The organism is Methylobacterium sp. A52T (assembly GCF_053346095.1).
In genome coordinates this window covers 1-51197 of record NZ_JBKFBI010000024.1, presented here as the reverse complement: position 1 = coordinate 51197, position 51197 = coordinate 1, and the positions used below count along the sequence as shown (strand labels likewise).

The window sequence follows — 51197 nt, the reverse complement described above, 5'->3', positions numbered from 1 at the left end:
GCCGCCCGCACCAGCGCCTCGACCGCGGCCTCCGTCTCGGGCGCGACCGGCCCGGCGGCGAGCTCGTTCGGCGGCGCGGCGGGCGCGGCCGCGATCACCGCGTCCCAGCTCTGCCCCCAGCAGGCGGCGGCGAAGCGCGCGTTCCCGGCCGCGTAGCGCGCCGCGACGCGGGCCAGCCCCTCCGGCGCGTCGCCGCGGAACCGCTCCGCGTCGAGCCCCCGCGCCCAGGCCCAGTCGTCGAGGACGTGGCCGAGCAGCCGGCGATGCCCGGTCACCTGCCGGTGCACGCCGAGCCGGTACAGGCGGCGCGACGCCTCGACCGCGACCGGCCCGGAACTCCGGTTGGTGCGGTAGGCGAGGTCGGCCGGGCCGAGGAGCGGCGCGAGGCGCTCGCCCAGCCCGAGCCCGTCGACCAGCCGCGCCAGCAGCGGCGCGTCGGACCGCCGGTCGCGGTACGGCAGGGCGGTGACGCGCCCCGCCGCGGCGCGGCGCCAGGGCTCGAGCCGGTCCGCGTAGTCGTAGCGCCGGGACCCGCCCTCGGAGCGCAGGAAGCCGCGGAACGTGCGGCCCTCGGAGACGACCTGCGCCCGCAGGGCGTAGGCCGAGGCCAGCTGCTCGGCCTGCGGCTTGACCACGAGCGCCGCCTCCAGGGCGAAGCCGCGGCGCGCGAACAGGTCGGACAGGATCTCGGGAACGCGCCAGAACGGGCGCTGGACGGAGAAATCCTCGTAGGAGAGCAGGACCGTGTCGGCCGGCGTGGCGGCCAGGATCGCGTCGAGCCGCGCGAGGGCCTCGCGGCGCTCCGCGGCGCCGCGGCGCCGGTCCAGCGCCTGGCCGAGCCGGTAGTGGTTGACGTCGTCGCTGCCGGGGGCGCCCGGCGGGGCGAGGTTCGGGTAGCAGATCCCGGCCGCGGCGAGGCGGGGGCGCAGGCGGGCCAGCACCTCCTGGAACGCGGTGGAGCCGGTTCGGGGCATCCCAATGTGAACGATCGCGCGGCGCACGTGTCCTGTCGACCCTGCTGGAATTCGCGGTTGCGGCAAGTCTTCCGCGCAGCCGGGCACAGTCCACGACCCCTCGTGGACCCGCACGTCTCGGGATGAACGCCAGACGAATCCGTAATCACGGTCCGATCACGGGAACGCGACCAGAAATAGCCAAGCTCCGTTTCTGCTCTATTTCAGAATTTTCTCGACGCCGTGCGGCGACCCTCAGGGCCCGGACAGCGGCGCGATGCCGGAGCCGCTTCCGATCGTGTTGCAACGGTTGGGAAGGACGACGACCCCAGTCGAGACATCCGCGCCATGCCCCCTCTCCCGTGCGGGAGAGGGTTGGGGTGAGGGACAAGACGCTTCGAGGTCGAGCGAGCCATCACGGCGCGACGGGGGTGTGCCTCGTCCGGACAGAGCTGATCCCTCACCCCGTCCCTCTCCCGCACGGGAGAGGGGACCCGCGCCTCGTCCGGCACGGGCTCGACGCGCCACCGCCTCGCCTTGATCGGGCGCGGCGCTAGGGCCCGGCATCCTCGCGCCGGAGCAGGAACACCCCCTGCGCGCCGAACAGGTTCCAGACCCACCAGGGCATGGAGAACCGCATCGGCCGGCCGCGGGCGTCCAGCGCCGTGGCGTGCTCGATCCGCGCGCCGATCACGCGGCAGAGGCCGACGAAGTCGCGGATCGTGCAGTGGTGGATGTTGGGCGTCTCCCACCACGCGTCCGGCATGATCTCGGTGACCGGCATCCGCCCGCGGAAGGCCAGCTCGGAGCGCACCCGCCAGTGCCCGAAATTCGGGAACGAGATGATCACCTGCCGGCCGATGCGCAGCAGGTGCTCCAGCACCACCCGGGGATTGCGGGTCGCCTGGATGGTCTGGGACAGGACCACCACGTCGAAGGCCCCGTCCGGGTAGTTGGCGAGGTCGGTGTCGGCGTCGCCCTGGATCACCGACAGGCCCCGGGCGAGGCAGGCGTTCACGCCCTCGCGGGACAGCTCGATCCCGCGCCCGTCGATGCCGCGGCGGTCGCGCAGCAGCGCCAGCAGCGAGCCGTCGCCGCAGCCGATGTCGAGCACCCGGGCGCCCGCCGGGACGAGGCCGAGCACGACGAGGTGGTCGACGCGGGCGCCGCCGCCCTCGGCCGCGTGGGGGAGGGCGTCCGCGCCCTGCCAGGGGGCGCCGTGGCGGACCTTGCCCAGGGGCAGCTTGCCGAAGGTCATCTTGCCGGACCCGCCGCTCGCCATCCGCGTCACAGCCCGCGCGCCCGGGCGGCGGCGTCGATGAAGCCGCGGGCCGCGGAGAACATCGCCGGCTCGTCGAGCAGGAACGCGTCGTGGCCCTTGTCGCTCTCGACCTCCACGAAGGCCACCGGCGCCGCGGCGGCGTTGAGCGCGTGCACGATCGCCCGCGAGTCGCGGGTCGGGAACAGCCAGTCCGAGGTGAACGAGATCACGCAGAAGCGGGTCCTGGTGCCCCGGAAGGCGTTGGCGAGCACGCCGCCGTGGTCCTCGGCGAGGTCGAAATAGTCCATCGCCCGGGTCAGGTAGAGGTAGGCGTTGGCGTCGAACCGCTCGACGAAGCTCAGGCCCTGGTGGCGCAGGTAGCTCTCGATCTGGAAATCGGCGTTGAACGAGAAGGTCGGCGCCGTGCCGCCCTGGAAGCGCCGGCCGAACTTCCGGTGCAGCGCCGGCTCGGACAGGTAGGTGATGTGCGCGCCCATCCGGGCGACGCCGAGCCCCTTGGCGGGGCGCGTGCCCGCCTCGAGGTAGCGCCCGTCCGCCCAGGCGGGGTCGGCCATGATCGCCTGACGGCCGACCTCGTGGAAGGCGATGTTCTGCGCCGAGTGGCGGGCGCCGGTGGCGATGGGCATCGCCGCGAAGACGCGCTCGGGGTAGAGCGCCGCCCATTGCAGCACCTGCATCCCGCCCATCGAGCCGCCGATGCACAGGAACAGGTCCCGGATGCCGAGATGCTCCAGCAGCATCGCCTGCGCCCGGACCATGTCGCGGATCGTCACCAGCGGGAAGTTCAGCCCGTAGGGCCGCCCCGTCGCCGGGTCGATCGAGGCCGGGCCGGTGGAGCCCATGCACGAGCCGATGACGTTCGAGCAGACGACGAAGTAGCGGTCCGTGTCGATCGGCTTGCCGGGGCCGACCAGCGTCTCCCACCAGCCGGGCTTGCCGGTCACCGGGTGGGTGTGGGCGAAGTACTGGTCGCCGGTCAGCGCGTGGCAGATCAGGACCGCGTTCGAGCGCGCGGCGTTGAGCGTGCCGGCGGTCTGATAGGCGATCTGGAAGGGCGCGAGCTCGACGCCCGCGTCGGTGAGCAGGGGCGTGTCGGCGGCGAAGCGCGCCACCGGGCTCTTCGGGTCGAGCGCCTGCGAGCGCTCGGACGCGCGCCGCGCCGGCTCGTCGGTCGGGTCCGGCCTCAGGGCCGTGTCCGTTTGGGTGTCCATGGCGGGTCTTGACGACCGTGTATCGGTTCGGATCCGAACCGGGAGAGCACGGGATCGCCTGACGCGCCGCACTCGCCCGACGCGGCCAGCCCCGCCGAGGTAATGCGCGGGGGGCCGAGCGTCAACGCGGGCGGGCCGGGGCCTTGCCGGGCGAGGCCCGCGCAGTCGCTCAGGTCAGGGCGCTCAGGTCAGGGCGCTCAGGCCGGGCCACTCAAGCCCGGTCACTCGGATCGGGATGGCCGGGGGCCGGATCGAAGGCGGCCTGGCGGCTCGGGGCGGCCGAGGCGCCGGCCACGGCGCGCTGGGCGCGGAGCCACGCGGGCTCGACCAGACCGGCGGCACCCTCGAGGACGAAGCTGAACACGGCACTCATCTCAACACCTCCGTCGCGACCACGCCGCGATGGCCGAGGTCTACGATGGACCGCCGGGCGCGGCGGTGCGCCCGGACACGGGGCTCGGCGCGGATCCCTGGACCGGCGCGGTGCCATCTCAGGTCGCGGCGCTCACGCGATCGGGGCGGCCATGACGGCGAGCCCCAGGGCGGGCAGGCCGAGCGCGAGGGCGGCCCGGGCATCCAGCCGGTCCGCGCGGACGCCCGCCCGCCAGTGCCGGCTCGCCGCACTCTCGATCAGGATGCCGGTGAGCACGAGACCGCAGCCGATCAGGGCCTGCATCGAAACCATGGAATCCTCGCCCAGCCAGCCGCGCCGCCGGGCGCGTGCCCGGTTGCCGCTGGGAAAGTCCGTCCGATGTCCGACGGTTCCTCAGAGCATGGCGGCCGCGCAGGCCGCGAAGACCAGGGCGGCGCCGGCGGCCGTGATGCAGCCGTTGGCCCACGGGGCCGCCTCGGCGCGGCGCAGGCGGCAATCCGCGGCGACCGAAACGAGGATCCCGATCAGGAAGAGGCTGCAGGGGATCAGGTCACCGGGCATCGTCGATCCATCCAGGGGTTGCGGGTCGGGGCACGCCCGACGCGCCCCTGTTCTCCCGGTTCAACAGGCCGAAACGTGGCGAGTGCCCCGCGGCATTTGCGCGTCGCCGATTTGCCGCGGCGCCCCGGATGGATCGCGCTGGTTGAAGTCTGCCGATGAAGTCTAGCCGATCAGGTCCTGGCCGAGGCCGGCCGGGTGTCGAAATCCTCCGGGCCCAGATCGAGGAGGTCGTTGGGGGTCTCGGTCCGGTCGTAGGCCTGGCTCGCCGCGGCCTCGATCACCGCCTGATTGCGGGCGAACAGCTCCAGGGGGGCGAGGTCGGCGCCGCCGAACTGCTGGCGCAGCACGGGAACCGGGACCTCGACCGCGATCACCCGCTGGCCGTTCGTCATGGCGAACCGGATCAGCGAGTCGTCGGCGGGGAGGATGTGGGCGCCGCCGTCCAGGTAGCGTTCGAGGGGCATGCGGGGATCCTTCGTGTTGGGCGCCTGTCGGCGGAGCGCCGGCATACAGCCACGACTCCGTGCACGCGGACAAGTCGCCCTGTCCGGGTCGAGTCTTGTCGGGTCGGCCCCTCAGGGCGCGGCCCCGGGTTCACCGGCCGAGGAAATGCTGTAGACGGACGCGGAACCGACCGAACCCCGCGCATCCCGAGTCGCACCGCAATGTCCGCCCCCCGACCCGCCCGTCCGGAACCGCGTCCCGGCGTCCTGGCGATCGACACCTACGTGCCCGGCAAGAGCGGGCGGCCCGGCGGCGGCAAGGTCTACAAGCTGTCCTCCAACGAGACGCCCCTCGGCCCGAGCCCGGCGGCGCTGGCCGCCCTCCACGCGGCGACCGCCAAGCTCGAGACCTACCCGGACGGGCGCGCGACCGTCCTGCGCACCGCCATCGCCCGGCGCTACGGGCTCGACCCCGAGCGGATCGTCTGCGGCGCGGGCTCGGACGAGCTCCTGTCGCTGCTGGCCTACGCGTATGGCGGGCCGGGCACCGAGGGGATCTACTCGGAGCACGGATTCCTCGTCTACCGGATCGCCATCCTGGCCTCGGGCGGCGAGCCCGTGGTCGCGCCCGAGCGCGACCTCACCGTCGACGTCGACGCGATCCTGGCCCGGGTCACCGACCGGACCCGGATCGTCTACGTCACGAACCCCAACAACCCGACCGGCACCTACCTGCCCTTCGACGAGATCCGCCGGCTCCACGCCGGCCTGCCGCCGCACGTGCTGCTGGTGATCGACGGCGCCTACGCCGAGTACGTCCGCGCGAACGACTACTCGGCCGGGCTCGAGCTGGCCCTCGAGGCCGAGAACGTCGTGATGACCCGCACCTTCTCGAAGATCCACGGGCTGGCCGCCGTGCGGATCGGCTGGATGGTCGCGCCGGCGCACGTGGCGGACGCGGTCAACCGGATCCGGGGCCCGTTCAACGTCTCGGGCCCGGCGATCGCCGCGGGCTCGGCCGCCATCGCCGACGAGGCCCACATGGCCGCCGCCGCCGCCCACAATGCCGAGTGGCTGCCGAAGCTCACCGAGGGCGCCCGCGCGCTCGGCCTGGAGGTCACGCCGAGCGTCGCGAACTTCCTGCTGATCCACTTCCCCGACGCGCCGGGCCGCTCGGCGGAGGACGCGGACGCGTTCCTGACCGAGCGCGGCCTCATCACCCGGCGGGTCACCGCCTACGGCCTGCCCAACGCCCTGCGGGTGACGGTGGCGGGCGCCGAGGCGAACGAAGCCTTCCTGGCCGCGCTCGGCGACTTCGTGCGGGGCCGGCATGGCTGAGACGTCCAGGGCCGAGGCGCCCGCCATCGGCCGCCTCGCCATCGTCGGCCTCGGGCTGATCGGCTCCTCGATCGCCCGGGCGGCGCGCCGCTACGGCCTCGCCCGGACCATCGTGGCGGTGGACCGCGACGCGGCCGTGCGCGCCCGGGTGCGCGACCTCGGCATCGCCGACGTCGTCACGGGCGACCCGGCGGAGGGCGCCGCCGACACCGACCTCGTCATCCTGTGCGTGCCGGTGGGCGCGATCGGGGCGGCGGCGGCCGAGATGGCGCCGCATCTCAAGCCCGGCGCGATCGTGTCGGATGTCGGCTCGGTGAAGGGCGCCGTGGTGGCGGCGGTCCGGCCGCACCTGCCCGAGGGCGTCGCGCTGGTCCCCGGGCACCCGATCGCTGGGACCGAGTTCTCGGGGCCGGACGCGGGCTTCGCGACCCTGTTCCAGGGCCGCTGGTGCATCCTGACCCCGCCCGAGGGCACCGACCCGGCGGCGATCGAGACTGTCCGCGCCCTGTGGGCGGGGATGGGCGCCGACGTCGAGACGATGAGCGCCGAGCACCACGACCACGTGCTCGCCATCACCAGCCACCTGCCGCACCTGATCGCCTACAACATCGTGGGCACCGCGGCCGACCTCGAGGCGGCGACGCAGTCCGAGGTGATCAAGTTCTCGGCGAGCGGGTTCCGCGACTTCACCCGCATCGCGGCGTCGGACCCGACCATGTGGCGGGACATCTTCCTCAACAACCGCGAGGCGGTGCTGGAGATGCTCGGCCGGTTCAACGAGGACCTGTCGGCGCTCGCCAAGGCGGTGCGCTGGGGCGACGGCGACGCGCTCCACGCGATGTTCACCCGCACCCGGGCGATCCGGCGCAGCATCGTGGCGCAGGGCCAGGAGACCGCGGCCCCGGATTTCGGCCGGCCGCGTCCGCCGGAGGAGTAGGGACGTCCGGACGGCTCGCGGTGACGGCGCGGGCCCTCACGCCGGCGGGCGGTTCACCAGCACCGGCTGCGCGGCCGTCCGCTCCGGGAACAGCTGCTTCAGAGCCTCGAGCTTCGGCGCGTCGTTGGCGGCGATGTACGGGTGGCCGGGGTGCAGGGCCATGAAGTCCTGGTGGTAGCCTTCCGCCGGGTAGAACGCCGCGCCCGGCTCGATCCGCGTGGCCACCGGCCGCGCGTAGGTCTTCGCCGCGTCGAGCTGGGCGATGTAGGCCTTGGCGATCCGCGCCTGCTCGGCATCCTGCGGGAACAGGGCTGAGCGATACTGGCGCCCGGAATCGGGCCCCTGGCGATCCACCTGGGTCGGGTCGAGGGCAACCGAGAAGAAGATCCGCAGCAATTCGTCGTAGCGGATTTGGGCCGGATCGTAGGTGACCGCCACGGCCTCGGCATGGCCGGTGCCACCGCCGCTGACCGTCCGGTAATCGGCGTCGGCACGAGTGCCGCCGGCATAGCCCGAGACCGCGTTGCTCACTCCGCGCACGTGCTGGAACACGCCCTGCACACCCCAGAAGCAGCCGCCTGCGAACACCGCGACGTGCGAGCCCGGCGCCTCGGCCGAGTGGATCGCGGGCTCCGGAAGGCGCCGGGGCGCCTCTTCGGCCAGCGCCGGCAGGCGCGGCAGAAGGAGTGTCCCCGCGAGGCCGAGCCCGAGGGCGGCCCCGAGGAGCGGGCGGATCGTGTCGCGAAGAGCCATGCTGGCCTCCATTCGGTTGCTGACAGACCTTCGTCCGGAAGGCCGTCGCGGTTACGCGCGCGGCTGGCCGCATTGCGGTGGCGGCGACATGGGTCTAGGCACCCGGCAACAGATCGACACGCGCGCGCAGGATCCGTCCCGTGACCATCGCCCCCGAGCCCAACTCCTTCCGCACCGGCCCCGACGAGCGCGGCCGCTTCGGCATCTTCGGCGGCCGCTTCGTCGCCGAGACGCTGATGCCGCTGATCCTCGAGCTGGAGGCGGCCTACGACGCGGCCAAGCAGGACCCGACCTTCCAGGCCGAGATGGAGAGCTACGGCACCCACTATATCGGCCGGCCGAGCCCGCTCTACTACGCCGAGCGCCTCACCGAGCACCTGCGCGCCAAGGCGCCGGCCGGGCAGGGCGCCAAGGTCTATTTCAAGCGCGAGGAGCTGAACCATACCGGCTCCCACAAGGTGAACAACGTGCTGGGCCAGATCCTGCTGGCCCGCCGCATGGGCAAGCCGCGGATCATCGCCGAGACCGGCGCCGGCCAGCACGGCGTCGCCACCGCGACGCTGTGCGCGCGCTTCGGCCTCAAGTGCGTCGTCTACATGGGCGCGGTCGACGTCGCCCGGCAGGCGCCCAACGTCTTCCGCATGAAGATGCTCGGCGCCGAGGTGATCCCGGTGGAATCCGGCACCAAGACCCTCAAGGACGCCATGAACGAGGCGCTGCGCGACTGGGTCACCAACGTCGCCGACACGTTCTACTGCATCGGCACGGTGGCGGGCCCGCACCCGTACCCGGCGATGGTGCGGGACTTCCAGTCGGTGATCGGCCGCGAGACCCGCGAGCAGATGATCGCGCAGGAGGGCCGGATCCCGGACTCGCTCGTCGCCTGCATCGGCGGCGGCTCGAATGCCATGGGGCTGTTCCACCCCTTCCTGGACGACCGGGAGGTCGAGATCTTCGGCGTCGAGGCCGCGGGCCACGGCGTCCAGTCGGGCCTGCACGCGGCCTCGCTGACCGGCGGCAAGCCGGGCGTGCTGCACGGCAACCGCACCTACCTGCTGATGGACGGGGACGGCCAGATCGCCGACGCCCACTCGATCTCGGCGGGCCTCGACTATCCGGGCATCGGCCCCGAGCACGCGTGGCTCCACGAGATGGGCCGGGTCACCTACCTGTCGGCGACCGATTCCGAGACGCTGGAGGCGTTCAAGCTCTGCTCGATGCTGGAGGGGATCATCCCGGCCCTGGAGCCGGCCCACGCCCTGTCCAAGATCCTGGAACTCGCGCCGCAGCGCCCGGCCGAGCACCTCATGGTGCTCAACATGTCGGGCCGCGGCGACAAGGACATCCCGCAGGTGGCCGAGATCTTCGGCACGAAGCTCTGAGGACGCGCGGCGGCGGTCCTCCGCCCGCCGCGCCCCGCTTGCCCCGCGCGCGGACCGTCGGCCTCAGGCGGTCTCGATGTCCGTGAGCGGGAAGTCGTTGCCCTTGTAGAGCAGCGGGACGCCGTGGGCGCGGGCACAGGCGTAGGCGAAGCAGTCGCCGAAGTTCAGGCCGGCCGGGTGCCGGCCCTTGCCGAAGCGGTCGTAGGCGTCCAGCGCGCCCGCTTCGGCCTCCGGCGGGACGGCCAGGATCTCGATGCCGGCGAGGTCGAGATAGGCGTGCACCGCCTCGCGGGCGGTCGGGACCGGGAGATCGAGGTGGCGCGCCACGGCCACGCCGGTTTCCCAGACCGCCAGGGGCGACGTCACGCGGCGCGGCGCCCGCTGAAGCCGGGCCGCCAGGGCGGCCGCATCCGTCTCGTCGGTGAGGATCGCCGTGAGGGCCGACGCATCCACGAACATCGGGTCCCGCCTCAGGTGCGCTCGTACAGACCGTCGATGAACGCCGCGTCGGCGGGCTTCCGGTCCGGACCGGCACGCTCGTGCAGGGCACGGACGAAGTCGGCCGTCCGCGCGACGAGATCGGGCCGGTTCGTCTGGCGGGCGATCTCGTTCTGAAGCGCGCGGCGCACCGCGTCGGTCTTGCTCGTGCCCAGCAGCGCCATGAGCTGGGTCGCGAGGGCGTCGACCTGCGGATCCTTGACGTAGAGCGGCATGCGCGGCCCCCGGGGATATCCCGCACAGCGCTAATTTATATCCTCGGACGCCGCAAGACGGAGCGGGCCGGAGCGGATCGCGGGGCCGCGGCCGCTCACCGCACGGTCACCGCACAGTCACCGCACAGTCACCGCACAGTCACCGCACAGTCACCGCACAGTCACCGCACAGTCACCTGATCCTTGATCTTCTCGTAGACCGACCGGCTGAGCACGCGCTTCGACAGCAGCTGCTCCACCGACGTGTAGGGCCGCTTGGCGACGATCGCCCGGCCGATGGCGCCGCCGCCGCGCAGGTGATTGAGATCCGCCACCGAGGCGGTGTTGAGATCGAGGATGGCCAGGGCCCGGGGACCGGCGCTGTCCTCCGCCCGGTCGACCTCGGCCTGACCGGCCGCCTCCTGCGCCGACGGATCGGGCTGCGCCTCCCGCGGGAGCGGCTCGGCGGGGAAGGCCGTCGCGTCGGAGGGCATCCGCGTCGGCGCCGGAGCGCCACCGGGCGGGGCGGGAGCGGGCTCGACCGCCGCCGCGGGCGGGGCGGACGGGGTGGGCGGAGCGGGCGGCGCCGCAGGAACCACGGGAGCCGCGGGAGCCGCAGGAGGCGGCTCGACGCGCCGGACCGTCGCCGAGGGCTGGGGGGCCGCCGGTGTCTCCGGAGCGGACGCGGGCGGAGTCGCCGGTCCGGGCGCGGGGCTCGGCAGCAGGGCCTGCACCACCGCCGCGAGGATGCCGGCAATGATGAGGAGAACCGAAACTCTGAGGATTGCAGGACCGCTGAGCACGCACCACTCGACGAGGATTAAAACTATATGCATCTACAGTTAATGATGTCCTTGCGCGTCGTCCAATCCACGCTCCAAACCCGGCGGGTCATCCCCAGGGTATGAGCGGGCCCGCACCGCGGCCGGGGGCGGGACTGCGTCGGCGACTCGGCGGGCGCCTGGGCGATCGCCTGGGCGAGCGCGTCGGCGCCCTGCGCTACCTGCCGACCCTGTTCCGGGAGATCGCCGCCGCGAGCCCGCGCCTGCTGGCGGCGAGCCTGTCGCTGCGCCTCGTGGCGGCCTGCCTGCCGGTCCTGGCCCTCTACCTCGCCAAGCTGATCCTCGACGGGATCGTGGCCGAGCACGCCCGGCCGGCGCCGGAGGGGGGGCTCGCGGCGTGGCTCGCCGATCCCGGCCGGGCGCGGCTCGCCGGCCTCGTCGCCGCCGAGTTCGGCCTCGCCCTGCTCTCGGACCTGACCGGCCGGCTCTCGAGCCTCGTCGAGACCCTGATCGGCGACCTCTACGCCAACGCGGCCTCCCTGCGGCTGATGGCGCACGCCGCCGAGCTCGACCTCGCGCAGTTCGAGGACAGCGCCCAGCAGGACCGGCTGGAGCGGGCCCGCCGGCAGGTCAGCGGCCGCACCGGCCTCATCGGCACGGTGTTCGGCCAGCTGCAGGGCCTCCTGACCCTCGCGACCCTGGCGGTCGGGGTCGCGGCCTTCACGCCCTGGCTCGTCGTGCTGATCGCCGCCGCCCTGGTCCCGGCGGTGCTCAACGAGTGGCACTTCACCAAGGCCGGCTACCGCCTCGCCTGGATCCGCAGCCCCGAGCGGCGGCGGATCGACTACCTGCGCTACCTCGGCGCCAGCGTCGAGACCGCCAAGGAGATCAAGCTCTTCGGCCTCGCGGGCTACGTCACCGGGCTCTACGCCGCGGTGGCGGGGCGGCTGCTCGCCGAGAACCGCGGCCTCGCGGTCGCCCGGGCCGGCTGGGGCTTCGCCTTCGCGAGCCTCGGGACGCTCGCCTACTACGCCGCCTACGCGGTGATCGTCTGGCGGACGGTGGCGGGCGCCTTCTCGGTGGGCGACCTCGCCTTCCTGGCCGGCGCGTTCCAGCGGCTGCGCGGCGGCCTGGAGGGGCTGCTCCTCGGGCTGACCCAGATCACCGGCCAGGCGCAGTACCTCGAGGATTTCTACGCCTTCTTCGCGATCCGGCCGCAGATCCGCTCGCCCGCGCGGCCCGCGCCGGTGCCGAGCCCGATCCGCGCGGGGCTGGTCTTCGAGGGGGTCGGCTACCGCTACCCGGGCACGCAGACTTTCGCGCTGCGCGACCTCTCCTTCGCGGTCCGGGCCGGGGAGACGGTGGCGCTGGTCGGCGGCAACGGCGCCGGCAAGACCACGATCGTCAAGCTGATGACCCGGCTGTACGACCCGCACGAGGGCCGCGTGCTCCTCGACGGCGTGCCGCTGCCCGCCTACGACCTCGACGACCTGCGGGCGCGGATCGGGGCGATCTTCCAGGACTTCGTCCGCTTCGACCTCACTGCCGGGGAGAACGTCGCGGTCGGCCGGATCGCGGCCGCCGACGACGCGGACCGGATCGCGGCCGCGGCGGCCCGGGGGCTCGCGGCCCCGGTGATCGAGCGGCTGCCCGCGGGCTACGCCCAGCCGCTGGGCAAGCGCTTCGCCGGCGGCCTCGACCTCTCCGGGGGCGAGTGGCAGAAGGTCGCGCTGTCCCGGGCCTACATGCGCGAGGCCGAGATCCTGATCCTGGACGAGCCGACCGCGGCCCTCGACGCCCGGGCCGAGCACGACGTCTTCGCCCGGTTCCGGGAATTGTCGGCCGGGCGGACGACGGTGCTGATCTCGCACCGCTTCTCCACCGTGCGCATGGCCGACCGCATCCTCGTCCTGGAGGGCGGCCGGGTCCTGGAGGAGGGCAGCCACGCCGCCCTCATGGCGCGGGGCGGCCGCTACGCCGAGCTGTTCGCCCTCCAGGCCGAGGGCTACCGGTAGGGCGGACGCGGGCGGATCGGGGCGCCGTCCGGCGCGGGTGCCCGGCGGTTCGGGGGCGGCCCAAGCATTGCCCGATTCCCTGAGCCTGCTATCTGCGGCGGACCGAACCGGGGTTGTCCATGCGCCTGCGCCTCTTCCCACTGCTGACGGCCGGTCTTCTCGTCTGCGCCGGGCCCGCCCGCGCGGCCCCGCCCGCCGCGCCCGAACCGGAGGCCAAGCCGCCGGCGCCCGAGATCGTGCTCGCCAACCACCGCGCGGTCTACGACCTGTCGCTGGCCGAGGGCGGCGGCACCCGCTCGGTGGAGAGCGCCCGCGGGCGCATCGTCATCGACTTCCGGGGCGACGCCTGCCGCGGCTACACGATGCAGACCCGCCAGGTGACGGAGCTGTCCTCCGGCGAGACCGGCGCGCGCCTGTCCGACATGCGCAGCACCACCTTCGAGGGCGGGCAGGGGCGCGAGTTCCGGTTCAAGACGACGACGCTCACCAACAACAAGCCCGCCGCCCCCGTGGACGGGACCGCCTCCGAGCAGGGCGACGCCCTGACGGTGAAGCTGAAGGGCGGCCCGAAGCCGTTCACCGTCGAGGGGCCGGTCCTGTTCCCGAGCGAGCACATGCGCCGCCTGATCGAGGCGGCGCGGGCCGGCCAGTCGACCCTCGCGGTCAAGGTCTTCGACGGCTCCGACGACGGCCGGAAGGTCTACGACACCTTCGCGGTGATCGGCCACGCCGCGACCGGCCCGGCCCCGGCCTCCGGCTCGACCCGCGACAAGCCCCTGCGCGACGGGTCGCTGGCCACCATGCCGCGCTGGCCGGTCCGCCTCAGCTACTACACCGAGGGCGCCGGGGAGCGGACGCCGATCTACACCCTCGGCTTCGACCTCTACGAGAACGGCGTCAGCGGCGCGCTCAAGCTCGATTACGGCGACTTCGCCATCCTGGGCGACATGACCGCCCTCGACATCGACGCCAAGGCGGGGCGGGCCGACAAGGAGGCCGGGAAGGGCTGCACGCCCTGAGGGCCCGCCTCACGCCCATTCGTCGTCCGGCCGCGGCGAGAGCGCCTGCCAGGCCGCGGCGATCCGCTCCGGCTTGATCCCGAGGCCGTTGGCGCAGGCGACGAGCACGTTCTCGTCGCCCATCACGTGGTCGAGGACGCCGACCAGGAAGGCCGGCTCCCGGGCGCTCGCCCGGAGCGTGTCGGGGCTCAGGCCGCTCGCCGCCAGGAAGGGCAGGAGACGGTCCTCGTCCCCAGCGATCCACAACAGAACGTCCAGGGCGAGCCGTTCGGCCGACTCATGCCCTTGAAGAGGTTTGCCATTCATCAACATGTGAACGCTACAAAGGTGACGGAGGGGCTTCACGGCCCGCTAATCATGATCGGCGCGCACCGGGACAACGGATCATGAAGAAGACGGTGCTGATCGTCGAGGACAACGAGTTGAACATGAAGCTGTTCAACGATCTCCTGGAGGCGAACGGCTACGCGACGCTCAAGACCGCCCACGGCATCGAGGCGATCGAGCTGGCGCGCGCCCATCACCCCGACCTGATCCTCATGGACATCCAGCTCCCCGAGGTCTCCGGCCTCGAGGTGACGAAGTGGCTCAAGGAGGACGACGACCTCAAGAGCATCCCGGTGATCGCCATCACGGCCTTCGCCATGAAGGGCGACGAGGAGCGGATCCGCGAGGGCGGCTGCGAGGCCTACCTGTCGAAGCCGATCTCGGTCGCGAAGTTTTTGGCAACGGTTCGGGCCTATCTTGAACCGCGTTGACGCCGGCGAGGCGTGCCGTTGAACCGGACCCCCGGCCGCGCCGGGCCGGGTGACCGGTTCAACCGTCCGTCCCGTCGTGTCCGCCCCGGCCCCGGCGGCCGACCGGCGGCGCGCACCCACGGCACACGGCGCCCGGTCCGGGCCGCTCACCCGCGCCCGCACGAGGAACCATGTCGGCCCGTGTCCTGATCGTCGACGATCTGTTCCCGAACGTCAGGCTTCTGGAGACGAAGCTCGGCCTGGAATATTTCGACACGCTCGCGGCCATGAACGGCCGGGACGCGATCGCGATCTGCGAGAAGGGCCTCTGCGACCTCGTCCTGCTCGACGTGATGATGCCCGGCATGGACGGGTTCGAGGTCTGCCGGCACCTCAAGAACAACCCGCTCACGGCCCACATCCCGGTGGTAATGGTCACGGCCCTCGACCAGCCCGCGGACCGCCTGCGCGGCCTCGACGCCGGGGCCGACGACTTCCTGACCAAGCCGGTGGACGACACCGCCCTGTTCACCCGGGTGCGCAGCCTCGTGCGGCTCAAGGCCGTGACGGACGAGCTGCGCCAGCGCGCGCTCGCCTCCCGGGAGTTCGGGATCGGCGATCCCCTGGCGCTCGCCACCGCCGAGACCGGCCTCGACGCCCGGATCCTGCTGATCGAGGACCGGCCCGGCTCGGCCGAGCGCCTCGCCGGGGCCCTGCGCCAGCACCACGTCGTCACGGTCGAGCCCGACCCGCAGGAGGCCCTGCGCCTCGCCGCCGAGGAGTCCTTCGACCTCGCCCTCGTGAGCCTCGACCTCACCGGCTTCGACGGCCTGCGCCTGTGCAGCCAGCTCCGGTCCCTCGACCGGACCCGGGCGATGCCGCTGATCATGCTCGCCGAGGAGTACGACCGCGCCCGGGTGGTCCGCGGCCTCGATTTCGGCGTGCACGACTTCCTGATGCGGCCGGTCGACCGCAACGAGCTGATGGCCCGGGTCCGCACCCAGGTGAAGCGCAAGCGCTTCACCGACGCGCTCCGGGGGGCGATGCAGGCCTCCCTGCAGATGGCCGTGACCGACGCGCTCACCGGCCTGCACAACCGGCGCTACCTCGACAGCCACCTCGGCACCCTGTTCGGCGACGAGGCCGCCCGCCGGTCGAGCCTCGCCGCGCTGATCCTCGACATCGACCACTTCAAGGGGATCAACGACAGCTTCGGCCACGAGGCCGGCGACGAGGTGCTGCGCGGCTTCGCCGAGCGGGTCCGCCAGCACACGCGGCCGATCGACATCGTGGCGCGCTACGGCGGCGAGGAGGTGGTGGTGATCCTGCCGGAGGCGGGCCTCGTCGAGGCGCAGGGCATCGCCGAGCGCATCCGCGAGCGCGTCGAGGCGGTGCCGTTCACCGTGCAGGGGGCGACCCGGGCCGTGTCGGTGACGGTCTCGATCGGCGTCGCCGTGCGCCGCGGCGAGGATCTCGGCCCCGCCGACATGCTCCGCCGCGCCGACCTCGCCCTCTACCGGGCCAAGGCGGCGGGCCGGAACCGGGTCGAGTCGCAGGCAGCCTGACCGGCGGCCTGACAGGCGCCCCCCCGCGTCAATCCGCGCGCCCGCGCGCGCGGATGAAAAGCCCGGCCTCGCCGTGTTATCGGATTCGGCCGGCCCGTCGAGGCCGGCGGAGCGGCGCGCGGGACCGAACCCATGGACATGCAGGTACCGGCACGATCCGGCCGCGACGCGAGCGTGCTGAACCACCGCCGCCTGTGCAAGATCGCGTCCTCGCCGCACGCCTACGTCCGCGGCAGCACGGCGCGGTTCTACGAGCTGCTCGCCGGGATGCCGGCCGGTACCCTGCCCGAGGGGCCGCCCGTCTGGATCTGCGGCGACGCGCATCTCGGCAATCTCGGCGCGCTCGCCGGCCCGGACGGCGGGATCGACATCCAGATCCGCGACCTCGACCAGACCGTGGTGGCGAACCCGGCCTTCGACCTCGTCCGGCTCGCGCTGTCCCTGGTCACCGCGGCGCTCAACGCGACCCTGCCGGGCATCGTCACCGCCCGGATGATGGACGCCATGGCGGACGGCTACGCCGACGGGATCGCCGATCCCGAGGGCGCCGAGCGCGGCGTCGACCCGTCCGAGATCGTCGTCACGACGAAGCGGCGGGCGCTCGGCCGGCGCTGGCGCCACCTCTCGCGCGAGCGCCTGAAGGGCAAGGCCGCCCGGCTCCCGCGGGGCAGCCGGTTCTTCGACCTCGACGCCGACGAGCAGGACGCGCTGACGGCGCTGATCCGCGACCCGGAGATCCGCCGCCTCGTCCTGGCGCTCGGCAGCGCGGCCGACGACGCCGAGATCCGGCTGCTCGACGCCGCCTACTGGATCAAGGGCTGCAGCTCCCTCGGGCGCCTGCGCTACGCCGCCCTGGTGGAGGTGCTGGGCGGCGACCGCCCGCAGCTCGCCCTCCTCGACGTCAAGGAGGCGGTGCCGCACCTCGCGCCGGCCGCCGCCGGGATCGCGGTGCCGCCCGACCACGCCGCGCGGGTCGTCGCGGGGGCGCGGGCGCTGTCGCCCAACCTCGGCGACCGGATGGTCGCCGGCCACATCGGCGGCACGCCCGTCACCGTCCGCGAGCTGTTGCCGCAGGATCTCAAGATCGACGCCGAGCAGTTCTCCCGCGGCGAGGCGGTCCGCGTCTCCCGGCACCTCGCCGCCATCCTGGGCCGGGCCCACGGCCGCCAGATGGGCGCGTCCGACCGCCGGGCCTGGATCGACGCCGTGCGGGCGCCGGGGCCGGGCCCCGACGCCCCCGGCTGGCTCTGGTCGGCGGTCACCGACCTGATGGGCGCGCACCAGCGCGGCTACCTGGAGCATTGCCGTCGGATCGCCCGGGAGGCGCTGGACGCGGCCTGACGCGGCCCTGACCCGGAGCGCTTCCGCCACGCCGCCGGTTGACACCATCCCCGCCATCGCCAACACCTCCCGCCCGCCGCCTCTCGCGCGGCGGACCCCGGGAAGACCTGTGATACGATGGCGGTGACGCGCACCTACCTCGACTTCGAGAAGCCGGTGGCCGAGCTGGAGGCCAAGCTCGAGGAGCTGCGCGCCGTGAGCGCGCGCGACGGCGCGGTCTCCATCGCCGAGGAGGTCGGCCGGCTCGAGGCCAAGGCCGGCCAGGCGCTCGCCGAGATCTACGCGAATCTGACCCCCTGGCAGAAGACCCAGGTGGCCCGCCACCCGCAGCGGCCGCACTTCGTGGACTACCGCGACGGGCTCATCACCGAGTTCACCCCGCTGGCCGGCGACCGCAGCTTCGGCGAGGACGAGGCGATCCTGGGCGGGTTCGGCCGGTTCCGCGGCCGGCCGGTCCTGGTGCTCGGCCAGGAGAAGGGCGCCACGACCGAGGCGCGGCTGCGCCACAATTTCGGGATGGCCCGGCCCGAGGGCTACCGCAAGGCGGTCCGCCTCATGGAGACCGCCGACCGGTTCGGTCTGCCGGTCCTCGCCTTCGTGGACACTGCCGGCGCCTATCCGGGCATCGAGGCGGAGGAGCGCGGCCAGGCCGAGGCCATCGCCCGCTCGACCGAGGCCTGCCTCGCGCTCGGCGTGCCCAACGTCGCCGTGGTGATCGGGGAGGGCGGCTCGGGCGGCGCGATCGCGCTCGCCACCGCCAACCGGGTGCTGATGCTGGAGCACGCGATCTACGGGGTGATCTCGCCGGAGGGCGCCGCCTCGATCCTGTGGCGCGACCAGGGCCGCGCGTCGGACGCCGCGACCGCCATGAAGATCACCGCCCAGGACCTGCTGCGGCTCGGCGTCATCGACACGATCATCCCGGAGGCCACCGGCGGGGCGCACCGCGACCGCGAGGCGGCGATCCGGGCCGCGGGCGACGCCATCGCCGACGCCCTCGCGCAGTTCGACGGCCTCTCCCCCGTCGAGGTGCGTGACCGGCGCGCCGAGAAGTTCCTGGCGATCGGCCGGACCCTGTGAGCGAGCCCGGGGCGACGGGGGGCCTGTTCGGCGCGCTCGGCCGGCTGCTCGGCCGGCGCGACGCGCGGGAGCCGGGCCGGCACAACCACGTCTCCCTGGGCTGCAATTGCCAGATGGCGCACGTCCTCAAGACGCTCGACCTGCGCCAGTGGTCGGGGCCCCTCGACTGGATCTTCTCCATGCCCGGCATGGCCCGGGACTGCCTCGCCGACGACTTCGCGGCGCTCGTCGACCGGGGCCAGCTGGAGAGCATCCCGGAGGCCGAGCGGCGCGGCCCCGGCATCTGGCGGGGGCGCCACCGCCTCTACCGGGAGCGGCACGGCCTCGAGTGCGTGTTCAACCACCACGACCCGGCGACGAGCGAGGCGGACTACTCCTTCCTCACCGAGGGCGTGCGCCGGCTGCGCCGGGCCCTCGACACGCAGGGCACCGACAACCGGCTCTGGATGATGACCCATCTCCACACGCCCCGGGACGTGGTCGAGGCGATCGACGACCTGCTCGGGCAGCGCGCAAGCCGCAACCACCTGACCTTCGTGCAGCTCGAGACCGGGCACCCGCGCATGGCGGTGGTCGAGGCGGTCGACCTCCGGCCCACCCTGCGCTGGCTCACCGTGCACACGCCCTCGGAGCCGGTCGGCCTGCGGCTCGCCGACCCGGCCGACGACGCGGCGCTGGTGGCGATCATCCGCGCCGAGGCGGCGCGGCGGCCGGCGCTGTTCGCCTGAGCGGGCGGGCCGGGGCAACGCGGCCGGTGCGGCCGCCGGTCCACTCTCCGGGCGGCCGTCAATGCGCGGCGCGCGACAGGGCAACGATCGCGCCGACGATGACGATCGTCTGGAAGCCGATCGAGCCGATCACCCATTTCATGATGTCGAACTTCGCTTCGGCCAGATCGGTCTTGGTGACGAGGTTCGTCAGATCGGAATCCCGACTCTCGCGGATCGCCGCGGTGATCGCCTCGGCCTGATCCTCGGACAGGCCGGTCGCCCGCAGGCGACGGACGAGGGCGTGCGTGTCGAGAGAGAGGGCCGTCATGGGCGACGTTCACGTGTTCGAGCCGTCCGGGTCGATCGACCGAATCCGGATGGCAGCCTCCGCGAACGTGGCGCCTTCATCCCGCCGGGGCAAGCAGCTCAAAGTTGGGCGCCCGGCGCGGTCACGCGCGTCTGCTCCGCCAGGAAATCCACCAGCACCCGCACCCGGGCCGGCATGGCCGGGCCGCCCACGAACACCGCGTGGATCGCCTCCCGGTCCTGCGGGTTGAACGGCTCCAGGAGCGGCACCAGGCGGCCGGAGGCCAGTTCGTCGGCGATGTGGAAGTTGCCCACGCGCGTGATACCGGCGCCCCGTACCGCGAGCTGGACCAGGGTCTCACCGTTGTTGGCCGCGACATTGCCGGTGACCGGCAGGAGGACGTCGCGCCCGTCCTCCCGGAATGGCCATCCCGGCTCGGCCCGGCGAAAGGTGAAATCCAGGCAGTTGTGCCCCGCCAGATCGGCCGGCCGGTGCGGGGTGCCGACCCGGGCGAGGTAGGCCGGCGCCGCGACCACGGTTCGGCCGGTCTCGCCGAGGCGGCGGGCGGTGAGCGGGCTGTCGGCGAGCGGCCCGAACCGGATCGCCACGTCGGCGTGGCCGCCCAGCACGTCGGCGAGCTCGTCGCTGAGGTCGATCTCGACGGTGATGCCGGGATGGCGCTCCACGAACGCGGCGAGCAGCGGCACGATCACGAGCCGGCCGTGGGCGGTGGCGGCGCTGACCCGGACCCGCCCGCGCGGGCAGCCCCGGTCGGCCAAAGCGGCCTCGGTCTCGTCGAGATCCGCCAGGATGCGGCGCGCGGCGCGCCCGTAGGTCTCGCCCTCGGCGGTGAGCCGGAGGGTCCGGGTGGTCCGCACGAGGAGCTGCGCGCCGAGCCGCGCCTCGGTCCGGGCGACGATCCGGCTGACCGCCGAGGGCGTCAGCCCGAGCCGGCGCGCCGCCCCCGACAGGCTGCCGGCCTCCGCCACCGCCACGAACACCGCCATCTCGCCCGCCCGATCGATCCTGTCGCGCAGCATGGTGCCCGTCCCCTCGGTGGCCGGAGGTGCTCCCGGCGGTGCGACCCCGTCCGGGCGGTCGCGCGCGTTCAGCGGTGCGGCGCGGTGACCGCCCATCGGCGCGGACCCATCCGGGTGCGGGCGGAAGCGGCCCGCAGGGTGCCCCGTTCAACCTCCGTCGGCAAGCCGGCATTCGTGCCGCTGGCGCACAGATCCTGGTCCGAAGCGGGGGCTACTAACCCGAAGACGAATCCGCCACTTGCCGTTCCGGAACGAACGGAGACGCGGATCCCATGGTGCTCAACCCACCCCTGCTCGCCCTCGCGGTCGGTGCCTTCGGCATCGGCGTGACCGAGTTCACCCCCATGGGCATGCTGCCCCTCATCGCGAACGACCTGAACGTGTCGATCCCCGCGGCGGGCCTCGTGGTCAGCGCCTACGCGGTCGGCGTCCTGATCGGCGCGCCGCTGATGACGCTGGCCACCGCGCGCGTGGGCCGGCGACGCCTGCTGATCGGGCTGATGGCGATCTTCACCCTCGGCAACCTGATGGCGGCGCTCGCCGACAGCTACGCCATGCTGGTCGTCGCCCGGCTGGTGACCTCGCTGAACCACGGCGCCTTCTTCGGGATCGGCTCGGTGGTGGCCGCCGGGATCGTGCCGCCGCAGCATCGCGCCGCCGCGGTGGCCGCGATGTTCTCCGGGCTCACCATCGCGCTGATCGGCGGCGTGCCGCTCGCCGCCTGGTTCGGCGAGAGGCTCGGCTGGCGCGCGGCCTTCTGGGCCATCGCGTGCATCGGCGTCCTCGCCATGCTGGCGCTGCGCCTCGCGCTGCCGGAGCTGAAGCCCGAGGTCGGCGACGACCTGCGGGCGGAGCTGCGCGTGCTCGGGCGCGGGCCGGTGCTCGCCGCCCTCGCCCTGACCGTCGTCGGCGCCAGCGCGATGTTCACGGTGTTCACCTACATCGTGCCGATCCTGCGGACCGAGACCGGCGCGGAGACCCCGTTCGTGACCGCGATGCTCGTCCTCTACGGTCTCGGCCTCACCGTCGGCAACTGGCTCGGGGGCCGCCTCGCCGACCGCTCGATGGACGGCACGATCATCGGATCCCTCGCCGGGCTCGTCGTCGTCCTGGTGCTGTTCACCGGTGGCATGCACGGAGAGGTGTCGGCGACGCTTCTGATCTTCCTCTGGGGCGTGGGCAGCTTCGCCCTGGTGCCGCCGCTCCAGATGCGGGTGATGGAGCAGGCCGCGGAGGCACCCAACCTCGCCTCGGCGATGAATATCGGCGCCTTCAACCTCGGCAACGCGGTCGGGGCGGCCGTCGGCGGGGCGGTGATCGATGCCCGACTCGGCTACCCGGCGGTGTCGCTGGCCGGCGCCGCCCTGGCGCTGGCCGGCCTCGTCCTCGTGCTGTGGCTCGGCCGCGGCGGCCGGGCGCGCCCCGCCACGGTCACGGCGCGCTGTGGATAGCGCGCATCCGCCGGCTCTCCACACCGGAGAACAATCCAGTGTTGCAGCCGGGTCCTTGCGGTAAGGAAGGCGCAAGCTTAACGAGCCTATTGGGTTGGGGAGTGGCACCCGACGCGGCCAGCAAGGCCCGCGGGCGCGCGTAAGACGATCGAGGTTCCCCATGACGGCGCGTCTCGCGACCGCGCGACTGCTGGCGGCGGCGTCCCTGCTGGCCCTGTCGCTCGCCGCCTGCCAGGACGGTTCCGGGATCAACGGCCCGAGCGCGCGCAGCCTCGCGCCGATCGCCCCCCAGACCGTCGCGTTGATGCAGTCCAAGGGGATGCAGCCCTCCGACCCGATCCTGATCCGCACCTTCAAGAAGGAGGCGGAGATGGAGATCTGGAAGCGGGGGAGCGACGGCCGCTACGCCCTCATGAAGACCTACCCGATCTGCCGCTGGTCCGGCCAGCTCGGGCCGAAGACCCGCGAGGGCGACCGGCAGGCGCCGGAGGGCTTCTACACGATCACCCCGGGCCTGATGAACCCGAACTCGTCGTACTACCTCTCGTTCGACACGGGCTTCCCGAACGCCGTCGACCGGGCCAACGGGCGCACCGGCAAGTACCTGATGGTGCACGGCACCTGCTCGTCGGCGGGCTGCTTCGCCATGACCGACGCCACCATCGCGGAGATCTACGCCGTCGCCCGCGACGCGTTCATCGGCGGCCAGCGCAGCTTCCAGTTCCAGTCCTACCCGTTCCGGATGACGGCCGAGAACATGGCCAAGTTCCGCAACGACCCGAACATCGCCTTCTGGCAGAACCTCAAGGAGGGGTCCGACTATTTCGAGGCCCTGCACGAGGAGCCGAAGGTCGGCCAGTGCGGCACCAAGTACGTGTTCGGCGGGGCCGACGCGGCCGCCGGCTCGTGCAAGCCCCGTGTCGACCCGCTGGTGGCGGAGAAGAGCGCGCGCGACACGCACGCGGTCGCCGACCTCGTCGCCAAGGGCACGCCGGCGGTGCGGGTCGTCTACCAGGACGGCGGCCAGAACCCGGTCTTCCGCCCGCAGAACGCCAGCGCCTTCGCGAGCCTCGGCGGCACCGAGACGGTGCTGCCCTACGACGCCAAGGAGTACGGCCGGCACAATCTCGGCGACGTGAGCCGGCCCGAGACCCTGGCGGCCGGCCCGCAGGAGATCGAGCTCGCGCCGAAGGCCCAGCCCACGATGCTGGCCGGCGCCGAGCCGGCGGCCGCGGCCCGCGCCGCGAAGGCCGGCGGCAGGGGGCACGGGCGGGAGCCCGCGGCGCCCGCCACGCCCACGACACTCATGGCGAACCGCGCCGATCCCGGCGCGCAGGTCGAGACCACGGCGGCCCTGCCCGACAAGCCCGCCCGCATCGCGGTGGCGGACGCGGACGGCGATGCGAGCAGCTACCAGAAGCTGTTCGGCCAGCTCTTCGCCAAGGACAAGCCGGCCCCGGCGGCGCCCGCGACCCCGGCGGGCCGCGCCGGGGGGGGGGCCCCCGGGGGGCCGGGGGCCGGCGCGGCGGGCCGCGCCCCGGCCCCGGGCGCCCCCCGCCGCGGTCGTGCCCACGGCGGCGCCGGAGCCGGCGAAGATCGCCCACGCCGCCGAGACGGTCGCGCCGAGGGCCGCCAAGGGCCACGCGGTGAAGACCGCGAAGGCGGAATCGAAGGCCGACGCGAGGGGCGAGGGGAAGGCGGAGAAGCCCGCCCTCCGGAAGGGCGAGCCCGAGGGCCGGAAGCCCTGACGGCTCAGACCAGCGGCCGGTCGCGGTTCATCAGCCACAGGGCGTGGACCGTGCCGGGCAGCCAGCCGAGGATCCACAGCAGGATGTTCAGCAGGAACTGAAGGCCGAAGCCCGTGGTGACGAGCACGGCGATCGGCGGGAAGAAGATCGCGAGCAGGATGCGGACGAGGCTGGACACGGGAACTCCGGGCGTGAGGTCGGCACGTCCCGGCTCCAACGAAACACGGTTTTATCCGTTCCGCCCGATCTGATCCCGAACTCGCCCCGACGGCCCCGAAAACCCCGGCAGGCCGGGGCCGCGGGGCGGCGCCTCAGTTCTTCGCCGGCGGCGTGGTGGCGGAGGGGACGTTGGCGGCCTGCTTCTCCGGGTGCTTCACCTGGCTGTAGGCGACGTTCGCGAAGGTGCCGATCACCGCGGGCCAGCTCGGGTTGCCGTATTGCGGGTCGTCGCGGCCGACCTTGCAGAAGGCCGTGGTCAGGCCGTTGACGATGTCGTCGTCGGTGACCCCGGTCGGCTCCGCCTTCACCTGCTGCACCAGCCGGGCGAGGGTCGGGACGAAGTCCTGCTGCTTCAGGCCCTTCAGGCTCGCCTGGAGGCCGATCTTGTCGAAGGCGGCCTTGAGCTTGTCCTGCTCGATCTCCGCGCAGGGCGCCGTGCCGGCCAGCATGGTCTTGGTGGCGGCGCGCGCCTCCGAGGCCTTCTCGCCGGTCACGACCGGCGCCTTGTTGCCCCAGGAATTGCGGATGTAGTCGGTGACGTTCTTCACCTCGACGTCGGTCATCTGCTGGCCGATCGCCACCATCGGGGCGAGCCCGCTCTGGGCGGCGAGCCCGCCGTAGATCACGCGCAGCACCGTCTCGGGCCCCTCGGACTGGACCGAGGTGTTGCCGGCGAGCGCCGGGACCGCGCCCTCGATGCCCTTGCCGTCGGGCTGGTGGCAGGAGGAGCAGTAGGTCAGGTAAGTGGAGGCGCCGGGCGCGTCGGGCGTGTCGAAGGCCGTGAGGTCCTTCGGCTTGTAGGTCTGCTTGGCCGGCACGGTGCGCAGGTACGCCACCATGGCCTTCAGGTCCTCCTCCTTCACCTTGGAGAGGGATTCCATGATGGTCTGGCGCATCGGCCCGGCGGCGACGCCCGGCCGGTCGCCCGGGGCGGTGCCGGTCTTGAGGTAGGTCACCACCTGCTCGTCGGTCCAGGCGCCGATGCCCTGGTGGCCGTCCGGGGTGATGTTGGGCGCGTACCAGCCGTCGATCACGCCGCCGCCGAACCGGCCCGCGAAGCTCGAGTTGCCGACGAGCTTGTTCTCGTTGTGGCACATGGCGCAGTGGCCGAGCCCCTCCACGAGGTAGCCGCCGCGATTCACCTCGGCGCTGGCCTTCGGGTCGGGCTTGAACCGCTCCTCGGTGAAGAAGGCCGTCCGCCACGTCACCAGCGCCGTGCGGACGCTGAACGGGAACGGGATCTGGCTCTCCTTCCGCTTCTCGTTCACGGCCGGGACCGACTGGAGGTAGGCCCAGATCGCCTTGGTGTCCTCGTCGGTGACCTTGGTGAACCACGCGAACGGGAAGGCCGGGTACAGGTAGCCGACGTTCTTGCTGTAGCCGTGCCGGAACGCCTGGTCGAAGTCGGCGTAGCTCCAGTTGCCGAGGCCCGTCTCCTTGTCGGGGGTGAGGTTGGGGGTCATGATCACGCCGAAGGGCATGTTCAGCGCGTAGTTGCCGGCGAGGTACTTGCCGCCCGGCGCCGTGTGGCAGGCCGCGCAGTCGCCCATCGTCACGAGGTACTTGCCGCGCTCGATCTGGTCGGCCGAGCCGTCCTGCGCCAGCGCTGGGGCGGCCAGGAGCAGGCCCGCGAGGAACGGGGCGGCCCGCATCGGGGCGAGCCGCGTCGGGGCCGCGCGGCCGGAGGAGAGGGCTCTCGTGCGCTGCATGCCGCGTCTCCCATCCCGATTTTAGAGCTGTTTGAAACTTGTGACGCGCGTGAACGCGGCCGTCGCGGGCGTTGTTCCGGCCGGCGCCGCGCTGCGGCGTTGTGCCGTGGCCGCCCGGACCCGCAGGACGAGGTCGGCGAGATGGGCGACGAGCCCGGCGAGCATCCACCCGGCGACCGCGACCCAGCCGCTCCCCACGAGCGCCGCCCGCAGGGCCAGCATCAGGGCGGCGCCGGAGGCGAGGTTGGCCAGCAGGGACGGCAGCGGCGGGCCGCCCCGGCGGGCGAGCCACGCCAGGGCGAGCGCCTCCAGGGCGACGAGCAGGAGGATCCCGTCGACGATCCGGCCCGACGCGAAGGCGGGGCCGAGGACCGGGTCGAGGAGCGCCCCCATCAGGCGGGCTCCGCGAACGGCCCGTTGAGGCGGACGATCCGCAGGTTCAGGCAGGCGGCGACGCTGACCCAGGCGAGGTAGGGCAGGTTCATGAGCCCCGCCGCGCCCGAGACCCGGCCGGTCACCAGCACCAGCGCGGCGATGGACAGCCACAGGACCGCGACCTCGGCCAGCGCCCAGTCGGGCCGGCGGAACCGGAAGAACAGCACGCTCCAGGCGATGTTGAGCACCCCGTTCACCGCGTAGGCGGCCAGCAGGACGCCCCGGGCGACGGGGTCGGTGTCGCCGTTCCAGGCCAGCACGCCGGCCGTGGTGGTGAGCGCGAAGATCACCGCCCAGACCGGCCCGAAGGCCCAGTCCGGCGGCTTCCAGGCCGGGACCCGCAGGCGCCGGTACCACGTGTCCGTCGTGGTCGCGAGGCCGCCGGCCACGGCCACCAGCACGGCGGCGACCGCCGCCACCACGGGCGGCCCCAGATCGGCGGCGGCGAGGCTCACGGCGAGACCCAGCGGAACAGGTGCGCGAGGTCCTTGAAGAAGATCCGCGCGTGGGCGGCGGGCTTCGCGCGGACCAGCTCCTTGTTCATGTAGCTGTCCCAGGTGAGCTGCTGGACGTCCTTGTCCCGGCAGATCGAGACGAAGCGCTCGCGCAGGCCGTCGCTGCGGTACCAGACCCACTGCATCATCCCGAGGATCCAGAACACGCGCCCGTGCAGCTTCATGAACTGCTTCCGCGCGCCCGCGAGGGCGCGCGCGTCCCCGGTCCGCAGGAAGGCGGGGGGGGGCCCCGCCCCCCCCCCGCCGCCCCGCGGCGCGGGGGGGGACCCCCCCCCCGGGGGCGCGCGGGCCCCGGGGCGGCAGGAGGGCGGCGGCGGCCCCGGCCGACAGCCGGCCGCCGAGCATCGCGTAGTAGATCCCCTCGCCGGAGGCCGGCGCGACGACGCCCGCGGCGTCGCCCGCGAGCAGCACGTCCCGGCCGTTGTCCCAGCGCTTCAGGGGCTTCAGCGGCAGCGGCGCCCCCTCGCGGCGGACGGTCTCGGCGTTGTCGAGGCCGGTGGCGGCGCGCAGGGCCCGGATCGAGGAGCGCAGCGAGAACCCCTTCCGCGCGCTGCCGGTGCCGATGCTCAGCGTGTCCCCGTGGGGGAAGATCCAGCTGTAGAAGTCCGGCGAGTGGCGGCCCTGGTAGTAGACGTCGCACCGGGTGGCATCGACCGACCCGGCCCCGGGGGCGCCGGCCTCCGGGACCCGCAGGATCTCGTGATAGGCGAAGACCTGCCGCATCTTGGCGTGGCCCGGCACCTCCGCGCGGCCGACCGGCGAGCAGGCGCCGTCGGCGCCGAGGACGAGGCGGGCCCGGACGGCGTGGCGGGCGAGGTCGGCGCCCGCGCCGGTGGTGAAGTGGACCAGCGGCGGCCCGTCGTCGGGCCGGGTGATCCGGTCGTAGGCCGCCGCCCGCAGGTCGGCGCCGGCCGCCGCGGCCCGCTCGCGCAGCCACGGGTCGAAGTGCTCGCGGTCGACCATGCCGACGAAGCCCTCGCCCACCGGCATGTCGACGGCCTTGCCGCTCGGCGCCACCATCCGGGCGGACCGGATCTTCGCCACCAAGAGCGCGTCCGGGATCGCGAAGTCCCGGATCAGCCGCGGCGGGATCGCGCCGCCGCAGGGCTTGATCCGGCCGGGCTTGTCGAGGAGCAGCACCGCGTGGCCGGCCCGGGCGAGGTCGGTCGCCGCCGTGGCGCCGGCCGGCCCGCCGCCGACCACGACGACGTCGTAGCTGTCGCGGCCGGGGCCGCCATCGTCCAACCGAGCCATGGCCTCACCTCGCGCTGAAGGCAGGATCGAGCGGCACCGGATCCGGTGCCGGAGCGGGTTCGAGCCGCGCCGCCAGGACGACCGCGACGAGGAACAGCAGCCCTTCCGCGGCGAAGACCGCCGCGTAGGCCTGGACGGGTTCGGCGGTGACCAGCCGGACGGCGTCGACCGCCACGGCCCCGAGGAAGCCGCCGGCCCCGAAGGCGACGCCCTGCGCGGCGCCCCAGACGCCCATGCGGGTGCCGCGCTCCCGCGCGTCGCCGCGGCCGGCGAGCGCCATCATCGAGCCGATGGCGGCGACCGCGTAGGCGCCGTTGGCCACCCCGAGGGCGAAGACCGTCGCGCGCAGGGGGAAGTCCGATCCCGCCGCCGCGCCGCTCGCCAGGGCGAAGAGGGCGGCGGCCGAGCCGGCGCAGCCGATCCCGATCCAGAGCCGCAGGGAGGCGAGGACGGTGCCGCGGGCGAGGAGCGTCACCGCCGCCACCAGCAGCATGCCGGCGAGCACGCCGCCGTGCTGGAGGCCGGCGAGCTTGGTGGTGGCGCCGGGGCTCATCGCGAACACGAGGCCGGCATAGGGCTCCAGGATCAGCTCTTGGGCGCTGTAGGCCAGCATCGACACGAAGACGAAGATCGTGAAGGTCCGGCTCACGGGGTCGGCCAGCACGTGGGCCAGCACGGTGAAGAACGGGCGGCGCGCCTCCGCGGCCTCGGGCGCCCGGACCGGCAGGCGGCGCTCGACGCCGGCGACCGCGAGCGCCGCCACGCAGAAGGCGACGAGCGAGACCGTGCCCGACACGGCCACGAGGCGCGGGCCGGAGAACGGGTCGAGGAAGTGCCCGGCGAGCGGCGCCGTGACGGCGAAGCCGACGATCATCATCACCCAGACGACGGTGGCGGCCGCGCCCCGCCGGGCCGGCGCGACGCCGCCCGACAGCAGGACGAGGAGGGAGGTCCCGGCCGCGCCGACGCCCATGCCGACGCACAGGAACGAGAGGGCGGCGAGCGCCAGCCCCAGGGCGAGGCTCTCGGCCGCCAGCGCGGTGCCGCAGGCGGCGCCGAACCCGCCGAGGCAGAGGGCCGCCATGCCGCCGACGATCCAGGGGGTGCGCCGGCCGCTGCGGTCGGAGCCGTAGCCCCAGCGCGGGCGCAGGACCTGCACGGCGTAGTGCAGGGCGACCAGCAGCCCCGGCACGAGGGCGGGCAGCGCCAGCTCCACCACCATGACCCGGTTGAGGGTGGCGGTCATCAGCACGACGACGCTGCCCAGCGCGGTCTGAACGAGGCCGAGGCGGACGATCTGGGGCCAGCCGAGGCCGTCGGCCGCGCCGGGCTGTCCGGGCACCCGTCCACGAGAGCCGCGACGTGCCCCCTCTCCCGTGCGGGAGAGGGTTGGGGTGAGGGTCGAGAACTCTCCGGATCGAGCGCGCCCCTCACCCTGTCCCTCTCCCGCACGGGAGAGGGGACCCGCGCCCGGCCCAGAAACCGGTTGCGCAGTGGAGGAATCGAGAGCCCCCGTGCGGTGCGCGCGCGACTCGATCCCCATCACGCCCCTCCCACCAGCGGGCGCAGCGCGAAGGCCGAGACCAGCATGCCGAGGACGTAGAGGGTGGTGCCGGTGCCGTTGTACCAGATCGCCCGCTCCCGGGGATTCTCGAGGAACCGGGCCATCAGGGCGAACTGCCCGGCGAGCAGCGCGGCGACGAGGCCGGCGTGCCAGTAGCGCTCCCAGCCGACGAGGAGCGCGATCACCGCCACCTGCGGCAGGGCCATGACCAGGCAGGCGAAGCGCGCGGCGCGCTCGGAGCCCATCTGCACCGGCAGCGACAGCAGCCCCATCCGGCGGTCGCCCTCCACGGACTTGAAGTCGTTGAGGGTCATGATGCCGTGGGCGCCGGCCGCGTAGAGCAGCGCCACCAGGAGCACCCGCCGGTCGGGCAGGGCGGCGGCCATGACGGCGGCGCCGGTGAACCAGGGCAGCCCCTCGTAGCAGAGCGCCACCGCGGCGTTGCCCCACCAGCCGTTCCGCTTCAGCCGCACCGGCGGCGCCGAGTAGATCCAGGCCAGAACCAGCCCGAACAGCGCGGCCCCGAGGATCCAGGGCCCGAGCGCGGCGGCCACCGCCAGCGACAGCGCCGTCCAGGCGAGGGCGAGGTAGAGCCCCCAGCGGCCCGGGATCCGCCCGGAGGGGATCGGCCGGTTCGGCTCGTTGATCGCGTCGACGTGGCGGTCGAACCAGTCGTTGGCGGCCTGGCTGGTGGCGCAGACCAGCGGGCCGGCCAGCAGGATGCCGGCGGCGATCACCGGCCACTGGCCGCTGGCCGGCTGGCCCGAGGAGATTACCCCGCAGGCGAAGGCCCACATCGGCGCGAACCACGTGAGCGGCTTCAGCAGCTCGATGACTGCGCTCGGGGCGGGCGTAGCGGTCATGGCGGGAGGCTACCGGCGCCCGACGGAGTGTCAAGCCAGATTTACACCGCACGCCAGCATGTGCGCGACGTTTGTCGAATAAATACAGCGGCGGACCAGAAATACATTATCCGAAACACCGAAAAACCGTGCCGGCAGGACCGCCCGCGCGGGCCCTTTCCGGCGCTCCGGCGGCGCCCCGGGCGCTCCCGGCGACCCCTATCCGCGAGGACGATTCCGGGATCCTCGAGGACTTCGGTGCCGGGATCCGAGCGGGTCCGGCGGGCCCCGCCGCGCGCACCTTCGGGGATGGGAAAGGATGGGACGGGTGCCGCCGCGCCCGGAGGCCGGGCCCGGAGCCTCAGATGTCCTCGACCGGGCCGTCCAGGTCGCCGACGCCGTAGCGGCGCATCTTGGCGTAGAGGCCCTGCCGGCTCAAGCCGAGCATCTCGGCCGCCGAGGCCCGGTTGTCCCGGGTGATCCGCAGGGCCGCCTCGATGCAGAGCTTCTCGATCAGGTCGGTCGTCTCGCGCACCAGGGTCTTCATCGAGACCCGGCCGACCAGCTCAGTCATCTGCTCCACCGAGCGGGGCACCTCCCGCCCGACCCCGGGACGCCCCTCGGCGATCCGCCGCGGGCCCGACCGGATGGCGAAGCCCAGGCAGGGGCGGGCGCCGGCCACCGACACGGCGGCGACCTCCACGTCCTCCATGCCGCCGTAGGCGCCGCGGACGACGGTGGCGAAGCGGCGCACGGCGCCGTGGTCGACGAGGGTCGCGAACAGCGCCTGCGCCTCGGTCTCGTCGCGGCCGAGCCAGTGGTCGAGGGTGCGCCCGCGGGCCTGGCCCACCGTGGCGAGTTGCGCCAGCTCCAGGAAGGCGGCGTTGGCCATGAGGATCCGCCGCGCCGAATCGGTGACCACGAAGCCCTCCGGCATCGCCTCGATCACCGCGGCGGTGGGCGCCTCCTGGTCGGGTCCGGGCGCCGCCGTCGCCGGGTCGGCGACCAGCTGCAGCAGGGCGCTCGCGCCGCCCTCGCCCCGGAACAGCGAGGCCGAGACCGTGACCTCCCCGCGCCCGTGCTGCAGCGCCGCCCGGATCTCGCCCGCCTGCCCGGTCGCCCGCAGGGCGGCGAACTGCGCCTCCAGGGCCCGGGTGCTGGCGGGGTCGAACAGCTCGACGGCGTCCTGCCCGGCGATGCGCTTGGCCGGGCGCCCGAGGAGGCGCGCCGCGGCCGGGTTGGCCTCGGCCACCCGGCGCGTGCCGGCATCGACCACCAGCACCGGCTCGCCGGAAATCTGGAACAGGAGCCGGTAGCGGGTCTCGGCGGCGCGGAGCCGGTCGTAGTCCCGCTCCAGGGCCTGCTGGGTCTCCACCAGCCGGCGCTGCAGGGCGGCCACCGCCCGCATGTCGCGCCCGAGCACGAGGATCGGGCCGCCCTCCGAGGGCCGGATCGACGCGTAGCGGATCGGCAGGTCGGCGCCGTCGGGCGAGGGGTGGTTCACCTGGCGCCAGCGGGTGATGCCGTCGGCCCCGGCGTCCCGCAGCAGGGCGTCGACCTTCGGGCGGCTCTCCACCGTGACGGTGTCGATCCAGCGCCGGCCCAGCCAGCCCGCCACGGTCTCGGCCGCGAGGTCGGCGCCGACCGTGGCGTCCCGAATCACCCCGTCCGCGTCGATCACCAGGGAGAGGTCCGCGGACGCCGCGACGATGCGCCCGACCGCCTCGCCCTGGAGGAGGCCGGCCACCTGCTGCAGGGCCGCGGGCGGCGACTGCGGGGAGGGGCGGGGCTGAGGGGTCACGGTCACCGCAATGTGAAAGTCGGTTTGAGGCCCTTTCAGCAGGCCAGTGCCTGTCTGTCCAGCAAAGCTTCGGCCGCGGCGGGCGCGAGGCACGCGTCCGACGCGCAGGCATCCGCCCCGACGATCCCCGCCTCGCCGCCGTGGCGCGCGAAGAAGGGGCCGCCGACCAGCACCCGGACGTCCCGGTTGCGCGAATCGCGGCGCACCTCCGCCACCGTCGCCGTCAGGACCGGCAGCAGGACGTCGCAGGAGAGCGACAGGCCGACCACGTCGAACCAGTCGGACCGGAGCAGGTCCAGGGGGTCGACCCCCGGCCCGGGCACCGCGGTGGTCACGTCCCAGCCGGCCTCCCGGAAGAAGCTCGCGACCAGCGACAGGCCGAAGACGTGGGTCTCGCCCGGGCAGGGCAGCAGCAGGACGCTGCGCCCGTTGGCCGGGACCGATTCGCGCTCCAGCTCGGCGCAGAGGCGGCGGCTCACGGTGTGGAGCCGCCCGAGGGCCTCGGTCACCGCCAGGAAGTCGCAGGCATCCTCCTCCCAGAGGGCGCCGAGGTGCCGGGCGGCCGGGGCGAGCAGGTCGAGGAGCAGGCGCGGGAGCGGCAGGCCGCCGTCGCGCAGGGCGTCCACGCGGGCGTCGAGGTCGACCGGGCCGGAGGCCAGGAGCAGGGCGCTGAAGTCGGCAATCTCCCGCGCGCTCGGCGCCCGGTCCGCCGGGACGGCGCGGCCGGCGGGCCGGTGGGCGAGCATCAGGCGGGGCAGGATCTCCGCCTCGACGACCTTGGCGAGCGCGTCGGGCACGGGCCGGTGCAGGTCGGGCCAGCCGAGGGTCGCGTCGCGGAACACGGGGAGCCCGTCGCTCACGGGGCTGCAGCCGGCCGCGGACGGACCGTGATCCAGACGGCCACCGAAATGCCTCCAGTTTCCCATCGGCATCCTCCCTGAGACGGCCCCGTCCCGGAAGGGTCGGCGGATCCGCTCGTGCGCTCGGTGTGGCGTTGCTCGCCCGTCTATTCTTCGTGTCCGTCAGTTCCTGAGTCTGACAAGCCGAACGGCAGCAATCTCTGCCGCCACGACCGACGATACGCTTCCTGACGATCTTGGCAATGATCTTATTCGAAGAAAAAATATCCCTGCCACTGTCATATCATGAAAGCGTCAAGCGCACTTGACACTTCCCGGACCCCCGCCCTAGCCTCTGTCAACGACGGAGCCTGAGGCGCCGCCGACGACCAGGGAGCGGATGCATGGGTCCCGAGGACCGGCCGGCACGACCGCTCTACACGCCCGCCGAACGGCGCCGGCGCGATTCCTCGCCCTGGACCGCGGTCCAGGGCGTGCTGGCGCCCCTCCAGTTCGCGATCTTCCTGATCAGCCTCGTCCTGGTGCTGCGCGCCCTGGCCACCGACGACGGCCTGCGCGCGGCCGAGATCTCGGTCGTCGTGAAGACCGTGGTCCTCTACGTGATCATGGTCACCGGCTCGATCTGGGAGAAGGTCGTGTTCGGGCGGTGGCTCTTCGCGCCCGCCTTCTTCTGGGAAGACGTGGTCAGCATGCTGGTGCTGGCTCTCCACACCGCCTACCTCGCGGCTCTCGCCACGGGCGCACTCAGGGGTCAGGCGCTGCTGCTCCTCGCGCTGGCGGCCTACGCAACCTACGTGATCAACGCGGCCCAGTTCCTCCTGAAGCTCCGGGCCGCGCGCATGGAGAATGCCGGAAGCCGTACGCCGCGTCTCGCGGAGGCGCTGCCGTGAACGCTCCCCTGGTCCATCAGCCGCCCTGCGGCAGCATCGAGCTCCGCCAGGAGCACGGTCAGCGGGCCGTGTTCTGCGGCCTCACCGGCATCGTCTGGCTGCACCGGAAGATCCAGGATGCCTTCTTCCTGGTGGTCGGCTCGCGCACCTGCGCGCACCTGATCCAGTCCGCCGCCGGCGTGATGATTTTTGCCGAGCCGCGCTTCGCCACGGCGATCATCGACGAGCGCGACCTCGCCGGCCTCGCCGACGCCAACGAGGAGCTCGACCGGGTGGTGACCCGGCTGATCGAGCGCCGGCCGGACATCAAGCTCCTGTTCCTCGTGGGCTCATGCCCGTCGGAGGTGATCAAGCTCGACCTGTCCCGGGCGGCCCAGCGCCTGTCGGGACGGCTCGCCCCCGTACGGGTGCTGAACTACTCGGGCTCCGGCATCGAGACGACCTTCACGCAAGGGGAGGATGCCTGCCTCGCCGCCCTGGTGCCTGACCTGCCCCGCGAGGCCGAGACGGCGGTCCCTGCGCTCCTCGTGGTCGGGGCGCTGGCCGACGTGGTGGAGGATCAGTTTCTCCGGCTCTTCGCCGCGATGGGGATCGCGGATGTCCGGTTCCTGCCCGCCCGCCGGGCGAACGCGATGCCGGCTGTTGGGCGCAACACCCGCTATCTGCTGGCCCAGCCCTTCCTGACCGACACGGCCCGCGCCCTCGAGGAGCGCGGCGCCCGCCGGCTGGCCGCGCCGTTCCCGCTCGGCGCCGAGGGCACCACCGGCTGGCTGCGGGCCGCCGCCGAGGCGTTCGGCGTCTCCGATGCGGCCTTCGAGGCCGCGACCGCGCCGGGCCGCGCCCGCGCCGAGACCGCGCTGGCGCCCCACCGGGACAAGCTCGGCGGCAAGCGGGTGTTCTTCTTCCCCGATTCGCAGCTCGAGGTGCCGCTGGCCCGCTTCCTCGCCCGGGAGCTCGGCGCGGAGCTGGTGGAGGTCGGGACGCCCTACCTACACCGGGGACATCTCGCCGCCGAGATCGAGCTTCTTCCCGCGGGCACGCGGGTCACCGAGGGCCAGAGCCTCGACGACCAGATGGACCGCTGCCGGGCGGCCCGGCCGGATCTGACGGTCTGCGGCCTCGGGCTGGCCAACCCTCTGGAGGCGGAGGGGCTGTCGACCAAGTGGTCGATCGAGCTGCTGTTCACGCCCGTGCAGGGCTACGAGCAGGCTGGCGACCTCGCGGAGCTGTTCGTGCGCCCGCTCCGCCGCCGCGCCCTGCTGGAGGTGTAGCGCCATGCAGCTCACGCTCTGGACCTACGAGGGACCTCCTCACATCGGCGCGATGCGCGTCGCCACGGCGATGTCCGGGCTGCACTACGTGCTGCACGCGCCGCAGGGCGACACCTACGCCGACCTGCTGTTCACGATGATCGAGCGGCGGGACGCCCGCCCGCCCGTCACCTACACGACCTTCCGCGCGCAGGATCTCGGCCGCGACACCGCGGAGTTGTTCAAGGAGGCCGTCTCGGCTGCCTACGGGCGGTTCCGGCCGCAGGCGATGATCGTCGGCGCCTCCTGCACGGCCGAGCTGATCCAGGACGATCCGGGCGGCCTCGCCAAGGCGCTCGACCTGCCGATCCCGGTGATCCCGCTGGAATTGCCCGCCTACCAGAAGAAGGAGAACTGGGGCGCGTCGGAGACCTTCTACCGCCTCGTCCGGGCGCTCGCCGGTCCGCCCGCCCCGCGTCCGGCACGGGAGCCCGGGCAGCGCCCGCTCTGCAACATCCTGGGACCGACGGCGCTGGGCTTCCGCCACCGGGACGACCTGATCGAGATCCGCCGGCTGCTCGATTCGCTCGGCATCGCCGTGAATGTCGTGGCGCCGCTGGCGGCCACGCCCGCCGATCTCCGTCGACTCCGGGAGGCCGATTTCAACGTCGTGCTCTACCCTGAGACCGCCCGCTCGGCCGCGGAATACTTGAACAAGAGCTTCGGGCAGCCGTTCACGCAGACCGTGCCGATCGGCGTCGGCGGCACGCGCCGGTTCGTCGAAGAGGTGGCGGCCCTCGCCGGGATCGATCCGGCCGCGGTGCTCGACGGCCCCGGCTCGCGGCTGCCCTGGTACTCCCGCTCGGTCGATTCGACCTACCTGACGGCCAAGCGCGTCTTCGTGTTCGGCGACGCGACCCACGCCATCGGCATCGCCCGGGTCGCCGCCAAGGAACTCGGCTTCACCGTCGTGGGACTGGGCACCTACGGCCGCGAATTCGCCCGCGAGGTCCGGGCCGAGGCCGCCGAGCACGGCATCGAGGCGCTGATCACCGACGATTACCTCGACGTCGAGGCGGCGATCCGCGCGGCGGCGCCGGAACTGGTGCTCGGCACCCAGATGGAGCGCCACGTCGCGAAGCGGCTCGGCATCCCCTGCGCGGTGATCTCCGCGCCGGTGCACGTCCAGGACTTCCCGGCCCGCTACGCCCCGCAGATGGGGTTCGAGGGCGCCAACGTCCTGTTCGACACCCTGGTCCATCCGCTGATGATGGGCCTCGAAGAGCACCTCCTCGGCATGTTCCGGGAGGATCCCGAATTCCACGACGGCGTCGGCCCCTCGCATCTCGGCGGCAAGTCCTACGGGACTCCGGCGGACGGGGCGTTCGAGGCCGCGGAACGGGCGCCGGCCGACACCCCTCCGACGCCGGCGCCCGTTCCGATTCTTTTGGACCGGGCCGCAGCGTGGTCGCCCGAGGCCGAGAAGGAACTCAAGAAGATCCCGTTCTTCGTGCGGGGCAAGGCGCGCACCAACACCGAGACCTTCGCCCGGGAGCGGCACCTGCCGCTCATCACCGTCGAGACCCTCTACGATGCCAAAGCGCATTTCGGCCGATAGGCCGCCGATCCGCGTCGTCATCGTCACGCTCGACAATCACTTGGCGAGCGCGGTGGAACGGGCGCGCCTGCGCCTCCGGACCGAGATGCCCGGCCTGGTACTGGGCTTCCACGCGGCGGCCGAGTGGGACAACGACCCCGCGACCCTGGAGGCCTGCCGGGCCGACATCGCGCAGGCCGACATCGTGCTCTCGGCCATGCTGTTCATGGACGAGCACGTGCGGGCGATCCTGCCGGCTCTGGCGGCGCGGCGCGACGCCTGCGACGCGATGGTCGGCTGCCTCTCGGCGGGCGAGGTGGTGAAGACCACGAAGCTCGGCCGCTTCGACATGAGCGGCACCAAGCGCAGCGCCCTCGACTTCCTCAAGAAGCTGCGCGGCAAGCCGGGCCAGCAGGGCAATGCCGGACGGCAGATGGCCCTGGTGCGGAAGCTGCCGAAGATCCTGCGCTTCATTCCGGGCTCGGCCCAGGACGTGCGCGCCTATTTCCTGACCCTGCAATACTGGCTCGCGGGCTCGGACGAGAACGTCGCCGCGCTGGTGCGCTTCCTCGTGCACCGCTACGCGGCCGGCGAGCGGGCAGCCTGGCGCGACGGCCCGGCGGCGCCCGCACCCCTCGACTACCCCGAGACCGGCCTCTACCACCCGCGTCTGCCTGGCCGGATCGGCGCCGACCCGTCGCGGCTGCCCCGCCTCACGGGCGCGAAGGGCCGCGTCGGGCTGCTGGTGATGCGCAGCTACGTGCTCGCCGGCAACACCGCGCATTACGACGGGGTGATCGCCGCCCTGGAGGCGCAGGGCCTCGACGTCGTGCCGGCCTTCGCCAGCGGCCTCGACAACCGCCCGGCGGTGGATGCCTTCTTCATGAAGGACGGGCGCGCCTGCATCGACGCGCTGGTCTCGCTCACCGGCTTCTCCCTGGTCGGCGGCCCCGCCTACAACGACGCCGCCGCCGCCGAGTCGATGCTGGCCCGGCTCGACGTGCCCTACCTCGCCGCCCAGGCGCTGGAATTCCAGACTCTGGAGCAGTGGGAGGCGGGCGACCGCGGCCTCTCGCCGGTCGAGGCGACCATGATGGTCGCGATCCCCGAACTCGACGGCGCCACCGCCCCGATGGTGTTCGGCGGCCGCTCCGCGAATTCCGGCGCCGACCAAGCCCGGGACATGCGCGTTCACCCCGAGCGCGCCGCCCGCCTCGCCGAGCGGGTCGCCCGGCTGGTGTCGCTCCGCCGGACCGCGAGGCCTGAGCGGAAGCTCGCCGTGGTGCTGTTCAACTTCCCGCCCAATGCCGGCGCCACCGGCACGGCGGCGTTCCTGTCGGTCTACGCCTCGCTCCTCAACACCCTGAAGGGGCTGGCGGCGGACGGCTACACGGTGGAGGTGCCGGAGAGCGTCGACGTCCTGCGCGAAAAAATCCTCGACGGCAATGCCAAGCGCTACGGCACCCAGGCCAACGTCCACGCCCGCATCCCGGCCGAGGATCACCTGCGCCGCGAACCCTACCTCGCCGAGATCGAGGCCCAGTGGGGCCCCGCGCCCGGCCGCCACCAGACCAACGGCGCAGAGATCTTCGTGCTCGGCGCGCAGTTCGGCAACGTCTTCGTCGGGGTCCAGCCCGCCTTCGGCTACGAGGGCGACCCGATGCGGCTGCTGTTCGAGCGCGGCTTCGCGCCGACCCACGCCTTCTCGGCCTTCTACCGCTACCTGCGCGAGGATTTTTCCGCCGACGCCGTGCTGCATTTCGGCACCCACGGCGCGCTCGAATTCATGCCCGGCAAGCAGACCGGCCTGTCCGAGGCCTGCTGGCCGGAGCGGCTGATCGGGGCGCTGCCCAACGTCTACCTCTACGCGGCCAACAACCCCTCGGAGGGGACGCTCGCCAAGCGCCGCTCGGCCGCGACGCTGGTGAGCTACCTGACCCCGAGCCTCGCGGCTGCCGGGCTCTACCGCGGGCTGATCGACCTGAAGAGCTCGATCGAGCGCTGGCGCGGCCTCGGCCCCGAGGCGGGGGGCGAGCGCGAGACGCTGGCGCAACTGATCCAGAACCAGGGCGCGGCGGTCGATCTCGTGGCGGCCGAGCCGACCTGGAGCGGCGATCTGGAGGCGCGGGTCTCCGGCCTCTGGACCGCGCTGCAGGAGCTGGAGCAGACCCTGATCCCGCACGGGCTGCACGTGGTCGGGCAGGGGACGCCGGAAGAGGAGCGGGTCGATCTGCTCCTGGCGCTCGCCGAGTCGGCGCATGGCGTGAAGCCGGAGCGGGCCGGCATCGAAGCGCTCGTCGCCGGCCGGGGCGTCGAGGCGGTGCTGAAGGCCTCCGGCCTGCCCGCCGACGAGACCACCCGCGAGATCCTCAAAAACCTCGCCGAGACCGACCGGCTGCTCGCCCGGGACCACGAGGTTCCGGCGCTGCTGCGGGCGCTCGACGGCCGCTTCGTGCCGCCGGTGGCCGGCGGCGACCTCCTGCGCAATCCGGCCGTCTTGCCGACCGGCCGCAACCTCCACGGCTTCGACCCCTACCGCCTGCCCTCGGCCTTCGCGGTTGCCGACGGCGCCCGACAGGTGGCCCGGATCCTCGAACGCTTCGCCGCGGACGGAAAGCCCTGCCCGGAGAGCGTCGCCCTGGTCCTGTGGGGCACCGACAACCTGAAGAGCGAGGGCGGCCCGATCGCCCAGGCGCTCGCGCTGATCGGCGCCGCGCCCCGCTTCGACGGCTACGGCCGCCTGAGCGGCGCCGAGCTGATCCCGCTCGAAACCCTCGGCCGCCCGCGCATCGACGCGGTCGTGACCCTCTCGGGCATCTTTCGGGACTTGCTGCCGCTGCAGACGAAGCTCCTGGCGGAAGCCTCGTACCTCGCGGCGAGTGCGGACGAGCCGGTCGAAAAAAATTACGTCCGCAAGCACGCGCTGGCGATCCAGGCCGAGCAGGGCTGCGACCTGGAGACGGCAGCGCTCCGGGTCTTCTCCAACGCCGAGGGCGCCTACGGGGCCAACGTCAACCACCTCGTCGATTCGGGGAACTGGGACGACGACGCGGAGCTCTGCGAGACCTTCTCGCGCCGCAAGAGCTTCGCCTACGGCCGCACCGGCCGCCCGGCGCCGCAGCGCGCCCTGATGCAGGCGGTGCTCGCCTCCGTCGACATGGCCTACCAGAACCTCGACTCGGTCGAGGTCGGCGTCACCTCCGTCGACCACTACTTCGACGGGCTCGGCGGCATGGGCCGGGCGGTGGCCCGCGCCAAGGGCGAGTCGGTGCCGATCTACATCAGCGACCAGACCCGCGGGGAGGGGCGCGTCCGCTCCCTGGAGGAGCAGGTGGCGCTGGAGACGCGCACCCGGATGCTCAACCCGAAATGGTACGAGGGCCTGCTCGGCCACGGCTACGAGGGCGTCCGCCAGATCGAGACGCATCTCACCAACACGGTCGGCTGGTCGGCCACCGCCAACGCGGTCCAGCCCTGGATCTACGAGCGGATCACCGAGACCTACGTCCTCGACAAGGACATGCGCGAGCGCATGGCCGCCTTGAACCCCACCGCCTCCGCCAAGGTCGCCCAGAGGCTGATCGAGGCGCACCGCCGCGGCTTCTGGACTCCCGACGCAGCGATGCGCGACGCCCTCGACCGGGCCGAGGAGGAGCTGGAGGACCGCCTGGAAGGCGTCACCGCAGGAGTGGCCGCATGAACATCGCGATCCGCAATCCCGTCGTCGCCCGGAAGGAGGAGGGGAGCCTTCAGGTCGCCCTCGACCCCGACCTGAAGATCGAGACCGCCAAGGTCTTCGCGGTCTACGGCAAGGGCGGGATCGGCAAGTCGACCACCTCGTCGAACCTGTCGGTGGCCTTCTCGAAGCTCGGCAAGCGGGTGCTGCAGATCGGCTGCGACCCGAAGCACGACTCGACCTTCACGCTGACCAAGCGCCTCGCCCCCACGGTGATCGACGCCCTGGAGGCGGTGAACTTCCACTCGGAGGAGCTGCGGGTCGAGGATTTCGTGGTCGAGGGCTACAACGGCGTCATGTGCGTCGAGGCCGGCGGCCCGCCCGCCGGGACCGGCTGCGGCGGCTACGTGGTCGGCCAGACCGTGAAGCTGCTCAAGGAGCACCATCTCCTCGAAGACACCGACGTCGTGGTGTTCGACGTGCTGGGCGACGTGGTCTGCGGCGGCTTCGCCTCGCCGCTCCAGCACGCCGACCGGGCGCTGATCGTCACCGCCAACGACTTCGACTCGATCTTCGCCATGAACCGGATCGTCGCGGCGATCCACGCCAAGTCGAAGAATTACGGCGTGCGGCTCGGCGGCGTCATCGCCAACCGCTCGGCCAAGACCGACGAGATCGACCGGTTCAACGACGCGGTCGGGCTGAAGCGCCTCGCCCATTTCCCGGACCTCGACGTGGTCCGGCGCTCGCGGCTCAAGAAGTCGACCCTGTTCGAGATGGATTCCTCGCCCGAGCTCGACGCCGTGACCGCCGAGTACATGCGCCTCGCCGAGACGCTCTGGGCCGGGGCCGAGCCCTGCGAGGCGCAGCCCATGAAGGACCGCGACCTGTTCGAGTTCCTCGGTTTCGATTGAGTTTGGGGTTCGACCGATGGCCAGCGCCAGCTACGACGCCCGCCGGGGCGAGCTGACCACGTACTTCGACCGCACCGCGGTCGAGGCGTGGTCGCGCCTGACCTCGGACGCCCCGGTGAGCCGGATCCGTGCCACCGTGCGGGCCGGGCGCGACGCCATGCGGGCGACGCTGCTCTCCTGGCTGCCGGCCGACATGACCGGCCTGCGGCTGCTCGATGCCGGCTGCGGCACCGGGGCGCTCAGCGTCGAGGCGGCGCGGCGGGGCGCCGAGGTGGTGGCGATCGACGTCTCGCCGACGCTGATCGGGCTGGCGCAGGAGCGCCTGCCGGCGATCGCGGGCGCGGGGCGCATCGATTTCCGCGTCGGCGACATGCTCGATCCCGGGCTCGGCCGGTTCGACCACGTCGTGGCGATGGATTCGCTGATCCACTACCGCGCCGCCGACATCGCCCGGGCACTGGCGGTGCTGGGCGCGCGCACGGACGGCTCGGTGCTGTTCACCGTGGCGCCGCGCACGGCGCTCCTGACGGTGATGCACGCGGCCGGGAAGTTCTTCCCGCGCGGGGATCGCTCGCCCGCCATCGTGCCGGTGACCGAGGGCGGGCTGCGGCGGCGGATCGCCTCGGAGAAGGCCCTCGACGGCTTCGCCTGGGCGCGGTCGCACCGGATCAACAGCGGATTCTACCTGTCGAACGCGGTGGCGCTGACGCGCACCCTGCCTCACCGCGCGGATGGTCGGCCAATGACACCCGGGGCGCGACCATGACCCCCGCCCGCAAGCTCACCGAGGCCCTGATGCGCCTCGGCCCGGCGCTGCTTCCCTTCGCGGACGCCGCCACCGTCGAGCTGCCGCTGGGACGGCTGCTCCGCCTCGCCCTGTTCCAGGTCACCGTCGGCATGGCCGCGGTGCTGCTGATCGGAACGCTCAACCGGGTGATGATCGTCGAACTCGGCGTCCCGGCCTGGATCGTCGCGATGATGCTGGCGCTGCCGCTGGTCTTCGCCCCCCTGCGGGCGCTGGTCGGCTTCCGCTCGGACACCCACCGCTCGGTGCTGGGCTGGCGGCGCGTCCCCTACATCTGGTTCGGCACGCTGCTCCAGTTCGGCGGCCTCGCGATCATGCCGTTCGCCCTGCTGATCCTTTCGGGCGACACGACCGGGCCGCTCTGGGTCGGCAACCTCGCGGCGGCGCTCGCCTTCCTGCTGGTCGGCGCGGGCCTGCACACGACCCAGACCGTCGGGCTGGCGCTCGCCACCGACCTCGCCCCGGCGCACGCGCGCCCGAAGGTGGTGGCGCTGCTCTGCGCGGCGCTCCTGTTCGGCATGATGGCGAGCGCGGTGCTGTTCGGCCTCTTCCTCGCCCATTTCTCACCCGTCCGGCTGATCCAGGTGATCCAGGGTGCAGCGCTGGTCACGATCATCCTCAACGGGTTCGCCCTGTGGAAGCAGGAGCCCCGCGATCCGAACCGGACGCGGACGGCACCGCAGCGCGACTTCCGGTCCTCCTGGCAGGCCTATGCGGGGCAGGGCACCGCCCGGCGACGCCTCGTGGCGATCGGGCTCGGCACGGCGGGCTTCTCCATGCAGGACATCCTGCTCGAACCCTACGGCGGTCAGATCCTGCACCTCTCGGTGGCGGCCACCACGGCGCTGACCGCGCTGCTGGCCGCCGGGGGCGGGCTCGGCCTGCTGGTCGCGGCGCGCTGGCTCGGGCGCGGGGGCGACCCGTTCCGCGTCTCCGCGGTGGGCGTCGGGATCGGGATCCTGGCCTTCTCGGCGGTGGTCTTCGCCGCCCCGCTCGCCTCGGCCGACCTGTTCGCCGCGGGCGTGAGCCTGATCGGCCTCGGCGGCGGCCTGTTCGCCCACGGCACGCTCACCGCCTCGATGAACCGCGCCGGCCCCGAGGATACCGGTCTCGCCCTCGGTGCCTGGGGCGCCGTGCAGGCGACCGCGGCCGGGCTCTCGATCGCGGCGAGCGGCCTCGTGCGCGATGTCGGCGGCGCCATCGCCCAGTCGGGGGTGCTCGGCGAGGGCATGAACGAGCCCGCCATCGGCTACCTCATCGTCTACCACATCGAGATCGCCCTGCTGTTCGCCGCGCTGCTCGCGCTCGGACCGCTGGTGCGTGAGGACGCCCGGATACGAGTTCGAGACAGCATCACCGACGGCCTCGCCGGCCGCACAGCCTGAGACTTGGGGAGGACAGCCATGCCAACCGGCGCACTTACGGGTTACGTCGACGTCGCCCAGGTCGTACTCTACGCGTTCTTCCTCTTCTTCGCGGGGCTGGTCTTCTGGCTGCGCCGGGAGGACCGGCGCGAGGGCTACCCGCTGGAGAACGAGACGGTCGGCCGCCGCAAGGCGGACGACCCGATCCTGATCCCCCGGTCCAAGGCGTTCCATCTGCCGGGCGGCGAGACGACCTACGCGCCGCAGGCGGTTCATGGCCGGGACGACATCGAGACCGGGATCCCGGCCCGCAAGGTCGAACCCTGGCCGGGCGCCCCCTACGAGCGCACGGAGACGTCGCTCCAGGCCGGCGTCGGCCCGGGCTCCTGGGTGCTGCGGCACGACGTGCACGACCGGACCTGGGACGACGAGATCCGCATCGTGCCCCTGCGGGTGGCGAAGAACTTCGTCATCCACGAGGACGGGCCGAACCCGATCGGCATGACGGTGTTCGGCACCGACAACGCGGTCGCGGGCGTGATCAGCGACGTCTGGGTCGACCGCGGCGAGTCGCTGATCCGCTACTACGAGGTCGAGCTCCCGACGGGCGGGCGCCGGCTGATGCCGACCACGTTCTGCCGGGCCGGCGGCTTCACCAAGACGGTGACGACCGAGGCTCTGCTCGCGAGCCAGTTCGCCGACATCCCCAGCACCCGCGACCCCGACAGCGTGACCTTCCTCGAGGAGGAGCGGATCATCTCGTATTTCGGCGCCGGCACGCTCTACGCGACGCCGGCCCGGGCGGAGCCCCTGATATGAGCGGCGACTTCCTCCCCGAGGGCACCCTGCGGGGTCTGCCCGGCCCGCTGCCGGCGGGCGAGCGCATCCTCTGGCAGGGTGCACCGACGACCGCGGGCCTGCTGGTCCGGGTGTTCCACGCCCGCTTGGTGATCGCGTGGTTCTCGGTCTGCGCCGTGGCCTTCGGCCTCGCGGCGGGCTCGCCCGCCGCGGCGATCAAGGTGGTGGCGCCGACCCTGGTGATCGGCGCCGGCGCCGTCGCGCTGCTCTGGCTGCTCGCCTGGCTCACCCACCGGACGACGCTCTACACGGTGACCAACCGCCGCGTCGTTCTGCAGGCCGGTATCGCCCTGCCGGTGACCCACAACCTGCCCTTCGCGCAGATCGAGACGGCGGCCCTGCGCGCCTTCACGGATGGCAGCGGCGACCTGCCGCTGCGGTTGCGGCCGGGCCTCCGGATCGCCTACCTTCACATCTGGCCGCATGTCCGGCCCTGGCATCTCGCCCGGACCGAGCCCATGCTGCGCTCGGTGCCGGACGCGGACGCCGCGGCGGCGCTGCTGGCACGCGCCCTCGAGGCCCATGCCGACGGCACCGCGCCGCCGGTTCGGGTGGCGCGTCTCGGCCGAGCGGACGAGAATGCCGGCCGCCTCGTCGCGGCCGAATAGGGAGGGGCACGATGGGCGAGCGGGCGGAGGGCGCCGGCCGGACCATGGCGGTCGCGGGACCGGCACCGGCGCTGCTGATGATCGGCGCCGGCGCGCTGATGGGCTTCACCATGTTGGCGGTCCTGATCGGCCGGAGCGAGAAGGTCGGCCTCGTCGCCCTGCCGCCCGCCAAGGTGGTGGAGCGCCTGGAGTTCCGCGCCGAGGATCAGGTCGACGGCTCGATCGCCCTGCGGGACGTCGCCGACCGGCACATCGTCGCCTGGATCCGTCCCGGCGAGGACGGGTTCCTGCGCGGGACCCTGCGGGGCCTCGCCCAGGCCCGCCAGCGGGAGGGCCTCGGCCCCGAGAAGCCCTTCAGCCTGACCCGCTACGACGACGGCCGCCTCGCGCTGGCCGACGAGGCCACCGGCCGCCGGGTGCCCCTGGAGGCCTTCGGGCCGACCAATGCCGGGGCCTTCGCGCGGCTGATGCCCGCGCCGGGCGCCCCCGCCGCGGAGACGCGGTGATGGGCCTGTTCGGCAGCCGCACCGTGACCGTGCCCTGCACGGTGGAGATCGAGCAGACGCCCGAGAGCCTGCACGCGCACGTGACCCTCGATGCCGGCTTCGAGATCGAGCCCGGCGACGAGGTCCAGGTCCACGACGCGCCGACCTCGGTGCCCTACGGCGAGCGCCTCACCGTGCGGCGCACCGCCACCGTGACCCGGGCCGGCGCGCTGGAGCGGGCCTGGACCAAGCTCATCGCGCATCTCGAGCTGACCGAACTCTACGAGGTCAGCTTTTCCGAGAGGAGGAAGCTGTGAACGCACCCGTCCCGCCGCCCTCCGGCCAGCCCGTCCCGAAGACGGCGATCAATGAATCGACCCGCTCGGCGCAGGAGACGACCTTCCTCAGCCCGCGCTTCTACACGACCGATTTCGACGAGCTCGACCGCACGGACGTCGAGCCGGTGCGGCGCGACTGGGACATCCTGATCGCCGAGCTGCGCTCCGACCCGAACAAGCGCCACTTCACCCGCAACGAGGAGTTCGACTGCGACCTGTCGCGGATGGAGCCGGAGCTGCGGAAGGAGTTCCTGGACTTCCTCGTGTCGTCCATCACGGCGGAGTTCTCCGGCTGCGTGCTCTACGCCGAGATGCGCAAGCGGGCGAAGAACAAGGACATCAAGGAGCTGTTCGGCTTCATGAGCCGCGACGAGGCGCGCCACGCCGGCTTCATCAACGACACGCTCAAGGATTTCGGCATCGGCGTGGACCTGGGCTTCCTCACCAAGTCCAAGAAGTACACGTTCTTCCGGCCGAAGTTCATCTTCTACGCCACCTACCTGTCCGAGAAGATCGGCTACGCCCGCTACATCACGATCTTCCGCGAACTGGAGCGGCACCCGGAGCGGCGGATCCACCCGATCTTCAAGTGGTTCGAGCTGTGGTGCAACGACGAGTTCCGCCACGGCGAGGCCTTCGCGCTGCTGATGCGCGCCAACCCGAAGCTGACGAGCGGCGTGAACCGCTACTGGATCCGGTTCTTCCTGCTCGCCGTCTTCGCCACGATGTACGTGCGCGACCATCACCGCCCGGCCTTCCACGCCGCGCTCGGCGTCGATCCCAGCGACTACGACTTCAAGGTCTTCCGGATCACCTCGGAGATCTCCCGCCAGACCTTCCCGCTGGAGCTCGATATCGACAACCCGAAGTTCAAGGCGGGCCTCGACCGGCTGCTCGCCTGCTCCCGGGCGATCGCCGACGCCAAGGCGCGGGGCGGCCTCGTCGGCAAGGCCCTGCAGGGCGTCCACGCCGCACGCGCGGCCCTGACCTTCGCGCGGCTCTACCTCCTGCCCGTCAAGGCGAACGCCCTGCCGGCCGACATCCGCCTCCAGCCGGTCTGGTAGCATGGGGACCTACGCCGCCCCGGTCCTGTACGCGGTCCTGCTCTGGTGGTTCTCCACCGGGCTGATCCTGCTGCTCGACCACGCCCCGCGGCGGACGCATCCGTGGAGCATGGCCGGGGCGACCCTCCTGCTCGCCGGCGCCCTTGTGGCGATCCGGTCCAGCGCCGCCGACACGAGCGCCACGGGGGCCTACACGGCCTTCACGGCGGCGCTCGTCGTCTGGGGCTGGCAGGAGATGAGCTACTACATGGGCTTCCTGTCGGGCCCGCGGCCCGTCGCCTGCGCGCCGAGCGTGCGCGGGCTCGACCGGTTCTTCGCCGCGCTCGCCACCAGCCTGTGGCACGAATTCGCCATCGTGGTCGGCGGCCTCGCGATCCTGGCGCTGGTCTGGGGCAGCCCCAACCGCTTCGCCCTGTGGACCTACGGCACGCTGGTGGTGATGAACCTGTCGGCGCGGCTCAACCTGTTCCTGGGGGTGCGCAACCTCCACGCCGAGTTCCTGCCGGACCATCTCGGCTACCTCGCCTGCTACCTGTCCCGGAAGCCGATGAACCTGCTGTTCCCGGTCTCGGTGAGCCTCGGGACCATCGCGGCGGCCCTGCTCGGGCGCGCGGCGCTCGGCGCCGACCTGCTGGAGCACGAGCTGATCGGCTTCACGGTCCTGGCGACGCTGACCGCGCTCGCCACCCTGGAGCACTGGTTCCTGATGCTGCCGCTGCCCTCGGCGGAGCTGTGGCGCTGGAGCCTGCCGACCCGGGCACCCGGGGAAGCGGCCGGGCCGCCGGACCACGGGTAGGCCGAGGGATCACGAGCGGGCGACGCGCGTCCACCAATCTGGAACTGGTCTTGTGCGAAGTCCGGTGTCACAGGCGGGATCAACCCGCAGGATTTGTTCGGGGAGAGGCGACATGGATTACGAGACCTTCTTCGGGGCTGAGATCGCCGGGCTCCACCGCGAGGGCCGCTACCGGGTCTTCACCGACCTCGAGCGCCACGCGGGCAACTTCCCGCACGCCACCCACCATCACGCGGCCGGCACCCGGCCCGTGACGGTCTGGTGCTCCAACGACTATCTCGGCATGGGCCAGCACCCGACCGTCACCGGGGCGATGCACACGGCGATCGACCGCTGCGGCGCGGGCGCGGGCGGCACCCGCAACATCTCGGGCACCAACCACTACCACGTGCTGCTGGAGCGCGAGCTCGCCGACCTCCACGGCAAGGAGGCGGCCCTGCTGTTCACCTCCGGCTACGTGTCGAACTGGGCGGCGCTGGGGACCCTCGCGTCGCGCCTGCCGAACTGCGCGGTCTTCTCCGATTCCGAGAACCACGCCTCGATGATCGAGGGCATCCGGTTCTCGCGCGCCGAGCGCCACATCTTCCGCCACAACGACCCGGAGGACCTGAACCGCAAGCTCGCGCTGGTCGATCCGGCCCGGCCGAAGCTGGTCGCCTTCGAGTCGGTCTACTCGATGGACGGCGACATCGCGCCGATCGCCGAGATCTGCGACGTGGCCGAGGCCCACGGGGCGCTCACCTACCTGGACGAGGTCCACGCGGTCGGCCTCTACGGCGCCCGCGGCGGCGGCATCTCGGAGCGGGACGGCGTCGCACACCGGCTCGACGTGATCGAGGGCACGCTCGGCAAGGCCTTCGCGGTGCACGGCGGCTACATCACGGCCTCCGAGAAGCTCTGCGACTTCGTGCGCAGCTTCGCGTCGGGCTTCATCTTCACGACCTCGCTGCCACCGGCCGTCGCGGCGGGCGCGGCGGCGTCGATCCGCCACCTCAAGGAGAGCGGCGTCGAGCGGGCCCGGCATCAGGAGCGGGTGGCGAAGGTCCGGCAGGCGCTGGAGGCCGCCGACATCCCGACCATGCCGAACGACAGCCACATCGTGCCGGTGATGGTCTGCGATCCGGTGCTCTGCAAGGGGATCTCCGACACCCTGCTCGACGAGTTCGGCATCTACGTGCAGCCGATCAACTACCCAACGGTTGCCCGCGGCACCGAGCGCCTGCGGATCACCCCGTCGCCGCTGCACACCGACGCCGACATCGCCCATCTGGTCGAGGCGCTCACCACGATCTGGGGCCGGATCGGGCTCCGGCAGAAGGCGGCGGAGTAGGCGCGGGCGGGGGTTCCCTTCTCCCACCTGCGCCCTCATCCTGAGGTGCCCGCGTCAGCGGGCCTCGAAGGAGGCCTCCAGCCATCGCACGTCTTCTGGAGACCTCCTTCGAGGCCTCCGCTACGCTGCGGCACCTCAGGATGAGGGGGTGGGTTGGATGCCCCCGCAGCATCGAGTCATCGCGTGCCCACCTTCCCCTTCTCGGCCATCGTCGGCCAGGACGAGATGCGCCAGGCGCTGCTGATCGCGGCGGTGGACCCGGCGGTCGGCGGCGTGCTGGTCTTCGGCGACCGCGGCACCGGCAAGTCCACGGCGATCCGGGCGCTGGCCGCCCTGCTGCCGCCGATGCGGGCGGTGGTCGGCTGCCCGTACAATTGCGATCCCGAAAGTCCCGCAGAATCCTGTCCGCACTGCGCGAGCCTGCCGGGCGCGCGGAGAAAGTCCGAAAAAAAACCGGTGCCGGTGGTGGACCTGCCGCTGGGCGCCACCGAGGACCGGGTGGTCGGCACCCTCGACCTGGAGCGGGCGCTCGGCGCCGGCGTGAAGGCCTTCGAGCCGGGGCTGCTGGCCCGGGCCAACCGCGGCTTCCTCTACATCGACGAGGTCAACCTCCTCGAGGACCACCTCGTGGACCTCCTGCTCGACGTGGCGGCCTCCGGCGTCAACACGGTCGAGCGCGAGGGCCTGTCGCTCCGCCACCCGGCGCGGTTCGTCCTCGTCGGGTCCGGCAACCCGGAGGAGGGGGAGTTGCGGCCGCAGCTCCTCGACCGGTTCGGGCTGGCCTGCGAGGTCGCGACGCCGAGGGACATCCCCACCCGCATCGCGGTGGTGCGCGCCCGCGACGCCTACGAGCGCGATCCGGAGGGGTTCTGTGCTGCCCGTGACGGCGAAGAGCGAAAGATTCAAAAAAGAATCCTGCTGGCACGGGAGCGCCTGCCATCGGTCACCGTGCCGGATGCCGCCCTGGAGCGCGCGGCGCGGCTCTGCCTCGCCCTCGGGACGGATGGCTTGCGCGGGGAACTGACCCTGATGCGCACGGCCCGGGCGCTCGCGGCGCTCGACGGCGCCGCGATGGTCACCGACGATCACCTCCGGCGCATCGCCCCGGCCGCCCTGCGCCACCGGCTGCGGCGCAACCCGCTGGACGAATCCGGATCCACCGCGCGGGTGGAGCGGGCGCTGGCGGAGGTGTTCGCGTGACGGCGCCGCTGCGCGCCACCCGAGCGCGAGGGCGTTCATCGCGCGGCTCCGGCCGAGGCGGCTCAGAACGGAGCGCGGGTCCCCTCTCCCGGGCGAGAGGGGGTCATGGTGAGAGATCGGGTTTCTCCGGAGGAGGCGCGCCCTGGTCGTGCGTCGACGGCGCGCTCGATCCTGAACCTTCTCGTCCCTCACCCCAACCCTCTCCCGCACGGGAGAGGGGGCTTGTGGCGCCCCTTCGGCTGCGTTGCGGTTCGATCGACGCGTGCGGCCTCCGCAGCCCGGTCGGGAGTGGGCTCCTGCGCCGTGCTCAACCCGATGCGTGACCCTCCGGGCTCGCCCGAAGCGGATGGGATGACGGCCGGCCCCTGGGCCGATGCCCGTCTGGCCGCCCGGCTTCTCGCCGCGGACCCGCACGGGCTCGGCGGCGCGGTGCTGCGGGCCCCCGCCGGGCCCGTGCGCGAGAGCTGGCTCGACAGCTTGCGGGCGCTGCTGCCCCCGGGAACGCCCTGGCGGCGCCTGCCGCCCGGCATCGGCGACGACGGCCTGCTCGGCGGCCTGGATCTCGCCGCGACCCTGGCGGCGGGCCGCCCCGTCGCGCGGGCCGGCCTGCTGGCGGAGGCCGATGGCGGGATCGTCGTCGTCCCCATGGCCGAACGCCTCGCGCCCGGCACCGCGTCGCGGCTCGCCGCCGCCCTCGACACCGGCACGGTCTCGGACCGCGGCGCCCGGTTCGGCCTGATCCTCCTCGACGAGGGTGTGGCGGACGAGACGGTCGCCGAGGCGCTGGCCGATCGCCTCGCCTTCCGGCTGGACCTGAGCGGGCTCGGCCTCGCGGACGCCGCGGCGGCCGAGCCGGATCCCGCCCCGGGCGCGCCGGAGCCCGACCCGGTCGGGAGCCTCTGCGCCCTGGCCGAGGCCTTCGGGATCGCGTCGCTGCGCGGCCCGATCCTGGCGGCGCGCGTGGCGCGCGCCCTCGCGGGAGACGGGCCGATCGGCCAGGGGGCGATCGTGGCGGCCGGGCGCCTCGTCCTGGCGCCGCGCGCCACGCGCCTGCCCGCACCGGAGCAGCCCGCCCCCGAGGCCGAGGCGGCGCCGGCGGAGCC

The 51197-nt window shown here is 73.0% G+C and carries 48 protein-coding genes and 3 pseudogenes; 28 read left to right on the top strand and 23 right to left on the bottom strand.

From position 1 onward, the window contains the following. From ACLBYE_RS08735 to ACLBYE_RS08705, 7 genes are all read right to left on the bottom strand, one after another. Positions 1 to 974: hypothetical protein (locus ACLBYE_RS08735; RefSeq protein WP_447693857.1), on the bottom strand; the 974-nt coding region annotated here is incomplete at its 3' end. Positions 975 to 1506: 532 nt separating this feature from the next. After that, entirely contained in the window at positions 1507 to 2211 is a 705-nt protein-coding gene (gene metW / locus ACLBYE_RS08730; RefSeq protein WP_447693858.1) for a methionine biosynthesis protein MetW, read from the bottom strand. Between the two features lie 29 nt (positions 2212 to 2240). Beyond that, complete coding sequence (gene metX / locus ACLBYE_RS08725) at positions 2241 to 3446, bottom strand: homoserine O-acetyltransferase MetX (RefSeq protein WP_447693856.1); 1206 nt, start codon at positions 3444 to 3446, stop codon at positions 2241 to 2243. A gap of 211 nt (positions 3447 to 3657) precedes the next feature. Continuing rightward, the gene (locus ACLBYE_RS08720) at positions 3658 to 3819 is read right to left on the bottom strand and encodes a hypothetical protein (RefSeq protein ID WP_447693855.1); all 162 of its coding nucleotides are present in this window, start codon (positions 3817 to 3819) and stop codon (positions 3658 to 3660) included. A 132-nt stretch (positions 3820 to 3951) separates the two neighbouring features. Further along, positions 3952 to 4122 carry a hypothetical protein gene (locus ACLBYE_RS08715; protein ID WP_447693854.1) on the bottom strand — a complete coding sequence of 57 codons (171 nt, stop codon included), beginning with the start codon at positions 4120 to 4122 and terminating at the stop codon, positions 3952 to 3954. A 90-nt stretch (positions 4123 to 4212) separates the two neighbouring features. Then, positions 4213 to 4380, bottom strand: coding sequence for a hypothetical protein (locus ACLBYE_RS08710; protein WP_173009179.1), 168 nt, complete (start codon positions 4378 to 4380; stop codon positions 4213 to 4215). 170 nt (positions 4381 to 4550) lie between these two features. Beyond that, positions 4551 to 4844 (bottom strand): hypothetical protein, encoded by a 294-nt coding sequence (locus tag ACLBYE_RS08705; protein ID WP_056523934.1) that lies wholly within the window; start codon positions 4842 to 4844, stop codon positions 4551 to 4553. A gap of 201 nt (positions 4845 to 5045) precedes the next feature. Here ACLBYE_RS08705 and ACLBYE_RS08700 point away from each other — a divergent pair, with 201 nt between their 5' ends. Next, the gene (locus ACLBYE_RS08700; protein ID WP_100252017.1) at positions 5046 to 6161 is read left to right on the top strand and encodes a pyridoxal phosphate-dependent aminotransferase; all 1116 of its coding nucleotides are present in this window, start codon (positions 5046 to 5048) and stop codon (positions 6159 to 6161) included. Beyond that, positions 6154 to 7098: a prephenate/arogenate dehydrogenase family protein gene (locus ACLBYE_RS08695; RefSeq protein ID WP_447693853.1), complete on the top strand. Its 945-nt coding sequence runs from the start codon at positions 6154 to 6156 to the stop codon at positions 7096 to 7098. The genes ACLBYE_RS08700 and ACLBYE_RS08695 overlap by 8 nt, the downstream gene beginning before the upstream one ends. Before the next feature lie 36 nt (positions 7099 to 7134). On the opposite strand, the gene msrA is transcribed toward ACLBYE_RS08695, so the two are convergent. Then, a complete protein-coding gene (gene msrA, locus ACLBYE_RS08690) occupies positions 7135 to 7851 on the bottom strand; it encodes a peptide-methionine (S)-S-oxide reductase MsrA (RefSeq protein WP_447693852.1) in 717 nt (238 codons plus the stop codon). 140 nt (positions 7852 to 7991) lie between these two features. Here msrA and trpB point away from each other — a divergent pair, with 140 nt between their 5' ends. After that, positions 7992 to 9233 (top strand): tryptophan synthase subunit beta, encoded by a 1242-nt coding sequence (gene trpB / locus ACLBYE_RS08685; RefSeq protein WP_447683188.1) that lies wholly within the window; start codon positions 7992 to 7994, stop codon positions 9231 to 9233. Positions 9234 to 9296: 63 nt separating this feature from the next. Here trpB and ACLBYE_RS08680 read toward each other — a convergent pair whose 3' ends face one another. The 3 genes from ACLBYE_RS08680 to ACLBYE_RS08670 all read right to left on the bottom strand — a co-directional run bounded on the left by ACLBYE_RS08680 (position 9297) and on the right by ACLBYE_RS08670 (position 10419). Beyond that, entirely contained in the window at positions 9297 to 9692 is a 396-nt protein-coding gene (locus ACLBYE_RS08680; protein ID WP_447693851.1) for a type II toxin-antitoxin system VapC family toxin, read from the bottom strand. Positions 9693 to 9703: 11 nt separating this feature from the next. After that, positions 9704 to 9946 (bottom strand): type II toxin-antitoxin system VapB family antitoxin, encoded by a 243-nt coding sequence (locus ACLBYE_RS08675; protein WP_012318851.1) that lies wholly within the window; start codon positions 9944 to 9946, stop codon positions 9704 to 9706. Between the two features lie 161 nt (positions 9947 to 10107). Beyond that, positions 10108 to 10419 (bottom strand): helix-hairpin-helix domain-containing protein, encoded by a 312-nt coding sequence (locus ACLBYE_RS08670; RefSeq protein WP_020095230.1) that lies wholly within the window; start codon positions 10417 to 10419, stop codon positions 10108 to 10110. Positions 10420 to 10829: 410 nt separating this feature from the next. Between ACLBYE_RS08670 and ACLBYE_RS08665 the strand changes: the two genes are divergently transcribed. Beyond that, positions 10830 to 12722 (top strand): ABC transporter ATP-binding protein, encoded by a 1893-nt coding sequence (locus tag ACLBYE_RS08665; RefSeq protein ID WP_447693850.1) that lies wholly within the window; start codon positions 10830 to 10832, stop codon positions 12720 to 12722. 119 nt (positions 12723 to 12841) lie between these two features. Continuing rightward, entirely contained in the window at positions 12842 to 13741 is a 900-nt protein-coding gene (locus ACLBYE_RS08660) for a cell envelope integrity EipB family protein (RefSeq protein ID WP_447693849.1), read from the top strand. Positions 13742 to 13750: 9 nt separating this feature from the next. On the opposite strand, the gene ACLBYE_RS08655 is transcribed toward ACLBYE_RS08660, so the two are convergent. Next, on the bottom strand, positions 13751 to 14047 hold the full coding sequence (locus ACLBYE_RS08655; protein ID WP_447693848.1) for a DUF3572 domain-containing protein: 297 nt from the start codon (positions 14045 to 14047) through the stop codon (positions 13751 to 13753). Between the two features lie 80 nt (positions 14048 to 14127). Here ACLBYE_RS08655 and ACLBYE_RS08650 point away from each other — a divergent pair, with 80 nt between their 5' ends. The 5 genes from ACLBYE_RS08650 (at position 14128) to ACLBYE_RS08630 (ending at position 19192) form a co-directional block, all read left to right on the top strand. Continuing rightward, complete coding sequence (locus ACLBYE_RS08650) at positions 14128 to 14499, top strand: response regulator (RefSeq protein WP_007560977.1); 372 nt, start codon at positions 14128 to 14130, stop codon at positions 14497 to 14499. Between the two features lie 170 nt (positions 14500 to 14669). After that, positions 14670 to 16043: a PleD family two-component system response regulator gene (locus ACLBYE_RS08645; RefSeq protein ID WP_447693847.1), complete on the top strand. Its 1374-nt coding sequence runs from the start codon at positions 14670 to 14672 to the stop codon at positions 16041 to 16043. Positions 16044 to 16175: 132 nt separating this feature from the next. Next, positions 16176 to 17384, top strand: coding sequence for a DUF2252 family protein (locus ACLBYE_RS08640; RefSeq protein ID WP_447693846.1), 1209 nt, complete (start codon positions 16176 to 16178; stop codon positions 17382 to 17384). A gap of 117 nt (positions 17385 to 17501) precedes the next feature. After that, positions 17502 to 18464 carry an acetyl-CoA carboxylase carboxyltransferase subunit alpha gene (locus tag ACLBYE_RS08635; protein WP_447693845.1) on the top strand — a complete coding sequence of 321 codons (963 nt, stop codon included), beginning with the start codon at positions 17502 to 17504 and terminating at the stop codon, positions 18462 to 18464. Next, positions 18461 to 19192 carry a DUF1796 family putative cysteine peptidase gene (locus ACLBYE_RS08630; RefSeq protein ID WP_447693844.1) on the top strand — a complete coding sequence of 244 codons (732 nt, stop codon included), beginning with the start codon at positions 18461 to 18463 and terminating at the stop codon, positions 19190 to 19192. Before ACLBYE_RS08635 ends, ACLBYE_RS08630 begins: the two co-directional genes overlap by 4 nt. Before the next feature lie 58 nt (positions 19193 to 19250). Here the strand turns inward: ACLBYE_RS08630 and ACLBYE_RS08625 are convergent, their stop codons facing one another. Next, a complete protein-coding gene (locus tag ACLBYE_RS08625) occupies positions 19251 to 19502 on the bottom strand; it encodes a DUF1640 domain-containing protein (RefSeq protein WP_020095238.1) in 252 nt (83 codons plus the stop codon). A gap of 98 nt (positions 19503 to 19600) precedes the next feature. After that, on the bottom strand, positions 19601 to 20521 hold the full coding sequence (locus ACLBYE_RS08620; RefSeq protein ID WP_447693843.1) for a LysR family transcriptional regulator: 921 nt from the start codon (positions 20519 to 20521) through the stop codon (positions 19601 to 19603). A gap of 272 nt (positions 20522 to 20793) precedes the next feature. Between ACLBYE_RS08620 and ACLBYE_RS08615 the strand changes: the two genes are divergently transcribed. Continuing rightward, on the top strand, positions 20794 to 21972 hold the full coding sequence (locus ACLBYE_RS08615; RefSeq protein ID WP_447693842.1) for an MFS transporter: 1179 nt from the start codon (positions 20794 to 20796) through the stop codon (positions 21970 to 21972). Between the two features lie 160 nt (positions 21973 to 22132). Next, positions 22133 to 22597: pseudogene (locus tag ACLBYE_RS08610) on the top strand (L,D-transpeptidase family protein); the annotation flags it as partial. Between the two features lie 1127 nt (positions 22598 to 23724). Here the strand turns inward: ACLBYE_RS08610 and ACLBYE_RS08605 are convergent. The 9 genes and pseudogenes from ACLBYE_RS08605 to ACLBYE_RS08565 all read right to left on the bottom strand — a co-directional run bounded on the left by ACLBYE_RS08605 (position 23725) and on the right by ACLBYE_RS08565 (position 32985). Beyond that, positions 23725 to 23898 carry a YqaE/Pmp3 family membrane protein gene (locus ACLBYE_RS08605; RefSeq protein ID WP_012318839.1) on the bottom strand — a complete coding sequence of 58 codons (174 nt, stop codon included), beginning with the start codon at positions 23896 to 23898 and terminating at the stop codon, positions 23725 to 23727. A 133-nt stretch (positions 23899 to 24031) separates the two neighbouring features. Beyond that, positions 24032 to 25648: a cytochrome c gene (locus ACLBYE_RS08600; protein ID WP_447693841.1), complete on the bottom strand. Its 1617-nt coding sequence runs from the start codon at positions 25646 to 25648 to the stop codon at positions 24032 to 24034. Between the two features lie 21 nt (positions 25649 to 25669). Next, entirely contained in the window at positions 25670 to 26041 is a 372-nt protein-coding gene (locus ACLBYE_RS08595) for a hypothetical protein (RefSeq protein WP_447693840.1), read from the bottom strand. Continuing rightward, positions 26041 to 26538: a TspO/MBR family protein gene (locus ACLBYE_RS08590; protein WP_447693839.1), complete on the bottom strand. Its 498-nt coding sequence runs from the start codon at positions 26536 to 26538 to the stop codon at positions 26041 to 26043. The genes ACLBYE_RS08595 and ACLBYE_RS08590 overlap by 1 nt, the downstream gene beginning before the upstream one ends. Then, a pseudogene (locus ACLBYE_RS08585) lies at positions 26535 to 27852 on the bottom strand (geranylgeranyl diphosphate reductase). The gene ACLBYE_RS08590 and the pseudogene ACLBYE_RS08585 overlap by 4 nt, the downstream one beginning before the upstream one ends. A gap of 4 nt (positions 27853 to 27856) precedes the next feature. Beyond that, entirely contained in the window at positions 27857 to 29395 is a 1539-nt protein-coding gene (locus tag ACLBYE_RS08580) for a BCD family MFS transporter (RefSeq protein WP_447693838.1), read from the bottom strand. Continuing rightward, on the bottom strand, positions 29395 to 30279 hold the full coding sequence (gene chlG, locus ACLBYE_RS08575) for a chlorophyll synthase ChlG (RefSeq protein WP_091682495.1): 885 nt from the start codon (positions 30277 to 30279) through the stop codon (positions 29395 to 29397). The genes ACLBYE_RS08580 and chlG overlap by 1 nt, the downstream gene beginning before the upstream one ends. Before the next feature lie 340 nt (positions 30280 to 30619). After that, positions 30620 to 32065 (bottom strand): transcriptional regulator PpsR, encoded by a 1446-nt coding sequence (gene ppsR, locus ACLBYE_RS08570; RefSeq protein WP_020095246.1) that lies wholly within the window; start codon positions 32063 to 32065, stop codon positions 30620 to 30622. Between the two features lie 29 nt (positions 32066 to 32094). After that, the gene (locus ACLBYE_RS08565) at positions 32095 to 32985 is read right to left on the bottom strand and encodes a cobalamin B12-binding domain-containing protein (protein WP_447693837.1); all 891 of its coding nucleotides are present in this window, start codon (positions 32983 to 32985) and stop codon (positions 32095 to 32097) included. A gap of 317 nt (positions 32986 to 33302) precedes the next feature. Here ACLBYE_RS08565 and bchF point away from each other — a divergent pair, with 317 nt between their 5' ends. The 16 genes and pseudogenes from bchF to bchD form a co-directional block, all read left to right on the top strand. Continuing rightward, a complete protein-coding gene (bchF, locus tag ACLBYE_RS08560; protein ID WP_447693836.1) occupies positions 33303 to 33809 on the top strand; it encodes a 2-vinyl bacteriochlorophyllide hydratase in 507 nt (168 codons plus the stop codon). Next, positions 33806 to 35080, top strand: coding sequence for a ferredoxin:protochlorophyllide reductase (ATP-dependent) subunit N (locus tag ACLBYE_RS08555; protein ID WP_447693835.1), 1275 nt, complete (start codon positions 33806 to 33808; stop codon positions 35078 to 35080). Before bchF ends, ACLBYE_RS08555 begins: the two co-directional genes overlap by 4 nt. Before the next feature lie 4 nt (positions 35081 to 35084). Next, on the top strand, positions 35085 to 36677 hold the full coding sequence (gene bchB / locus ACLBYE_RS08550) for a ferredoxin:protochlorophyllide reductase (ATP-dependent) subunit B (RefSeq protein ID WP_447693834.1): 1593 nt from the start codon (positions 35085 to 35087) through the stop codon (positions 36675 to 36677). Beyond that, the gene (locus ACLBYE_RS08545; RefSeq protein ID WP_447693833.1) at positions 36652 to 40356 is read left to right on the top strand and encodes a magnesium chelatase subunit H; all 3705 of its coding nucleotides are present in this window, start codon (positions 36652 to 36654) and stop codon (positions 40354 to 40356) included. The genes bchB and ACLBYE_RS08545 overlap by 26 nt, the downstream gene beginning before the upstream one ends. Further along, the gene (gene bchL / locus ACLBYE_RS08540; protein ID WP_447693832.1) at positions 40353 to 41246 is read left to right on the top strand and encodes a ferredoxin:protochlorophyllide reductase (ATP-dependent) iron-sulfur ATP-binding protein; all 894 of its coding nucleotides are present in this window, start codon (positions 40353 to 40355) and stop codon (positions 41244 to 41246) included. Before ACLBYE_RS08545 ends, bchL begins: the two co-directional genes overlap by 4 nt. 16 nt (positions 41247 to 41262) lie before the next feature. Continuing rightward, positions 41263 to 42012, top strand: a complete 750-nt coding sequence (gene bchM, locus ACLBYE_RS08535) for a magnesium protoporphyrin IX methyltransferase (RefSeq protein WP_447693831.1) — start codon at positions 41263 to 41265, stop codon at positions 42010 to 42012. After that, positions 42009 to 43436: a BCD family MFS transporter gene (locus ACLBYE_RS08530; RefSeq protein WP_447693830.1), complete on the top strand. Its 1428-nt coding sequence runs from the start codon at positions 42009 to 42011 to the stop codon at positions 43434 to 43436. The genes bchM and ACLBYE_RS08530 overlap by 4 nt, the downstream gene beginning before the upstream one ends. Before the next feature lie 18 nt (positions 43437 to 43454). Next, entirely contained in the window at positions 43455 to 44234 is a 780-nt protein-coding gene (puhA, locus tag ACLBYE_RS08525) for a photosynthetic reaction center subunit H (RefSeq protein WP_020095255.1), read from the top strand. Beyond that, the gene (gene puhB, locus ACLBYE_RS08520; protein WP_447693829.1) at positions 44231 to 44881 is read left to right on the top strand and encodes a photosynthetic complex putative assembly protein PuhB; all 651 of its coding nucleotides are present in this window, start codon (positions 44231 to 44233) and stop codon (positions 44879 to 44881) included. Before puhA ends, puhB begins: the two co-directional genes overlap by 4 nt. An 11-nt stretch (positions 44882 to 44892) precedes the next feature. Further along, entirely contained in the window at positions 44893 to 45387 is a 495-nt protein-coding gene (gene puhC, locus ACLBYE_RS08515) for a photosynthetic complex assembly protein PuhC (protein WP_447693828.1), read from the top strand. After that, positions 45387 to 45683: a hypothetical protein gene (locus ACLBYE_RS08510; RefSeq protein ID WP_020095258.1), complete on the top strand. Its 297-nt coding sequence runs from the start codon at positions 45387 to 45389 to the stop codon at positions 45681 to 45683. The genes puhC and ACLBYE_RS08510 overlap by 1 nt, the downstream gene beginning before the upstream one ends. Next, positions 45680 to 46768, top strand: a complete 1089-nt coding sequence (gene acsF, locus ACLBYE_RS08505) for a magnesium-protoporphyrin IX monomethyl ester (oxidative) cyclase (RefSeq protein WP_447693827.1) — start codon at positions 45680 to 45682, stop codon at positions 46766 to 46768. Before ACLBYE_RS08510 ends, acsF begins: the two co-directional genes overlap by 4 nt. Before the next feature lies 1 nt (position 46769). Further along, the gene (puhE, locus tag ACLBYE_RS08500; RefSeq protein WP_447693826.1) at positions 46770 to 47564 is read left to right on the top strand and encodes a putative photosynthetic complex assembly protein PuhE; all 795 of its coding nucleotides are present in this window, start codon (positions 46770 to 46772) and stop codon (positions 47562 to 47564) included. A 112-nt stretch (positions 47565 to 47676) separates the two neighbouring features. Continuing rightward, positions 47677 to 48894 carry a 5-aminolevulinate synthase gene (gene hemA, locus ACLBYE_RS08495; protein WP_447693825.1) on the top strand — a complete coding sequence of 406 codons (1218 nt, stop codon included), beginning with the start codon at positions 47677 to 47679 and terminating at the stop codon, positions 48892 to 48894. A 183-nt stretch (positions 48895 to 49077) separates the two neighbouring features. Beyond that, positions 49078 to 50094, top strand: a complete 1017-nt coding sequence (gene bchI, locus ACLBYE_RS08490) for a magnesium chelatase ATPase subunit I (RefSeq protein WP_447693824.1) — start codon at positions 49078 to 49080, stop codon at positions 50092 to 50094. A gap of 351 nt (positions 50095 to 50445) precedes the next feature. After that, positions 50446 to 51197: pseudogene (bchD, locus tag ACLBYE_RS08485) on the top strand (magnesium chelatase subunit D); the annotation flags it as partial.

Coding starts and splice junctions, on each gene's coding strand:
- metW (WP_447693858.1), bottom strand. CDS start 2,211: ATGACCTTCGGCAAGCTGCCCCTGGGCAAGGTCCGCCACGGCGCCCCC.
- metX (WP_447693856.1), bottom strand. CDS start 3,446: ATGGACACCCAAACGGACACGGCCCTGAGGCCGGACCCGACCGACGAG.
- ACLBYE_RS08720 (WP_447693855.1), bottom strand. CDS start 3,819: ATGAGTGCCGTGTTCAGCTTCGTCCTCGAGGGTGCCGCCGGTCTGGTC.
- ACLBYE_RS08715 (WP_447693854.1), bottom strand. CDS start 4,122: ATGCAGGCCCTGATCGGCTGCGGTCTCGTGCTCACCGGCATCCTGATC.
- ACLBYE_RS08710 (WP_173009179.1), bottom strand. CDS start 4,380: ATGCCCGGTGACCTGATCCCCTGCAGCCTCTTCCTGATCGGGATCCTC.
- ACLBYE_RS08705 (WP_056523934.1), bottom strand. CDS start 4,844: ATGCCCCTCGAACGCTACCTGGACGGCGGCGCCCACATCCTCCCCGCC.
- ACLBYE_RS08700 (WP_100252017.1), top strand. CDS start 5,046: ATGTCCGCCCCCCGACCCGCCCGTCCGGAACCGCGTCCCGGCGTCCTG.
- ACLBYE_RS08695 (WP_447693853.1), top strand. CDS start 6,154: ATGGCTGAGACGTCCAGGGCCGAGGCGCCCGCCATCGGCCGCCTCGCC.
- msrA (WP_447693852.1), bottom strand. CDS start 7,851: ATGGCTCTTCGCGACACGATCCGCCCGCTCCTCGGGGCCGCCCTCGGG.
- ACLBYE_RS08680 (WP_447693851.1), bottom strand. CDS start 9,692: ATGTTCGTGGATGCGTCGGCCCTCACGGCGATCCTCACCGACGAGACG.
- ACLBYE_RS08675 (WP_012318851.1), bottom strand. CDS start 9,946: ATGCCGCTCTACGTCAAGGATCCGCAGGTCGACGCCCTCGCGACCCAG.
- ACLBYE_RS08670 (WP_020095230.1), bottom strand. CDS start 10,419: ATGCCCTCCGACGCGACGGCCTTCCCCGCCGAGCCGCTCCCGCGGGAG.
- ACLBYE_RS08665 (WP_447693850.1), top strand. CDS start 10,830: ATGAGCGGGCCCGCACCGCGGCCGGGGGCGGGACTGCGTCGGCGACTC.
- ACLBYE_RS08660 (WP_447693849.1), top strand. CDS start 12,842: ATGCGCCTGCGCCTCTTCCCACTGCTGACGGCCGGTCTTCTCGTCTGC.
- ACLBYE_RS08655 (WP_447693848.1), bottom strand. CDS start 14,047: ATGAATGGCAAACCTCTTCAAGGGCATGAGTCGGCCGAACGGCTCGCC.
- ACLBYE_RS08650 (WP_007560977.1), top strand. CDS start 14,128: ATGAAGAAGACGGTGCTGATCGTCGAGGACAACGAGTTGAACATGAAG.
- ACLBYE_RS08645 (WP_447693847.1), top strand. CDS start 14,670: ATGTCGGCCCGTGTCCTGATCGTCGACGATCTGTTCCCGAACGTCAGG.
- ACLBYE_RS08640 (WP_447693846.1), top strand. CDS start 16,176: ATGGACATGCAGGTACCGGCACGATCCGGCCGCGACGCGAGCGTGCTG.
- ACLBYE_RS08635 (WP_447693845.1), top strand. CDS start 17,502: ATGGCGGTGACGCGCACCTACCTCGACTTCGAGAAGCCGGTGGCCGAG.
- ACLBYE_RS08625 (WP_020095238.1), bottom strand. CDS start 19,502: ATGACGGCCCTCTCTCTCGACACGCACGCCCTCGTCCGTCGCCTGCGG.
- ACLBYE_RS08620 (WP_447693843.1), bottom strand. CDS start 20,521: ATGCTGCGCGACAGGATCGATCGGGCGGGCGAGATGGCGGTGTTCGTG.
- ACLBYE_RS08615 (WP_447693842.1), top strand. CDS start 20,794: ATGGTGCTCAACCCACCCCTGCTCGCCCTCGCGGTCGGTGCCTTCGGC.
- ACLBYE_RS08600 (WP_447693841.1), bottom strand. CDS start 25,648: ATGCAGCGCACGAGAGCCCTCTCCTCCGGCCGCGCGGCCCCGACGCGG.
- ACLBYE_RS08595 (WP_447693840.1), bottom strand. CDS start 26,041: ATGGGGGCGCTCCTCGACCCGGTCCTCGGCCCCGCCTTCGCGTCGGGC.
- ACLBYE_RS08580 (WP_447693838.1), bottom strand. CDS start 29,395: ATGGGGATCGAGTCGCGCGCGCACCGCACGGGGGCTCTCGATTCCTCC.
- chlG (WP_091682495.1), bottom strand. CDS start 30,279: ATGACCGCTACGCCCGCCCCGAGCGCAGTCATCGAGCTGCTGAAGCCG.
- ACLBYE_RS08565 (WP_447693837.1), bottom strand. CDS start 32,985: ATGGGAAACTGGAGGCATTTCGGTGGCCGTCTGGATCACGGTCCGTCC.
- bchF (WP_447693836.1), top strand. CDS start 33,303: ATGGGTCCCGAGGACCGGCCGGCACGACCGCTCTACACGCCCGCCGAA.
- bchB (WP_447693834.1), top strand. CDS start 35,085: ATGCAGCTCACGCTCTGGACCTACGAGGGACCTCCTCACATCGGCGCG.
- ACLBYE_RS08545 (WP_447693833.1), top strand. CDS start 36,652: ATGCCAAAGCGCATTTCGGCCGATAGGCCGCCGATCCGCGTCGTCATC.
- bchL (WP_447693832.1), top strand. CDS start 40,353: ATGAACATCGCGATCCGCAATCCCGTCGTCGCCCGGAAGGAGGAGGGG.
- bchM (WP_447693831.1), top strand. CDS start 41,263: ATGGCCAGCGCCAGCTACGACGCCCGCCGGGGCGAGCTGACCACGTAC.
- ACLBYE_RS08530 (WP_447693830.1), top strand. CDS start 42,009: ATGACCCCCGCCCGCAAGCTCACCGAGGCCCTGATGCGCCTCGGCCCG.
- puhA (WP_020095255.1), top strand. CDS start 43,455: ATGCCAACCGGCGCACTTACGGGTTACGTCGACGTCGCCCAGGTCGTA.
- puhB (WP_447693829.1), top strand. CDS start 44,231: ATGAGCGGCGACTTCCTCCCCGAGGGCACCCTGCGGGGTCTGCCCGGC.
- puhC (WP_447693828.1), top strand. CDS start 44,893: ATGGGCGAGCGGGCGGAGGGCGCCGGCCGGACCATGGCGGTCGCGGGA.
- ACLBYE_RS08510 (WP_020095258.1), top strand. CDS start 45,387: ATGGGCCTGTTCGGCAGCCGCACCGTGACCGTGCCCTGCACGGTGGAG.
- puhE (WP_447693826.1), top strand. CDS start 46,770: ATGGGGACCTACGCCGCCCCGGTCCTGTACGCGGTCCTGCTCTGGTGG.
- hemA (WP_447693825.1), top strand. CDS start 47,677: ATGGATTACGAGACCTTCTTCGGGGCTGAGATCGCCGGGCTCCACCGC.